The 57,671-nt window shown below is 36.4% G+C and carries 49 protein-coding genes, 4 pseudogenes and 2 CRISPR repeat arrays (1 of these 55 running past the window's edge); of the genes and pseudogenes, 8 read left to right on the top strand and 45 right to left on the bottom strand.

The window, feature by feature from the left end:
- The 4 genes from BN1206_RS04765 to BN1206_RS04750 all read right to left on the bottom strand — a co-directional run.
- A protein-coding gene (locus BN1206_RS04765) for an amidohydrolase (protein ID WP_052542981.1) crosses the window boundary here: on the bottom strand, window positions 1-330 show its 5' end (the start). It extends 858 nt beyond the left edge of the window; the window shows 330 of its 1,188 coding nt (coding positions 1-330); it begins with the start codon at window positions 328-330; its stop codon lies beyond the left edge, outside the window.
- A gap of 124 nt (window positions 331-454) precedes the next feature.
- On the bottom strand, window positions 455-2,287 hold the full coding sequence (locus BN1206_RS04760; protein WP_052542980.1) for a DNA/RNA helicase domain-containing protein: 1,833 nt from the start codon (window positions 2,285-2,287) through the stop codon (window positions 455-457).
- A gap of 96 nt (window positions 2,288-2,383) precedes the next feature.
- Window positions 2,384-3,235, bottom strand: a complete 852-nt coding sequence (locus BN1206_RS04755; RefSeq protein WP_052542979.1) for a hypothetical protein — start codon at window positions 3,233-3,235, stop codon at window positions 2,384-2,386.
- A 242-nt stretch (window positions 3,236-3,477) separates the two neighbouring features.
- Window positions 3,478-4,887 carry an SLAP domain-containing protein gene (locus tag BN1206_RS04750; protein WP_052542978.1) on the bottom strand — a complete coding sequence of 470 codons (1,410 nt, stop codon included), beginning with the start codon at window positions 4,885-4,887 and terminating at the stop codon, window positions 3,478-3,480.
- Between the two features lie 96 nt (window positions 4,888-4,983).
- Here BN1206_RS04750 and BN1206_RS04745 point away from each other — a divergent pair, with 96 nt between their 5' ends.
- On the top strand, window positions 4,984-5,367 hold the full coding sequence (locus BN1206_RS04745; RefSeq protein WP_052542977.1) for a hypothetical protein: 384 nt from the start codon (window positions 4,984-4,986) through the stop codon (window positions 5,365-5,367).
- A 405-nt stretch (window positions 5,368-5,772) separates the two neighbouring features.
- Here BN1206_RS04745 and BN1206_RS04740 read toward each other — a convergent pair.
- The 11 genes and pseudogenes from BN1206_RS04740 to BN1206_RS04695 all read right to left on the bottom strand — a co-directional run bounded on the left by BN1206_RS04740 (window position 5,773) and on the right by BN1206_RS04695 (window position 14,940).
- A pseudogene (locus tag BN1206_RS04740) lies at window positions 5,773-6,822 on the bottom strand (IS30 family transposase).
- A gap of 117 nt (window positions 6,823-6,939) precedes the next feature.
- A complete protein-coding gene (locus tag BN1206_RS04735) occupies window positions 6,940-7,848 on the bottom strand; it encodes a restriction endonuclease (RefSeq protein ID WP_052542976.1) in 909 nt (302 codons plus the stop codon).
- A 34-nt stretch (window positions 7,849-7,882) separates the two neighbouring features.
- Window positions 7,883-8,053: a hypothetical protein gene (locus tag BN1206_RS10040; RefSeq protein ID WP_231575967.1), complete on the bottom strand. Its 171-nt coding sequence runs from the start codon at window positions 8,051-8,053 to the stop codon at window positions 7,883-7,885.
- Window positions 8,054-8,231: 178 nt separating this feature from the next.
- Window positions 8,232-8,735: a hypothetical protein gene (locus BN1206_RS10035; RefSeq protein WP_231575966.1), complete on the bottom strand. Its 504-nt coding sequence runs from the start codon at window positions 8,733-8,735 to the stop codon at window positions 8,232-8,234.
- 102 nt (window positions 8,736-8,837) lie between these two features.
- Window positions 8,838-9,728, bottom strand: coding sequence for a proline iminopeptidase-family hydrolase (locus tag BN1206_RS04725; RefSeq protein WP_052542975.1), 891 nt, complete (start codon window positions 9,726-9,728; stop codon window positions 8,838-8,840).
- A gap of 132 nt (window positions 9,729-9,860) precedes the next feature.
- Window positions 9,861-11,294 (bottom strand): fibronectin type III domain-containing protein, encoded by a 1,434-nt coding sequence (locus BN1206_RS04720; protein WP_231575965.1) that lies wholly within the window; start codon window positions 11,292-11,294, stop codon window positions 9,861-9,863.
- A gap of 19 nt (window positions 11,295-11,313) precedes the next feature.
- Complete coding sequence (locus BN1206_RS04715; RefSeq protein WP_224429387.1) at window positions 11,314-11,889, bottom strand: hypothetical protein; 576 nt, start codon at window positions 11,887-11,889, stop codon at window positions 11,314-11,316.
- Between the two features lie 102 nt (window positions 11,890-11,991).
- Entirely contained in the window at window positions 11,992-12,543 is a 552-nt protein-coding gene (locus BN1206_RS04710) for an AAA family ATPase (protein ID WP_231575964.1), read from the bottom strand.
- A 25-nt stretch (window positions 12,544-12,568) separates the two neighbouring features.
- Complete coding sequence (locus BN1206_RS04705; protein WP_231575963.1) at window positions 12,569-13,591, bottom strand: hypothetical protein; 1,023 nt, start codon at window positions 13,589-13,591, stop codon at window positions 12,569-12,571.
- A 117-nt stretch (window positions 13,592-13,708) separates the two neighbouring features.
- Window positions 13,709-14,239, bottom strand: coding sequence for a hypothetical protein (locus tag BN1206_RS04700; RefSeq protein ID WP_052542970.1), 531 nt, complete (start codon window positions 14,237-14,239; stop codon window positions 13,709-13,711).
- 56 nt (window positions 14,240-14,295) lie between these two features.
- Window positions 14,296-14,940: a nitroreductase family protein gene (locus tag BN1206_RS04695; RefSeq protein WP_013437830.1), complete on the bottom strand. Its 645-nt coding sequence runs from the start codon at window positions 14,938-14,940 to the stop codon at window positions 14,296-14,298.
- Window positions 14,941-15,073: 133 nt separating this feature from the next.
- Here BN1206_RS04695 and BN1206_RS04690 point away from each other — a divergent pair, with 133 nt between their 5' ends.
- On the top strand, window positions 15,074-16,006 hold the full coding sequence (locus BN1206_RS04690) for a 2-dehydropantoate 2-reductase (protein WP_052542969.1): 933 nt from the start codon (window positions 15,074-15,076) through the stop codon (window positions 16,004-16,006).
- A gap of 220 nt (window positions 16,007-16,226) precedes the next feature.
- Window positions 16,227-17,545 (top strand): annotated as a pseudogene (locus BN1206_RS04685) (APC family permease).
- A 55-nt stretch (window positions 17,546-17,600) separates the two neighbouring features.
- On the opposite strand, the gene BN1206_RS04680 reads toward BN1206_RS04685, so the two are convergent.
- The 12 genes from BN1206_RS04680 to BN1206_RS04625 form a co-directional block, all read right to left on the bottom strand.
- Complete coding sequence (locus tag BN1206_RS04680; RefSeq protein WP_052542968.1) at window positions 17,601-18,995, bottom strand: amino acid permease; 1,395 nt, start codon at window positions 18,993-18,995, stop codon at window positions 17,601-17,603.
- Between the two features lie 12 nt (window positions 18,996-19,007).
- The gene (gene mmuM, locus BN1206_RS04675; RefSeq protein WP_052542985.1) at window positions 19,008-19,928 is read right to left on the bottom strand and encodes a homocysteine S-methyltransferase; all 921 of its coding nucleotides are present in this window, start codon (window positions 19,926-19,928) and stop codon (window positions 19,008-19,010) included.
- Window positions 19,929-20,320: 392 nt separating this feature from the next.
- Window positions 20,321-22,118: a CRISPR direct-repeat array (repeat unit 28 nt; unit sequence GGATCACCTCCACATACGTGGAGAACAC).
- A 29-nt stretch (window positions 22,119-22,147) separates the two neighbouring features.
- Entirely contained in the window at window positions 22,148-23,044 is an 897-nt protein-coding gene (cas2e, locus tag BN1206_RS04670; protein WP_052542967.1) for a type I-E CRISPR-associated endoribonuclease Cas2e, read from the bottom strand.
- A gap of 3 nt (window positions 23,045-23,047) precedes the next feature.
- A complete protein-coding gene (gene cas1e / locus BN1206_RS04665; protein WP_052542966.1) occupies window positions 23,048-23,992 on the bottom strand; it encodes a type I-E CRISPR-associated endonuclease Cas1e in 945 nt (314 codons plus the stop codon).
- Between the two features lie 2 nt (window positions 23,993-23,994).
- Window positions 23,995-24,645, bottom strand: a complete 651-nt coding sequence (gene cas6e / locus BN1206_RS04660) for a type I-E CRISPR-associated protein Cas6/Cse3/CasE (RefSeq protein ID WP_014565815.1) — start codon at window positions 24,643-24,645, stop codon at window positions 23,995-23,997.
- Window positions 24,646-24,657: 12 nt separating this feature from the next.
- Window positions 24,658-25,353 (bottom strand): type I-E CRISPR-associated protein Cas5/CasD, encoded by a 696-nt coding sequence (gene cas5e, locus BN1206_RS04655; protein ID WP_014565814.1) that lies wholly within the window; start codon window positions 25,351-25,353, stop codon window positions 24,658-24,660.
- Window positions 25,334-26,416 carry a type I-E CRISPR-associated protein Cas7/Cse4/CasC gene (gene cas7e, locus BN1206_RS04650; protein WP_052542965.1) on the bottom strand — a complete coding sequence of 361 codons (1,083 nt, stop codon included), beginning with the start codon at window positions 26,414-26,416 and terminating at the stop codon, window positions 25,334-25,336. The genes cas5e and cas7e overlap by 20 nt, the downstream gene beginning before the upstream one ends.
- 13 nt (window positions 26,417-26,429) lie before the next feature.
- Window positions 26,430-27,014 carry a type I-E CRISPR-associated protein Cse2/CasB gene (gene casB, locus BN1206_RS04645; protein WP_014565812.1) on the bottom strand — a complete coding sequence of 195 codons (585 nt, stop codon included), beginning with the start codon at window positions 27,012-27,014 and terminating at the stop codon, window positions 26,430-26,432.
- A 9-nt stretch (window positions 27,015-27,023) separates the two neighbouring features.
- Window positions 27,024-28,787 carry a type I-E CRISPR-associated protein Cse1/CasA gene (locus BN1206_RS04640; RefSeq protein WP_014565811.1) on the bottom strand — a complete coding sequence of 588 codons (1,764 nt, stop codon included), beginning with the start codon at window positions 28,785-28,787 and terminating at the stop codon, window positions 27,024-27,026.
- Window positions 28,784-31,516, bottom strand: a complete 2,733-nt coding sequence (locus tag BN1206_RS04635; protein WP_052542964.1) for a CRISPR-associated helicase/endonuclease Cas3 — start codon at window positions 31,514-31,516, stop codon at window positions 28,784-28,786. The genes BN1206_RS04640 and BN1206_RS04635 overlap by 4 nt, the downstream gene beginning before the upstream one ends.
- A 35-nt stretch (window positions 31,517-31,551) precedes the next feature.
- Window positions 31,552-32,921: a CRISPR direct-repeat array (repeat unit 28 nt; unit sequence GGATCACCTCCACTTACGTGGAGAACAC).
- Window positions 32,922-32,992: 71 nt separating this feature from the next.
- The gene (locus BN1206_RS04630; RefSeq protein WP_052542963.1) at window positions 32,993-33,430 is read right to left on the bottom strand and encodes a hypothetical protein; all 438 of its coding nucleotides are present in this window, start codon (window positions 33,428-33,430) and stop codon (window positions 32,993-32,995) included.
- 47 nt (window positions 33,431-33,477) lie between these two features.
- Complete coding sequence (locus tag BN1206_RS04625) at window positions 33,478-34,371, bottom strand: lysophospholipid acyltransferase family protein (RefSeq protein ID WP_052542962.1); 894 nt, start codon at window positions 34,369-34,371, stop codon at window positions 33,478-33,480.
- A 66-nt stretch (window positions 34,372-34,437) separates the two neighbouring features.
- On the opposite strand from BN1206_RS04625, the gene BN1206_RS04620 reads away from it, so the two are divergent.
- Complete coding sequence (locus BN1206_RS04620; protein ID WP_052542961.1) at window positions 34,438-35,550, top strand: glycosyltransferase; 1,113 nt, start codon at window positions 34,438-34,440, stop codon at window positions 35,548-35,550.
- A 75-nt stretch (window positions 35,551-35,625) separates the two neighbouring features.
- Here the strand turns inward: BN1206_RS04620 and BN1206_RS04615 are convergent, their stop codons facing one another.
- From BN1206_RS04615 to BN1206_RS04575, 9 genes and pseudogenes are all read right to left on the bottom strand, one after another.
- Window positions 35,626-37,173, bottom strand: a complete 1,548-nt coding sequence (locus tag BN1206_RS04615; protein ID WP_052542960.1) for a VirD4-like conjugal transfer protein, CD1115 family — start codon at window positions 37,171-37,173, stop codon at window positions 35,626-35,628.
- A 440-nt stretch (window positions 37,174-37,613) separates the two neighbouring features.
- On the bottom strand, window positions 37,614-39,059 hold the full coding sequence (locus BN1206_RS04610) for an APC family permease (protein ID WP_052542959.1): 1,446 nt from the start codon (window positions 39,057-39,059) through the stop codon (window positions 37,614-37,616).
- 187 nt (window positions 39,060-39,246) lie between these two features.
- Window positions 39,247-39,417 (bottom strand): hypothetical protein, encoded by a 171-nt coding sequence (locus BN1206_RS04605; RefSeq protein ID WP_013641844.1) that lies wholly within the window; start codon window positions 39,415-39,417, stop codon window positions 39,247-39,249.
- Window positions 39,418-39,454: 37 nt separating this feature from the next.
- Window positions 39,455-39,880, bottom strand: a pseudogene (locus BN1206_RS04600) (IS30 family transposase); the annotation flags it as partial.
- 212 nt (window positions 39,881-40,092) lie between these two features.
- Window positions 40,093-40,446: a hypothetical protein gene (locus tag BN1206_RS04595; RefSeq protein WP_014565803.1), complete on the bottom strand. Its 354-nt coding sequence runs from the start codon at window positions 40,444-40,446 to the stop codon at window positions 40,093-40,095.
- Between the two features lie 241 nt (window positions 40,447-40,687).
- Entirely contained in the window at window positions 40,688-41,893 is a 1,206-nt protein-coding gene (locus BN1206_RS04590) for a L,D-transpeptidase family protein (protein ID WP_014565802.1), read from the bottom strand.
- 75 nt (window positions 41,894-41,968) lie between these two features.
- Window positions 41,969-42,526: an ECF transporter S component gene (locus BN1206_RS04585; RefSeq protein ID WP_013437815.1), complete on the bottom strand. Its 558-nt coding sequence runs from the start codon at window positions 42,524-42,526 to the stop codon at window positions 41,969-41,971.
- Window positions 42,527-42,535: 9 nt separating this feature from the next.
- Window positions 42,536-43,357, bottom strand: coding sequence for a PfkB family carbohydrate kinase (locus BN1206_RS04580; RefSeq protein ID WP_013641840.1), 822 nt, complete (start codon window positions 43,355-43,357; stop codon window positions 42,536-42,538).
- 69 nt (window positions 43,358-43,426) lie between these two features.
- Window positions 43,427-44,515 carry a serine hydrolase domain-containing protein gene (locus BN1206_RS04575; protein WP_118027927.1) on the bottom strand — a complete coding sequence of 363 codons (1,089 nt, stop codon included), beginning with the start codon at window positions 44,513-44,515 and terminating at the stop codon, window positions 43,427-43,429.
- A gap of 248 nt (window positions 44,516-44,763) precedes the next feature.
- Between BN1206_RS04575 and BN1206_RS04570 the strand changes: the two genes are divergently transcribed.
- Window positions 44,764-45,396: a phosphatase PAP2 family protein gene (locus BN1206_RS04570; RefSeq protein ID WP_013437812.1), complete on the top strand. Its 633-nt coding sequence runs from the start codon at window positions 44,764-44,766 to the stop codon at window positions 45,394-45,396.
- Window positions 45,397-45,616: 220 nt separating this feature from the next.
- On the opposite strand, the gene mmuM (BN1206_RS04565) is transcribed toward BN1206_RS04570, so the two are convergent.
- From mmuM (BN1206_RS04565) to recQ, 3 genes are all read right to left on the bottom strand, one after another.
- A complete protein-coding gene (gene mmuM, locus BN1206_RS04565) occupies window positions 45,617-46,612 on the bottom strand; it encodes a homocysteine S-methyltransferase (RefSeq protein WP_052542958.1) in 996 nt (331 codons plus the stop codon).
- A 142-nt stretch (window positions 46,613-46,754) separates the two neighbouring features.
- Window positions 46,755-47,207: a flavodoxin family protein gene (locus BN1206_RS04560; RefSeq protein ID WP_052542957.1), complete on the bottom strand. Its 453-nt coding sequence runs from the start codon at window positions 47,205-47,207 to the stop codon at window positions 46,755-46,757.
- Between the two features lie 92 nt (window positions 47,208-47,299).
- A complete protein-coding gene (gene recQ / locus BN1206_RS04555; protein WP_052542956.1) occupies window positions 47,300-49,066 on the bottom strand; it encodes a DNA helicase RecQ in 1,767 nt (588 codons plus the stop codon).
- Between the two features lie 111 nt (window positions 49,067-49,177).
- Here recQ and BN1206_RS04550 point away from each other — a divergent pair, with 111 nt between their 5' ends.
- Window positions 49,178-50,518: a TrkH family potassium uptake protein gene (locus BN1206_RS04550; RefSeq protein WP_014565800.1), complete on the top strand. Its 1,341-nt coding sequence runs from the start codon at window positions 49,178-49,180 to the stop codon at window positions 50,516-50,518.
- On the top strand, window positions 50,511-51,182 hold the full coding sequence (locus BN1206_RS04545; protein WP_013437807.1) for a potassium channel family protein: 672 nt from the start codon (window positions 50,511-50,513) through the stop codon (window positions 51,180-51,182). The genes BN1206_RS04550 and BN1206_RS04545 overlap by 8 nt, the downstream gene beginning before the upstream one ends.
- Window positions 51,183-51,288: 106 nt before the next feature.
- Here BN1206_RS04545 and BN1206_RS04540 read toward each other — a convergent pair whose 3' ends face one another.
- Both BN1206_RS04540 and BN1206_RS04535 read right to left on the bottom strand, forming a co-directional pair.
- Window positions 51,289-52,551, bottom strand: a complete 1,263-nt coding sequence (locus BN1206_RS04540; protein WP_013437806.1) for a methionine gamma-lyase family protein — start codon at window positions 52,549-52,551, stop codon at window positions 51,289-51,291.
- An 18-nt stretch (window positions 52,552-52,569) separates the two neighbouring features.
- The gene (locus tag BN1206_RS04535; RefSeq protein ID WP_052542955.1) at window positions 52,570-54,663 is read right to left on the bottom strand and encodes a putative ornithine decarboxylase; all 2,094 of its coding nucleotides are present in this window, start codon (window positions 54,661-54,663) and stop codon (window positions 52,570-52,572) included.
- Between the two features lie 237 nt (window positions 54,664-54,900).
- Here BN1206_RS04535 and BN1206_RS04530 point away from each other — a divergent pair, with 237 nt between their 5' ends.
- Entirely contained in the window at window positions 54,901-56,373 is a 1,473-nt protein-coding gene (locus tag BN1206_RS04530; RefSeq protein WP_013437804.1) for an APC family permease, read from the top strand.
- A 69-nt stretch (window positions 56,374-56,442) separates the two neighbouring features.
- Here BN1206_RS04530 and BN1206_RS10330 read toward each other — a convergent pair.
- The 4 genes and pseudogenes from BN1206_RS10330 to BN1206_RS10030 all read right to left on the bottom strand — a co-directional run.
- A pseudogene (locus tag BN1206_RS10330) lies at window positions 56,443-56,544 on the bottom strand (hypothetical protein); the annotation flags it as partial.
- Window positions 56,538-56,882: a mucin-binding protein gene (locus tag BN1206_RS04525; RefSeq protein ID WP_158304738.1), complete on the bottom strand. Its 345-nt coding sequence runs from the start codon at window positions 56,880-56,882 to the stop codon at window positions 56,538-56,540. The pseudogene BN1206_RS10330 and the gene BN1206_RS04525, both read right to left, overlap by 7 nt.
- Before the next feature lie 395 nt (window positions 56,883-57,277).
- Entirely contained in the window at window positions 57,278-57,367 is a 90-nt protein-coding gene (locus tag BN1206_RS10325; protein ID WP_082104747.1) for a YSIRK-type signal peptide-containing protein, read from the bottom strand.
- Window positions 57,368-57,377: 10 nt separating this feature from the next.
- On the bottom strand, window positions 57,378-57,671 hold a 294-nt coding region (locus BN1206_RS10030), incomplete at its 5' end, for a hypothetical protein (RefSeq protein WP_231575962.1).

Genomic DNA, 57,671 nt, shown 5'->3' with positions numbered 1-57,671 from the left:
ATCGTGACCGCAAGCATGCATGACACCTGGATTCTGCGACTTGAATGGCAAGTTATTATCTTCTTGAATAGCGAGGCCATCGAAGTCAGCTCGCCAAGCCAACTTTTTACCAGGTTTATCTGGATTGATGTCCACGACTATACCATAGCCGTCGCCGCAGTCTCTCATCTTACAGTCCAAGTTGCTGTAATAGTCTTTGATAAAAGCAGCGGTGTTCTTTTCATGGAAAGAGACTTCGGGATGCTCATGTAAGTAGCGGCGAAGTTCGATGATTTCGCTTCGATGATCGTCTAAAAGGGTCATTAGCTTTGATTCAAAATTAGGATTCATAAAGGTGCCTCGATTCTATAATTAGTTTTATTTTTAGCTTAATTATAAGGCGATCCTTATGTTTAGTGGTGAATTTTGAATGCATATGAAAACAGCATCCCCCGACTGGAGGGATGTTGCTTGTTTATTCTGCAGCTTTCTCAAGTGCTGCTTGTAATTCTGGATCAACTGCATGAATATATAATCCGTGAACACCACGCGTCATCAAAACATTGAACTCATTTTTCAAAAGTTCATCAGCATAACTTTCAGTAGAATTACGTTTTTGCGTGGCCTTACTATTCTTACTTTCCGAAGGATCATGAACAATTTTCCTATTTCTATACTTAACAGAAGGTCCTAATTCAACGCCTACATAATTCAAGTCAAAACCTTGCACAGTATAAGTTGAGCCAATTTCATCAATTGTGTAATCCTTCTCTGCCCAAGAAAGATCACTATACTTTACATGATTCTTAGAATGGTGTCTGCGTTCAAATTTGTCACGAGTATTAATTTCCTTATTCCATGGCATCTTCCAACCATTTTCGGAAACTTCCCAATAATCTTGCCCCTTCGGTAATTTTCTCTTTCCACCAGAATAGTCCCAGTCAAACGTGGCTACCATTCTACTGATACCGTTATTGTGATCCTTATCTTTCTTTTCAATTGCCTTCTGCATCTCAGCAGGACTCTTAAAAATCTTAATCTCATACGTAGGATCTTTAGGAATTTTACCAACGATGCCTTTATCTACTAGATCACGAATCCACTTAACAGTTTGAGGAGATGCATCAATTCTCATTTGGTTATGCAAATGAATGATGTTCTTTTCACCGATAGACTTTTCTAACTCCTTAAACTTATTACCAGTCCAAACTGCAGAAGTAGAAAGCACCTGTTTAGGATCGAAGACAGCCATTACAACTTTGGCTCTTTTTACAATATCCTTTAGCATGTTAGTGCCAACTTTGACATCAGGATATCTTTTATCGTTTGAGTATGACTGACTAGATTGTGTTAAAAGTAGGTGGGCTTCGTCAATTAAAGCGATATCCACTTTTTCATCGGGTTGAACGTGCTTAATAAATGATACTGGCTTTTCTACGGTTACCTTGTCATCTTTTTCAAAAAGCTTGCGTGAAATATCGGCATAAACCTTCAACTGCTCATCTTGATTCACAAGCATTGATACGGAAAGTTTCTTGTGAGAATCTGGCTCTTCCTTATCATTAAGCTGATCTTCATGAACCAAATCATAGAAAATATTGCTCATTAAAACCGTCTTACCTGAACCGGCATCCCCTTCTACCAGAATTAGTTGACCGTTTTCCACATTCTTATTCCTTTGTTCAACTAAAGCCTGATTGATTTTATCGATGATTTCAGTTTTAGCTCTAAGTTGCTCGCCAGTAAGTTTATTAAATGGGGATGCTTTAAATAATGCGGATGATTCTAAGATCTTTTTGGCAGGAAAAAGCTTTGGGTCTTGCTTGCCTAATTTCTTCCAGATCTTATCAAATAGATCATTGAACTCCTGAGAATCATAATATTTATTTTGTTCATTATGACGACGATTATTCAGTTTTTTGACTGCAGGCACACTGCTCAGATATTGCATCAGACGATTTTCAACATCCAAAGTCATGGACTTATTAAAATGCTCGTGCCCGATTACGTACATTTTTACGTCTTTTGCATTCTTTAATTTAAAGAAGTCCTCACGTTCTTTTGGATCTGCATCCAAGTGCTGAATAGTTCGACGTTGAATATCATTTGTTTCGCCAACATAGACTGTATATTGATTCACTTTTTCAGGATCGTCAATGATGTATACAGTTGGATAATCGATCAATAATGATTGTTTATTTTCATCGTCAGAGAATTGATTACGAATTTGATCATTAAGCTCAGTCGCCGTATTTATATCATATTTAACTGGATAAATTATGGGATCTTTCAATGCGGATTTAGACAATGCTATAGTGTCTCCTTTGAACGCTAATATTAATAATCTTATTATACAAAAATCTATGGCAAAACTTTCAAATTTCACCATAAATAATCACATAGTTTATTCCAATCCATTCACTTGATTAATCAGCTTTTCATTAACTAAACTTTGCTTTTCAGCAGCATCATTGACGAATTCGAAGACAGACTTATCAATTTTAGAAACATTAATATAAAACACTGTATCAACTCTTGCATTATAGATCATCAAGCGTTTAATTACTCTGTCATTGAAATGATTATAAAAACCCAATGTATAGTACAAAAGGAGTTGTCGTACCCAATATGGTTGCATGGTAGTTTTATTGGATGCCTTAAGATCGATTATCGTGTGTGAAAGCAAATAATCACCATCACCTGAAAGATAACCATTCTTAGTCGAAGCGGTAAACGCAGTTACACTAGGCCGACCATATTTCCAAAAGAACATCTCAATTCGTTTCAACATTAACTTTAAGTTTTCAATGGTAATTTGGTTAGGATAATTTACTGGCTTCCTATAGGTGCCACTTCGAAAAGCTATCTCCCATGCACAAATATCTAGACCTATATTAAAGACTTCATCCGGAATTTCATCTATATTAGCTGCCTTTTCAACTAGAGGCTCCAGGCTTTTTTCTTTATCCATTATTTCATCAAAATAGTCTGATGAGATAAGACCTGCATCCAAGTATCGCTTTAATTCAATATTTGGAAGATCAAAGGCATTAATATCTCCAAGCAATATATAACGAGTTAAATAATCTAACAATGTACCAAAATTGGATGGCGTTATTGTCTCGTCATCCTCAGGTATTAAGGCATCTTTACTTAAATGATCAACATGAAATTCACTAGGTCTTATGATTCTATCCAATGGTAGTGACTTGGCTTGCTTAGCAAATCGCGTAATCGAATTAGGTATAGTCGTCATATCCTTGTCCTCCTTTATTTATATAGTATATATACATTTCTACATAAAAAGAGCCAGTGAATTTTTGGTTCACTGACCTAATTTTATTATTTATCCCTTTGTCTACTGACGTTATTTCACGAGGATTATAGTCTGGTTCTTAATATTCTTCAGTTTCATAATCATTATCGGTATTTTGATCAAAAATCGTATTTTTTTAATCATTTGGTGTCCTTGATTTATATAATTTTTAGCTAATGAAATTAATGATACTTTGGGATTACAAATTTTATAAAACGAGCTGTTTCAATAGCGCTTGGAGCATCGCCTTGTGCATAATAGATGGTCATTGTATCTTTACTTAACTGAATATCGTTTTTATGTAAATATCTTTTTGCAGCATTAAGAACACTCTTTTGTTGATCTGGGGTCAAAGTAAACTTTTCGCCTGAATAGCCATTTATCGTCACAGGTTTACCATCTAAATCTGTAATTGCATTTTCTAAATTTTTCTTTGCTATTTTTATATCAGATTCAGAAGACCATTTACTAGAAGCAACTCTATTAGCTATGTTATAAGCCTTGTCATAAGCTTTACATTTATCTTCAGACGAATAGTAGTAAATTAAAGAAGCGTAATTTCCTGAAAAACCTAAAAAGTGTAAGTTATTCCCATTCACCCACTTACCAAATTGATATAATTTTTCAACAGAAGCGGGACTAAATGTCTGATCTTTACCTGAATTTTCAAAGGCTGAGACTGGAATATATTCTTTAGTATCTTCAGGTTCTTCACCGTCCCATGTAGCTATTTGATAATATGATTTACCATGAATATTAGATACTATTTTTCCTTTATCATTAATTGCAACTTCATACTTGCGGTCTTTTATTGCAAAAGCTCCCAAGATTCTGTTTCCATTCTCGTCATACATATATGAGTTATGCAGACATAGCAAATCAGCATCTTCTTCGTCATCGCTATCATCACTTTGATTAGAAGTAGTATCATCTGTCGATGAATTACCCGTTGCTGATGACGTGCCATTATTCACTGGAGCAGTACTTTGACCATTAGTAACTGGTGTAGCTGGGGTATTACTCTTCTTATCACCTGTAATATTATCGTTTGAAGTATTCTTAGTCACACTCGAAGTAGCATTATCAGCACCAGTATCCCAATCAACATTATTAAATCTAATAAATTGATTGCGTCCAATTTGAACATACTTCTTACCCTTAATTGTTACAGTACTTAAAATTGGTACAACCTTACCATGCTTAACCATCTTCTTACCAACACGACGACCTTTAGCATTATAAACATAAGAATTTTTACCGACTAAAACAGTACTTGCATCGGCACTCGTTTTAGTTGAGCTTTTAGTAAAATTGCTCATCTTAATGAACTCATTTTTACCGATTTGAATGTACTTTTTACCATGAATTTTCTTAATTGCAAGAACCTTAAAACTGGTCCCATTCTTAACTGAGTCAGAACTAAGTTTTTGACCTTTCGCATTATAAATATAAGCATTATGTGATAAGTAGGCATTTCTACCAGTTCTTACAGTTGCTGCTTGAACATTATTATTTTGTACTAATCCCACTGACAATAAAGCAAGTCCAGCAAGACTTACTAATATATTCTTCTTCAATTTCTTAATCTCCATAGATTTATCTTCTATATCTTTTTCCTTATAAACTCAATTATACGCCCAAGCGTTATAATGAACTTGTAGAATTTGAATGAATCTACGGAGGATAACATGAAGAGACACACTAAATTATTAATTTTTGTAGCAATGCTATTATGTGCTATCGGACTCATCAGCACTAATAGTAAAACAGTTCAAGCAACATATCTTAACGGAAATGACTACACTGACATGTGTAAGAGATATGTTAAAGTAGTCAAACCAGTTAAAGTTTACAAAGTAAGAACTGGTACTTGCGAAGCTAACAATCACTTCAAGTATTATGGCAAACTAAAGAAAGGCAGTCATGTTTGGATCTCACGTTGGTTAATGAGCACTGGTGGTGGTTGGGTCATCATCAATGATGGTAAATATTATTCAACTCGTCGCACATTCTTCTTTGCAGTTAACCCACATGGTTACAATCGTGCAAACTGGTACAAAAGAATAGCATAAAAACAAGAGCAAGCTCCACTACAGAACTTGCTCTTATTTCTTTTCCAATTAGATCATTTTCGTTTACATCAAATTACTAGACCTAACATACAAATTAACCTATAAATTTGAGCATTAAACAAAGCCAGCCGCAATTCATCGCCAATCTATGATCCATGAGCCGTGTCTCTACTTTTAACCCAGTTGACTTTAGACCAGCTTAAATTGCATCATCAGTTTTATTTCCTACTCACTCTGTTAGTCTCAACGCTACCCGCTTTGACTTCTACTGGTTGGGCTTCGCCTTTTACATGTAAAGCCTTTCCCTTTTCATCGTCATCGTAACACCGGTTGCAGAGTTATTCAAAGATTAGTGCTTAGTTATAGATAATATTTTTTCGTAAATTGCAATAATAAATTGAACACTTATGCTGTTTGATAGATACGATCCAATTCCTTTTCAAAGATTTCATCTGGGGTATGATATGCTAAGATCTTTCTCAGCAGTGAATTGCACCGGGTTTCAATATTAATGATGTCTTGAAGAGAATAGTTATTGATGTAATCACCTTTAGGAATAAACCTACGAATAAGGCCGTTATGTCTTTCAACAGTACCTTTATCGCAAGAAGTATATGGATGGGCGTAATAGACTAAGGTATTAGATACTTCCTCTAGATTGGAAAGATCCGCAAACTCTGAACCATTGTCAGTTGTAATTGTCTTGAAGATTTCATTCCAGTGCTCACTATACTGCTTATGTAGAGTTTGAAAAGCGCTCATAACACTGGCAGCTGTCTTGTCTGGAATACGCAAGATTAGAAACTCACGGCTCATTCGCTCAGACAAAGTTAGCAGTACTTGATCATCTCTAGTCTTATGTCCTAAGACTAGGTCGCATTCCCAGTGACCAAACTCTTTTCAATCATTAATCTCTTTAGGGCGTTCTTCAATGCTTCGACCTAATTTCTTCTTGTTCTTATGAACACGATGAATTTTAGTATTACGCTTTAACTTCTCAGGCAAATCAGAGTTTCTGATAGCCAACAAGCCTTGATCTACATAGTTATATAGAGTTCTAGTGCAGACTATCTGGTCGCTGCTAAATTCACCCACAGCCAAGCAGCGATTGGCACATACATCAAGTGACCAATTGTCTTCAAAGAAATGCTTATTGACATACTTGATAAAGTCAGATTTCTTCAAGAAGTCTGATTTGCGACCACAGTGGCGTCGGTTAGTCTGATAAACACTTTGACCATGATCAGCCTTGTAACGCTTCTGTTTGCCACGATAAAGAGTAACAGTGCCTCGTCTAACTTCGTAACTGATTGTAGAAGGCGAACAGCACAACTCACGAGCAATTGCTCTAAGAGAAAATCCATCTTTGATACGAGTTTGGATAATAACTCGCTCTTCTAATGACAAATGTTTTCCTTTTTTGTGCTTAGGCATGATAGAATGTAAAGAGTCCATTTGTGACCTCGTTTCAAGATGTTTTGTGGTAATTACATTCTATCAAACGGGTCCAGATGGACTTTTTATTTTTCTAAAGTGTTCAATTTGATTTTACAATCGGCGAAAATTTAATTTCTAATCTTTCTCAAAATAATAATCATCAAGTGCATAAGTAGTAACCGGCTTAATATGAAGCTGATATTTCTCAATTAAATCGGTTAATTCTTGACCATCGATTAAAGTTACTGTACGATTACCCTTCATCGCAATTCTTTTAGCGGTGTCTGTGTAATAACTTGTAGTTACGAAAATGCCATATTCAGCATTAAAACTATCCATTGTACCCTTAAAATCACGGATTTCTGCTTCACCAACTGGACCTGAAGTATACCTTTTACATTGAATTGCTACCCGACTTGTTCTAAATTCATCTGAACGAAAATAACCGAAGCCATCGATACCATGATCTCCAGATATTTGAACTCCTTTTTCCTTATCTATTGCCACTCCCATTTTTGAAATTAACAAGCGCGAGAAGCTTTCAAATTTTTCAGGTTTGAACTTTTTGATTTGATCCAACAACTGAGTCTTCCAATCATTATCAGCAGAATCTTGTTCATCATTTGAATCTACTGCCTCTTCTTTTTGGTCATTAGCTAATTTCTTAGCCTTGTTTCTCTCAGCACGTAAAGCGTTCTTCTTGTCCCAATATGCTGCGATAATTCTTTGTTGTTCTTTTGAAGGATAATTAGTTAAATCAGCAGATCTACCTAAATCTGTTAAGACAACATCTTGATTACGTTTTAACTCTTCAACATAACCAACTGAATAAAGATTCTTTAAACCAAAATTGAAGTCGAATAAAAATGGAGAATACATCCCCGTTTTTGCTTTTTTCGTATAATAAACACCTTCATAAGTTAAACCATCATATTCATTTTCCGCTATGGTTCGACGAATCTGTTTTCTAGAAGCTGAACCTCCCAGATCTCTAAGAGCCATAACAATTGCTTTTCCAACATCACGTCGTTTATATTTTTTCATTTTTATATTTTTCCTTTATCTTTATTTCTGTTTTTCACTTCAATTTAATACCCAGCAACTTAAGCACCTGCTCATTCTTTTTACTTTGTTTCTCTGCTGCATTATTTACAAATTCAAATACTGATTCATCAATATCGGCAATCTTGACAAAATATACTGTATCAGTCCGAGCATTAAAGATCATCAAACAGTTAATTTTTTTCATCGTTAAAATGATTATAAAAACCTAAAGTGTAGTAAACAAGGAGTTGTCTAACCCAGTATATTTGCATACTTTGAGCATTTGAAACTTTTAAATCCACCAAAGTATCTTTAAGAAGATAATCTCCTTCACCTGCTAAACAATTATTTTTAGTTGAAGCAATAAATGCATCCCTAGTAGGTCAACCATACTCTTCAAAGAAATGCTCCACTCGCTTAAGCATCTCTCTAATATGAGAAATAGTAACTTTATCAGGATAAGTCTCAGGTTTTACATATATGCCACTACGATATGCTTCTTCCCAAGCACAAACATCTCTAGCCATTTTAAATACTTCATCAGGCAAGTCATCAATTTCTGACGTGGCTTTTGCTATTTTCTTCAATCGTTCCTTTTCATCAACGACTTTTACAAGATCATCTGGTGACACGAGTCCTTGATCAAAATCTTTTTTTAACTGAATATTAGCAACATCAAAAGCATGATCATCTGTTAATAGAATTGCCCTAGTTAAATAATCAACCATTGTCCCTACATTACCTGCAGCTATGGTCTCATCATCCTTGGATATCATACCTACTGTGCCTAGTTGCTTTGCAGTAAAAGCATTGCTTCTAATAATTTTATTTAAAGGCAAAAGCTTAGGCATTTTTGCAAATTGACTAATTTTAATAGGAATCTCCATTTTCTTACCTTTTCTATAATGTATTTGATTATATTTTATAACTTTTTAGTCAAAAAAAGAGCTAGTGAACTAAGCTCACTAGCTCCCAGATATGGAAATGTATTATATTTTTCTTCCCTCAACTCTTTCAATAAAGGAAGTAATCGCGTTAAAGTAATCTTCCTGATCGTCAAAGATTGAAAAGTGACTACCATTAGGACAGATATGTGCTTCACCCTTAGGTAATCTCTTGGCTACAGCTTTTATTTCTTCAGGGTTCATACTGTCATATTTAGCACCTAAAACTAAAGTTGGAACTAAAATTTTCTTCAAACGATCACGAATAGTCCAATCTTTACATGAACCAGTGATATTGAATTCAGTCGGACCTTGCAAAGTAACATAGACTTGCTCATTTAAATGATCAAATGTACGTTTTACAGCATCTGGCCACTCCGGAATTCGGCAAATACAACGATGATATAATTTCATCAATAATTCACCGTAATGAGGATCATCGTACTTTCCAGCAGCTTCTATCTTCTTCATATAAGCTACGTCATCAGGATCCATCGTGTCGCGATATTTATTGATATATTTTGCATAATCCTGATAGCTATCAACCATATTAGAATCAATCACCGCTTTTACATGCTTACCATATTGTGATGCAGCATATTCAAGTGCAAAAAGTCCTCCAAATGATTGACCGTATAAGTAAAATTGTTCCAAATGCCAAGCCTTCCGAACTTCCTCAATTTCATCAATAAAACGAGGAATGTTCCAAAGTGTTGGATCATCTGGTTGATCTGAAAAATAGGATCCCAATTGGTCATAATAAATAATTTCAACTTCTGGATGTTTCTTAATGTAATCAGAAAATGGCTCCAAATATTCATGGGTCATACCAGGGCCACCATGAAGAAGCAACATCTTAATTGGACCTTGACCTTCACGTCTGGTCCATACATGATAATCGTCTTGCAATGTTACGATTTTAGTTTCAGCTGACATGCTATTACCTCCTACTCAATCTGTTTACTTATATTATAGAGGATAATTTATGTATGCGCTTTCTATTTTGCTATAAAAAAGTCTCTTGACTAAGTCAAAATAACCCAATCAAAAGACATTTTTAACTATTTTCTACCTATTCGGCGTAACATCAACGCGTGCTGTTTTAACCTCGGACCAGTCACTGATCAAATTACTGTGAAGTGCACGAACGCGAACTTCGTAAACTTGGCCCTTCTTAAAGTCTTGTCCAAAATCATTCGTTGGATCGTCTACTATATCGCCACTCCTAGCTTTACTAAAGAAGGTTGCCCACTTATTGCTGCCTTTCAAACTATATTGAATCTCATAGCTGTCAGCTTCTGGGTTAACGTCCCATTCAATGTTGATATATGGTTCATCAGAACCATGGTCGTCATAATAACTAACTTTAAGCGTTGGTGTCTTTGGTTTCTCATGACTGCCCTTTAAAGGAATATAGTAAGTAAACTTTTGATTTGCTGAAACTGGGCTAAAGCTTCTACCTTCTTCATCATTCACCGCACGAACAGCAATATCGTAAGTTTCACCGTTAATTAGTCTATTCTTTGAAATTGTCTGAGTTAAAACATCAGGATAATTGCCGTCAGGGGTGAAATTACTATGTCCAATCATTGATGCGGCATCAAGCAAAGGATCATTTGATCTATACCGTCTTAGAGAAGAACCATAAATTCCATAACCAGTCGCGTTATCAGCTTTAGTATAATCAACCTTGATTCCATCTTCAGTTGAGCTAACCTTAGTCAACTTAGGCGTACTTGGAAGAGCATTCGTATCTTCGCTAGTCAACTTAAAGCTGAAACGACCACGAGCAGAACCTTTTTCTAGATAATAAGTCCCTTTCTCTAAATTCCAGGAATATTTTCCATTTTTTAAGGTTCCTTTGGTTTTCCATGGATTTAACGCATAACCATAATCTGTGTCCTGCACAATTTGAATGTCATTATTGTTAAAAATATTAGACCGACTGTTCTCATACACAGGTTGAACAGACATATTCATCGTTACCTTTTGATCTTTATCCAGCGTAAATTTATATCTATTCATCGTATTCAGCTTTTCAGTATGATACATATCAGTCATACCAGTAACCGTCTGTCCTATTTTTATTGGGATAGCTGAGGTAAAACGCGTTTCTAACGGATAAGTTTTATGAGAGAAAGTCTCCAGCTTATTTCTGATCTTGGTAATCCGTGTAGCGCTAGTCTCAATCTTTACATTTTTACCAGATTTAGTAGTCAAATTGTAATGACCAGAACGCAAATAGAAGACTTTGGTATCCTTGTTTTTACCCTTATAAGGGATGCATTCCCAATTTGAAGTATTAAGGATCTTATATTTTGCCTTAGTGGCAACAGTTAATCTGGTTGGTGCTTTGAAATAGAAACGGTATTGATTGCCTTTTCTCACATAGCTGGTTGCATTATCAGAAATTGGTACTGTTGCAGCTTGAACGTTAGTATTCAAACTAAATAGCAATGCACCAGCAGCTACTGCACCAATTAAATAGCCTCTCCTCTTCATAGTTTTAACCTTCTTCTGCTTAATAATCCTCAAGTTCTTCAAGTTGACCATCAGCCGACTGATAAGCCTTCTTGACTTGATCTAACTTGAGTTCAGGGATAAAGTTCATTGTCTTAGCTGGATTTAACACATCAAGCAATTGAACTCGCATCATCTTATCAATCTTTAATTTCTTTTCAGGCAACTTCAAGATTGTATTCATATCTTTCATGCTATTGTACTTTTCAACTGTCTTGTTTACTTCGCTAGCTAAATAAAGCCAAGTACGATAATCAACTGTTACAACCTCATTCTCTGGAACTTCAAGTTCCAACAAAATTTCACCGGCATCCGGCATTTCGGTTACATGCTCTGGAAATGGTGTACAAGAGATCGGTATCTTTTTAGCCAAAATTGGCTTCTTTGCTTCTGGCAACGTATCTTTAATAATCTTTTGCAACAGATATTGTTCAAGATAGATATTCTTGAAATATTGATCTTGTGTACGAATCGCATTAAGTAAATATGATTGCTCATCAATACTGATCTTGCCGTTCTGTCTTAAATCCGTCCAACCTTTTTGACTAATTGTATACTGTAAAGTTAATGTTTTCATTTTATCTTCCTTGTTAACGTATTTCTTATATTTATTATAACAAAAAGCCAGCACACTATAGCATTCCATAGTATGCTGACTCTTTAATTTAAGTTAGATTTTTTACCTATTAAAATTTAGAATTAGATCAATCAAATCCTGTACTTTCTGCAGATCAGCAGAGCTAATCACTTTTACTTCATTTGGCATTTCGAAGTGAGCATAATAATCAACAAAACGTTGAATAATATCCATATTCACTGAATATTCTCGATCACGATTGCGTTGGTCGAGAATTTTTAACGCATGAGTTAATGATTCCTCACTTAGTGGATCATTGGCATCCAGTAGTGGTTTAAAACAATCGATCACATACACTTGATAATTATCCGGTACTCTTTTCAAGATATCATTAATTGGATTAAATCCATGCTCGCCTAAATTTGTATTATCGACAATAGTTGGTAGGCCATTTTGTAACCGTGTTTGCAGTATTTGATTAAAAATTTGCCACACGATTTTCTCAGTTTGATTCACAAAGTTTATTTGGGGATGCCCATTATTTGAATTAATTCCATTTAAACGAATTCTTATCTCATCAGCTGAGATAGTATAGTTTTGTAAATCGTTCATCTTAATGAAACTAGATTTACCTGAAGCTTGTGGCCCCAACATTAAGATTAACGGTATCCTTTTCATATTATTGGTCATCTTGGTAATACAAATCCTTAAATTTCTTATGCTTATATTGTTGAGCAAGTTGTTGCGTCTTCCAGGCAACGCCACTTACCCATGGACCGGCTCCTTGAGCAAGTACTAAAACAGATTGACCGTTCTCAGTATGTAGACCATAGAAGTCTCCATCCCCTGCTTCCTGCATCCAACCACGGACATTCATATAATTTATTCCATGAACACGTTGACTTCCCATACCAGCCATTCCCCAATTTTTGGTTGCTTTATGATATGATGCAGACATATCACCATAAGTATATTTATCAAGAAAACCAGCTTTTACTTTATGCAATTCTTGTACGTAATTATCAACGTTGATTTTGTTTTGACTTATTTTAATAATAGACATTTTATCATCATTATAAGTATACCAAGTACCTTGAAATTCAGTTGGCACATTAAACAATCCGTCGTCTCCTGGTAAGTTTGATTTTTTACCAGCAGAATCTGAAGAATCATCGCCTGAATCCGAACGCTCATCGTTCACCTTGGCATTTTGAGCTAAACTATTTACCAAACTATCTGAGTCACGTTTATTCAAATAATCAACCGTTTGCTTCATGGTCACAGATCCTAATTTTTTACCATTTGAAAAGAGATAATAAATATTCTCTCCATTCACTTGCTTAAGAGTATATCCAGCATCTGCCGATACCATATAAGCTACGCCGCTACCCTCATTCATATATGAATAATTTGACTGATTCTTTAAATCGACTTCAATACCGTTTTGCTTACCATCAAGTAAAGCCTTGTTCCAACTACCAGAATAACGATCACCAGCATATGCAACCACAACTGCTACCGTTTTCTGCGGACTTAGATCTTGATCTGATAAGTGCCCCATCTTTGTAGGTCGTTTCTTGTTCTTAGTTACTTTGATAGTTGCACTACCTTTAGATGAAGTCTTTTGCTTAGGCTTTTGACTGCAGCCAGCTAAAGCTAAACCTGCTAACAAAATTACTGATATTTTCCCAATCTTTTTCATTTCATCCTCAACTTTCCAATTCAACGACATTTTACCACTTATCAAGCATTCAAAAAGGCATAGTCAGATTTACTCTGACTATGTCTTTTTAAAATATTCATTAAAATAAGATTTCTATTACTTAGCAGCCTTAGCTAAAGCCTTGGTCTTGAATGCATAAGCGCTGGCATGTTGATCTGCACCAGTAGCAATCTTCAAAGCCTTCACCTTTTTACCTTTAACAGTTCTGATTACAGGGATGTAGTAAACACCATCACCAGCCAAGTTAACCCAATTGTTAACGTTAAAGCCCTTCTTAAAGTTATAAGCTGCATAAATATTCTTCTTCATAACCTTCTTGATAAAAGCATTACGCTTCTTTGAAGAAACATTATATACATTCTTCTTAAAGAATTTTTGTGAAGGTACATACAACTTATCTTTGTTAGCAGTGTGAGCAGTAATCTTCAATGTATAAATGGTCTTTTTATCACTGCTGAACTTGTCAGTTTCACGATAGTACCAAGTTCCCCGAGTTGCCTTAGGTGTTGTATATTTACGAGCAATGCCATATTGACTAGCTGCATAAACATTTTGACTTTGCATCCCTACAAAGAAAATACTAACGAATGCAACTAATGACATTAGGAACAAATATCTTTTTCTCATAACAAGTACCTCCTACTATTAGTCTTTTCATCATAAAAAAGTTTCTATATAAGCAATTATTCAAAATCAACTAAATCTGAAATTTGATATCTAGTCGTAGCAATCTCAGGCTCAGCCTTTGGATCATGCTTACCAACCGCAATTGCCATCACCGGAACATACTGCTTAGGGTCAAGTCCCATTGTGGCTGCAGCTTTAGTTGAATCATAACCGGCCATTGCATTAGTATCATAGCCATGCTCACGAGCTATCAACATAAACTGCATTGCAGCAAGTGAAGTATCAACCATTGAATCAGCAACTAACATTTCCTTTGGTGCTTTTTCATATAAAGGCATAAAAGTATTTAAAGCCGCATCCATAGCTTCCTTAGTTACCTTTTTGGCTTCATACATACTATGCCATAATTTACTATACTTTTTAAAAGCCAAAGTATTGCCAAAGAATAGAACAATTGCCGAACTTTTATCGATCTGTGGGAAGTTAAACTTCATAAAATATTTATGCAGTTTTTCTCTTCCTTTATCTGTATCAACAACTACAAATCTCCAAGCCTGTAAGTTGCATGCAGATGGTGCCGTGATGGTTTCTTTAAGCATTTCGGTCATTTCTTCACGACTAATTTTTACTGAAGGATCAAATCTACGTACAGAATGTCTTCCAGTTAAAACATCATGAAAATCATTATTAATAATAGCCATAATAAGCCTCCAAAAATATGATACCGCTTACACACTTTAATAATAACTTATTTATAGCATTCTTTTCAATTGCTAATTTATCTATTTTAGCTTATGCTGAAAACGATTACTAATTATACAGGAGGCTTAAAATATGAGAATTGCAATTGCCGGTGCTGGAGCTATGGGCTCAAAGTTCGGCTGGCATTTAAAGAAGGCTGGCAATGACGTTATCTTAATTGACACTTGGGACAGAAATATTGCCGCCATCCGTGAAAATGGCGTAGTAGCTAGAGTTAAGGACGAAGAAATTGCGGAAAAGATGCCAATTTACAGTCCTGAAGAAATCGATGAGCAACATGAAAGCGTTGATCTTTTAATCGTCTTTACCAAGTCAATGCAGCTAGAAAATATGTTAAACAGTCTGAAGCCAATCATTAGCAAAGATACTTATGTGCTCTGCTTGCTTAATGGCTTAGGTCACGAAGATGTGCTAGAGAGATTTGTCACTCGCGATCACATCATTATGGGTGTCACGATGTGGGCATCAATGATGACGGCGCCTGGCCACATTACTTTCGCCAATGACAATGGTAACGTCGAAATCCAATGCCTTGATCCAAAAGGTAAAGACGAGACGCAAAAGATCGTTAAGATTTTGACTGATGCTGGTTTGAATGCTAGTTACAGTGAAAACGTCATGTACTCTATCTGGCGTAAAGCTTGTGTTAACGGCGTGGTTAATGCTCTTTGTGCTTTGCTTGATGCTGACTGCAAGCAATTTGGTCACACTAAGGAAGCTGACGAGTTGACTAGAAATATCGTACAAGAATTTGCGGATGTTGCTCAATACGAGGGCGTCAACTTGGATCGCAAAGAAGTTATTGAACACGTTGAAAGTTTGTTTGATACGCCACACTATCCTTCAATGCATCAGGATTTGGTTCAAAACAATCGTCCAACTGAGATCGACTATATTGACGGTGCCGTTTGGCGCAAGGGCTTGAAGCATAGTGTTGCCACTCCATACTGTGCTTTCATCACGCGTTTGATTCATGCTAAGGAAGATATCCTCAAAGTTAAATAATTTATGATCACAAAAATTTAAGCACCAATAGCTATCTCAAGTATAGTTATTGGTGCTTTCTTTATATATTTTATTAGTAATATATAATATATTCATTAATATTTTCTGTTATTTTTATAAATTTCATATAGCAAATCACGTTATAATGTAAACGAATACATTAATAATATTATTAATGTCTGCTTATTTTAGCCATCTCAAGAATAAGGAGATGATCATGATGGTTGAAGCGCAGCAAAAGAAACAAGCTAAGAAAATGCTTTGGATAACATTAGCAATGATGGCCTTCTCCACAGTATGGGGATTTGGCAACGTTGTTAATGGTTATGTCTACTTTGATGGTACCAAGGTAATTTTTAGTTGGGTCTTAACGTTTTTACTCTACTTTATCCCCTACGCATTAATGGTTGAGGAACTTGGTGCTACATTCAAAGACTCAGAAGGTGGTGTTTCATCCTGGGTTAACGAAACTATGGGTGTTAAATGGGCCTACTATGCAGGTTGGACCTATTGGGCTTGCCACGTTGTTTATATTTCTAGTAAAGGTACAGGTGGATTAAGAGCTATGTCATGGGGCATCGCTGGTAATACTCAATGGTACGACAGTTTACCAACAGTCACTACGCAATTTGCTACTTTGATTATCTTCCTATTCTTCTGCTGGGTAACCAGCCGTGGTGTACCCGTTTTAAAGACTCTAGCAACAATTGCTGGTACTTCAACCTTCATTATGTCAATCCTTTTTATTTTGATGATGTACGCAGCTCCTGCAATTAACCCACACGCTAGTTTTTACAGCATTAACTTAAACTGAAAGAACTTACTACCCAACTTTAATTTAAAATACTTAACTTCACTGTCTATTCTGGTGTTCAGTGTTGGCGGATGTGAAAAAATTTCACCATGTGTTAACAGATTGAAAGATCCTTCAAGAAACTTCCTTAAATCGATGTTTGCTTTAGCTGCCATGGTTATGGTGTCAGCCATTTTAGGAACTTTTGCATTAGCATTAATGTTCGATCCTAAAGTTATTAATACTCATTTTAATGAATATGTATCCAATGGTACTTATATGGCATTTGATCGACTTGGTGAATATTATCACGTTGGTGGATTATTTATGAAAATCTATGCTTGGTGTAACGTCATCGGTCAATTCTCAACTCTAGTTTTAAGTATCGATGCTCCACTAAGAATGTTGCTTGGTAGCCGTGAAGCAAAACTTTATGTTCCAAAGAAGCTTTTGAAACTAAACAAACATGGCGCCTATATCAATGGTATTGGGTATTCGCTGCCTATGTAGCTTTGAGAAAGCATCAGAAGCAATTCAAGAGCTTTTATAAAATGACTAAACACCAATGGTTAGCTTACACCGCAGGTATTTGGTGTTTCTTTGTCACTGCAATCTGTTGTCTGATAGGTATCTACTCAACTGATCCAATGACTTTGTTGCTTAACATTTTGACACCTATTGTTTTGACGGCATTAGGTTTAATTTTACCAGCTATTAAGAAACATGAAGATGCCAAGATCGGTTAGATAAATATTTTATAGACAGAAAAAGTTTAGCTCTAAATGAGGCTAAACTTTTTGTTTACTTTCCTTCTTCTGCTAATCTCAAATTTTTATCAAACTTACGCCATAAATAATGTACTAAATAGCAAATTGCCACAAATGGAATGGTATAATACAACGCTACTCGTTGTGTTGGGTCAAACCAAATTAATATGCAAGAAAATAAACTTGCAAAGAAAGCAAAATATGGAACTACAGGATACCAAGGTGTTCTATATTTTAATTCACTCAAATGATGCCCATCTTTGAGAAATTGTTTTCTAAAATTGAGTTCTGCCCATGCAATCGCCATCCAAACAATTACAACTGCTAAGCCTGAAATAGAAACCAATACTAAATATACGGTACTAGCAGCTACTTTACTTGAAATCAATACAAAAATTCCATCTAGCATGCTAACACCCAGTGCTAATGTTGGTACACCATTTTTACCAGTTTTCTGAAAAACCTTAGGTATAGTTCCTTCGTTGCTTAAGGACCATAGCATTCTAGTAGAAGCATAAAGCCCTGAGTTAGCTGCCGAAATAATTGCCGTTAAGACAACAAAGTTCATAATATTAGCAGCAAAAGGAACATGAATTAAATCTAAGACATAAACAAATGGACTTTGAGTAACTCCTGCAACTTTATAAGGAATTAAAGCAGCCATTACGACGATACTACCAATGAAAAAAATCACTAAGTGCCAAAGCGTTGTTTTGATTGCACTGGGAATTGCTTTTTGTGGATCTTCTGCTTCACCCGCTGTAATACCAATTAATTCTGTCCCAGAAAAGGCAAAATTAACTGTTAACATTGTAGTGAATACACCACTAAAGCCGTTAGGAAACCAACCATTTTTATAAAAATTAACTAAGCCAGGTGCATGATTAAAGCCTTTAACTGGCAAAATCCCCGTAATTGCTAAAACACCAAGAATGATAAAGGCTACAATAGCAAACACCTTAATTGCGGCAAACCAAAATTCACTTTCGGCAAAAACTTTAACAGAAAAGAAGTTGCTCAGAAAAATTAGAATCATACAAGCCAAGCTCCAAATCCACACCGGCACATGAGAAAACCACTTTTGCATAATTAGTCCTGCAGCTGTAAATTCAGATCCTAGAGCTATTGTCCAAGTTAGCCAATAAAGAATTGCAACCACAAAACCAGTTGACGGACCAATATATTTTTTAGCATAAACATGAAAAGCACCTGTATAAGGCATAGCCACTGAAAGCTCTCCTAGACAAAGCATGACCGCAAACACAATCAAAGCGCCAACTAAATAGGCAATAACTGTGCCTAATGGTCCAGCTTCATGAATTGTATAACCTGAACTAAGAAATAATCCTGTTCCAATAACTCCTCCGAGAGAAATCATTCGGATATGACGTGTTTCCATCTTTCTCTTCAAGTGCGTTTTATGAGCCATACTATTTTCCTCCTATCTTAATTTATCAATCGACTGTCTAATTTCCTTGATCTCTTTCGGCCCAGTTGTACAGCATCCCCCGATTAGATGAGCACCGTCTTCATACCATTTCTGGGTCAATTCAGCAAAATCAAATTTTTCTTTAAAGGAACGCCATTTCTTTATTTTAGGATCATATGTTGCACCCAAATTTGGATAGACAACTAAAGGTTTAGACGTATATTTAGCAAATTCTTTCAGCGCTTGATCAACTAATTTTGGACTTACACAATTAATACCAATTGCAAAGACCTGCTTATATTTGCTTATCTCTTGAGTAGCATGCTCAATTGAAGTTCCATCGCTAACATGTTTGCTATCTTTTAAAGTAAAACTGACATAAATAGGCATATCAGGATAATTCGTTTCTAACCAATTTAAAACAGCTACCGGTTCAGTGATTTTTGGTTGCGTTTCTAATGCGATTAAGTCTGGTCTTTCTTTTAAAACTAACTTCAATCGCGGTAAATGAAAGTCTAAATATTCCTTTTCAGAAAGATTATAGTCACCTCGATACTCATTTCCATCTGCCAAATAGGCACCATAAGAACCAATTGTCCCAGCTACATAATTGTATTTGCCAGTTTCTTTTTGATAATCATCTCGTGCCTTTTTAGCAACTTTAACAGCATCTCTAATAAATTTTTCAGCTTCTTTTTTGGAATAACCTGATTCTTCAAAAGCCTGTACATTTGCTTGATAAGTATCAGTAATTACTAATTCTGCACCTGCTCTAAAATAGTCTTGATGAGCATTATAGACTTTGTTAAGTTGATCAACTAATGCAGTTGCCGTCCATAGCTTATTGTCAGTTTCTACTCCTTGTTTTTCCAATTCATCAGACATTGCACCATCTAAAACAATTCCTGATTTAGCATCTTCAATTAAACTCATTCTACCCACTTCCTTCTCATTTTTTAATAAAAGCAAAAAAGCACTCATCCCAAAGGACGAGTGCTTCGTGTTACCACCTTTACTTCATCTACTGTTCACACAGCAGATCTCATTAACTACAATAATAGTTTGTGACGTATAACGGTTCACAACGCCGTTGTTAGCTAAATATCGCTAACACTGATATCCAAGCCCATGTTCATCAAGTTCATTTATATGTTTCTCATCTAACAGCAATTCTCTGTAATAAAATCTTATTGATTCATCTGCTTTTCAAAATCTCTTAATTATTTGTTAATTATCTTACTCTCGAAACTTTTAATTGTCAAACAGAAATTAAAAAATCTACAGGACAAAATCCTGTAGATTAGTTGCTCACTTGACATATTAAAAATTTGCTTCCACATACGTGGAGAACACCCTACTTGGTTTTCAAGTGAACTATTAAATTTAGGATCACCTCCACATACGTGGAGAACACTTCTTTCATCCCTTACAACTATAATTATATATCAGGATCACCTCCACATACGTGGAGAACACTTGTTGCGACGTCCTCCCGACACGACTCGAGAGGGATCACCTCCACATACGTGGAGAACACTGCTACTACCGATAAATACGGCAATCCGCCTTAGGATCACCTCCACATACGTGGAGAACACCCACCTTTAGGTGGTACAGGCACTTCTTTATTAGGATCACCTCCACATACGTGGAGAACACGTCAGCTATTTTCTGTGATAATTTAGCAATCAAGGATCACCTCCACATACGTGGAGAACACGCTGGGCTACGAAATTTCAGAAGTATCGTTTTAGGATCACCTCCACATACGTGGAGAACACTCTAATGCGCTTTTAGTTAAATCGTTAGATTTAGGATCACCTCCACATACGTGGAGAACACTTTTCTTTTCTGTCATTGCTATGCACCTTCAAAGGATCACCTCCACATACGTGGAGAACACTTACAGTGTTCTTATAGGGTAAATGTTTGAGTAGGATCACCTCCACATACGTGGAGAACACCAAAATCCTGCAACTTTTACTACAATGAAACAAGGATCACCTCCACATACGTGGAGAACACTGCTGATCAGGCTTTACAGAATTCGGACTTGTAGGATCACCTCCACATACGTGGAGAACACTAATGATTTTTATTTAGCAAACGCGCTGGTTCAGGATCACCTCCACATACGTGGAGAACACTAATGATTTTTATTTAGCAAACGCGCTGGTTCAGGATCACCTCCACATACGTGGAGAACACATAAGACCCACAGCTTTGGTCATATCAAGTATGGGATCACCTCCACATACGTGGAGAACACTTTTTGAGTGCTTCGGTTTTATCGAAATATTTGGGATCACCTCCACATACGTGGAGAACACAGCTTCCTGTAAGAATTTAGTTGGATTTGCTAAGGATCACCTCCACATACGTGGAGAACACAGACGTTTATGATAGTGAGATAAAACTAACTTAGGATCACCTCCACATACGTGGAGAACACCGACTGTTTCGACCATTTTCGACGCCGTGATCGGGATCACCTCCACATACGTGGAGAACACTAACCCCGTTAAGACTTGAAACCATTTTTCCTAGGATCACCTCCACATACGTGGAGAACACCATTTCTTGAGCGAGTTGTCGCACCCGTTTTAAGGATCACCTCCACATACGTGGAGAACACTATGTGTCAAGATCACTAGGAGAGAATCACTTAGGATCACCTCCACATACGTGGAGAACACTGAAAGCACTGGTGCTACTACTTATGAGCCTAGGGATCACCTCCACATACGTGGAGAACACTGTTTGGCGATACCCACCAACTAGATAACAGTGGGATCACCTCCACATACGTGGAGAACACTTAGCAGAATCATCGTTGACCATCGCAATCGTAGGATCACCTCCACATACGTGGAGAACACTAGTGGTGACTGCTTCGTTTGGGTGATCGTCTGGGATCACCTCCACATACGTGGAGAACACTCAACAAATTGAATATATAAATTTAGACTGTAAGGATCACCTCCACATACGTGGAGAACACATATTGAAAACACTTACAACACAATTAGAGTTAGGATCACCTCCACATACGTGGAGAACACTTTTATCAAAATAAAAGAGACAGTGTGAAAATGGGATCACCTCCACATACGTGGAGAACACAGTAAAAGATCCTTGATATATCAACATCCTTAAATTTGCAAATAACCTTTTTTATTCAGTTCTTTAGCCAATTTAAAAGTGGCTCGAGCATCACTTAATGCATTATGTCTATTATCGTTTTTTATCCCATATTCTTTTAAAACAGTTTCAAGGTCATAATTATCTAGGAAAATATCTTTTTCTTTAACTATACCCATGAGATCTTTCATTGAATTTACAAGAGCCCTTTGTCCAATACTTAAATATGCTTTCAATAAAAAATTATTGTCAAATGACAAATTGTATCCAACTATCATTTCACTTCCAACAAACTTTCGAAATTCATTTAAAGCTTGTTCTAAAGTAACACCTCGTTCATTTAAAACCTTCGAAGTTAATCCCGTCAATTCAGTAATTTTCTCTGGGATAGCCTCATTTATCTTTATCAAGCGATAAAATTGTTCTTCTTCACCTTTTAAGTTTTCCTTAATCGCTCCAATAGAGATTATTTTACTCCTACTAGTATTTAAACCAGTAGTTTCTAAATCAACTGCGATAAAATCATTCTTAATAGCTCCCTTTATCATATTGTTTGAAATGTTTGTCTTTTTAGAGAACTTTTTTGATTTATGATACTTTGCTGCTTTACTAAAACCATGTCGTATGGTAGGCGTTTCTATCATTTGCATCATCAATGGTACACCATCAAAATCAACTACTCTTTTATCTCTTCGTGTAGTTCTAAAAGTATACCCAAGTTCATTATTCGTACTATAAACTAAAGTAGCCTCACCAGTACCTATATTTTTAAGTATTCTACTCCAAAGCATCTCTCTAATTCGAGCACTAAAAGATCCAACATAAACTCCAGTTTGAATTTCTTGACACCACTTTGTTAAGTCACCTCTTAAAGAATTGGGAACCTTAGTTAATGTGATAACTATCATAATTTAGTCTTCATCCATCTCATGATACTGAACTCCAAAATTCTGTAATCCTTGTTTATCATCCCATAAATGCATCACAGCAAAATTCTCGTCAGTGTCGTCTTTAATATTCAAAAGATATTTCAAGTCTGCAACCATTTGTAAAAGTAGTTTCCCACTAGAAAAAGCATCCCTCATTGCCAATCTAGTGTTGTCAGAAATGTCAACTTTACCAAATTTCTTTACAGTTTCAAATGCAACTGGGATTGAGTATTTAGCTTTATATAAGTCAGCAAAATCATAAACAAAAGCAAGATCATGACCAGTATGTACAAAACCTAAACCCGGTGATGCACCCAAAGCTACTATCACACTGTAGCTCAAGCCATAGAGTGCTTGATGAGCTTCAGTTAGAGCCTTATTAATTGGTGTACTGGCTTCAAAATTATCAGGATCATATTCTCTACGCTCCCAAGCTACACCTGTCTTAAGAGATTGATCTCGATAAACTTTTCTTACTCGAGCCCCTTCTTTTCCTCGAAGCTGCTCCATTGACAATTTTGAAACATCTTCATTTGGAAAACGCATTTGATACATTTTACGAGCTACTTCCACTCTGGTTCTTTTATTAGATACCAATTTTGCTTGTGCTTCAAGCAATCTCGAAGAATGATTAAGGGCTCGTCCATGTGCGTATTGTCGGACACCGTTCTCACCGACCCATACCACAGCGGTTCCTGAATCTCCAATGAGTTCCATAGCTCTGTGCGTGATATCAACACCAGGACCTAAAAGTAAAACACTAATAAGAGCTACAGGAACAAGCACAATCCCACGATCATCTAATACTTTAATTGCACTATCTTCTCGATTAAGCTTAGCATGTTCTAAATATAAAAAGCTTATTCGATCTCGAACTCTCCCTAGTTCTTCTAGCTCTGGTTTCTTAGCACCATATTTTTTCTTCATTTTTATGCTCTCACTGGGATAATAGTTAACATCCCCATTCCATAAGCTTTTTCTTTACCAATTCCAGAAATCAAATGTTGTTTAAATAGCTTTAAATCAACAACTTTAAGTTGGCCTTCAAAACTTACCCGACTTAACCTAACTCTTTTTGTACCTTTATGAAATAATAAAGGCCAATCTCGACTAACTACATCAAACTGATAAATTCCAGACTCATCTTTTATAATTTCAAATCCGCAGTTTTTTGCTCTATTAATTAACCACTCTTTTTGTTTCTCAATAGTTATATGAGGATAAAGTTTACCATTCTTTTGACCAGGTTGAGTAACACGATGAACCGGATTAGCAGTTAATCTAAAATTATAAATCATATTCTGTTTTACTTTTTCAAGAAAAGGATCATAGTTTTTGGTTTCAGCAGTACCTGGAACTCCATATTTATCTAAAAGATTTAAATTTGGTTTTTCAGCACTCACTACTAATAAATATCTTTTATGCCTAAGTGTGTCTATTCTCCATAAATGACGTGGACGGTCTTGACCAAATTTTTCAGGAAAACTATTCTCTACCCAACTGTGATATGCACCAAGGTGAGTCAGATCTTTTAATTTCTGTCTATTGCCTTGATCGATTTCTACTCTTGATAAATACATAGCCTCTCCTTTCTATATAGCATTAAAAATATCATGTTTTGTGGAGTGTTCTTGGTAAAACTTATTTTTCAACGATACATGTACATTAACGACTGCCCGATAATCATGAAACCTACTATGTTGATTAAATGAACCCACAGCATCTTTTACTAGACTCCCACTATTGTTTTTACTTAAACTTGCATCAGCGATAATCTCAGCAAAATATTCTTCGGATTTATATTTTTTCTGATACCACTCTGAAGCTTGCCAATCTAGTTTTTTCAATACCTTTAGAGCATCATCATCAAACTCATTAATTTTAAGAACACCAGCAATAGGATTTGACCGACGACCTATATATAGTTGAAATTTTGGATGCAGTAAAGCATATTTCAACTTATCTATAGTCTTATCATGTGCTGAAATTGCTACAATAAATACCCCATCTTGAAGATAATTACGGTATGTTAATTTCCGCGTATCTGGTTTAAACTCAACAGTTTGAAAATCAGTTAAAACTTTCCCTGGTTGATCAATTCTAACTGCTATCTGCAAATTATTTAACTGATTAATTCTACTATCATCACGCCGATACCCTAAAGAAGCTGCCAACATTCCTACAATTAAACTTTTCGTAGGATATAATTCAGTAGTTCTATGGGAAAATGTTGCTTCATTTCCAAAAGACTGTAATGGAGAAGCTAATCTAATTGTTATGGTCTTCATTTTTTTCAACCTTTTCATCAACTACTTTTGAAACACTTTCAATCATTGATGTAAGATTTTCAGCTTGATTAGATAATGTTGAATCATATTTACTTAAAACAACACTATAAATAGGTTTATCAATGAAACTTTCTGTATCAATATATTCTTTCTCCAATCTTTCAATTGATTTTTTGACATACCCATCTCTCGATTTTACAGGTTCTTCGAAAGCTGAAACTAAGTTTACAGGAGTATCATCACGCAAAGTAATCAATACATATTGAGGAAGTGTCTTATTGGCAAAAGTATTTTCTTTGCCTGTTGGCATAGTCAAAATAAAGTTTTTAATAAATAACTTTATTCCTTCAACACTTAATTTAGAACCTATATTATGTATTAACTCATTCAAATTAATATTCGCATAACGATAAAGAGTTGAAGAATTATACTCTAAGCTACCTATCATTGCGGAACCAGCTGTTCCTTCTTCTTTTTCATCATCCACTGCTGTGAAGTAATCAAATTCTGGAGTCACTTCATGAGTTGAAATTGCATGAGCTACTTGACAAGCAGCATCAACATTTAAATCGGGATTGTCAGCAACCATCCGGCCAAATAAAGCTAAATCCAAAGAATTATCTTCTTTAAAAATCTTTTTTATTACTTTTTTATCTATATCTTCATTTTCCAAAATTGCTTTAGCTAATTTTTTCAGTTGACCATCACTAATCAACAAAAGTGCCTTCGTTTGATTAGTTTTCTTATCAACCTTTATACTTGCTTTTGAAAAAATATCTGTACTTTTCTTCATAGCTTCTTCATCAGAAACAGATGAATCCATTTTTTGAATTTCATTTGCTAAAAGCAAAGGTGCCTTTAAAGTTCTTGAACTTTTAAGCCATTGCGCATCTTGACTTTCTGCACGAAATGCTTGACGTACTGCTCGCTTCCAGCTTTGTGAAGATACACGAGAACGCATAACACCACCATAAATAGCAGTTTTTGGAGCACCAGTATCATCTCTATTTAAATTAGATGATGGAACGGTTTGTAAAACATTAATATCTAGAAATAAATTCATTATTATATTCTCCTTATTTCTTTAAATTAGCATCTGCAGCAAAATATTCTTCTCCCCATTTAAGACAAGTTTCACGTGCAGAATAACTATCAAACTGAAAATGATATAAATCCTGACCCAATTTAGCAAAATCAATTACTAAGTGTTTATTATGACTTTTCAGTATTTGTAAAGTATGAATAATACCATTAATAACACTTTCTACATTGCTTGTAGCTAAAAGTGCTTGAACTCTTCGGTCTAGAGCCTCTTTTTCTTCAGCATCCTTACGCAAATTTGCAAGTGCATTAAAGAAAGTTAATCCTTTTGCATTATCTCCATATGATTTTCCATAAGTGCATTCAGTGCTACCTTGCTGATAAATTGCAAAACATTTAACTGCTGTAAATACAGCAATTTCTGTGTAACTGGGCTTATAATTTTGACTCAAATCCTCTTTAGCAATGTACTTAAAAAATATTGGCCAAACTTCTGTCATATGCTTACTATTAATTGAATTAGAAGCCCTCAAATTTGCTAGAGCTGACTTATTAATATTCCCATCATTGTACAAGGACAAAATTATCTTATTAATACTTGACAATGTTTTAGCTACCATTCTTTACCACTATCCTTTCTTTAGTTTAGACAAAACTAAAATTGTAAATTTTTTATATTCAGTAAATATATTTTTAGTTTTCTTATCCTTGTCAATAATGCCTTTAATATCACGAGGAGAGGCTGAATGTACAAAGTTTTCAGCTTCATTTAAGACTATTTGTTTTAAAGTAGTTCTCCATATAAAAGCTTGTTTATTTCGGTCATCAGTATTTTTTAATGAACTTAGCCAATTTAAAAAAGGATTATTCAACTGATTATAAAGTTCAGCACTGTAATTATTTGCAAAACTATTAGGATCACTTAATTCTCTGAGTTTTCCCACATTATTAACCAAGGACCAGTAATAATTTACAACTTTCTTTGTTAAATCAATTTCATCTTCAATCACGACTGGCCAATGAATAGCAACTTTTTCGTTTGAATCAAAAAGAACATCCGCTTTAATTTTCATCTCATCCCACACTTCCACTGCAGGTGATTGCGAAGTAGCATTTCCATCACTAATCAGCCCTACAGTTGCTAAATTAATAAATTTATTAGCTGGTAGTAATTTTCTATTTTCAAGCAAATTCAACCAAGTCACTATACCAGGTTGATGAATCGTTTTTTTCTCTTGCTCATTGCTCTCACTCAAACGAATATATTGTCCAAAATTCCGCCACATTGATTCACCAACCGTTTTAATCCATTTTGTATTCGGTTTATAGACCAATTCTTTTTTATCAGTCTTCCATGTAGTCATTGGTTCAATGAAGGCATTTTCACTTGAAACTTTTGGTAAACCAGCCGAAAAAATAGTAGGTGCATTACCATTCCATTCAATATGTAAAACTCGAGACCACATAGTATACGTTTCACTAATATTATCTGGTAATTCTGCTTTCAATCGATAAGAAATATAATCAGAAAATTTCTCCCACTCCCAAATAGGCCTTTGAATAGGTACTAATTTCAAATCTTCATCTTTATCAAAGAAAGTTAAATTTAGCATTAAAGTTTCAAATAGATTATCTCCTTGAGCAAAAACAGGATTTAATCCATATAGCCAACCTGCAGAAACTGAAAATTTTTCGTTAGCATTAACTTTTGTCTTATCGGTAACTCCAGTGAAATTTTGATAAGTTATTATCCATCTAACTAATTCATCAATCTTGATTCGATTTTTAAAAGAATCAGATCTCGGTGCAAATATATTAGGTGTATGTGCACTCTCAGAAATCGTACGATTTATTTGTTTTACAGCCGTAGTTCCTGAACCTGTACTAATTTTTTTCTTTTCGGGAACTAAAGAATCGTATATTTCTGCAGTTACTTGATAAAACGGTGTATCACCGAACATATCAAATTTTTCTTTATACTTTTCCAAATACTCAACTACAATACTTGAGAAATGACCGATATGGTATAAATCTGCCCAAGTTTTCAGTAAAGCCTGAGTTTCATCAAATGATGATGAACCCAAACTAGGATCAGCTCCATCTACCTCATCTTCAACATCGTCAGGATCCTCAGGAATAACTTGAAACTTATCATCCAATTGTAAACCATCATAGGGCTTCCCACTTGCATCAAAACGACTATAAACTGTCGTCAAAATAGCAAGTAAAAAGCGAAAAACAGCTAAATCTTGTGATTTCATTTCACCAGCAAGTTGCTTATAGTCTTGTGAGTTTTTAAACAAAGTACTTAATGAAACTTTTTGTAAGTTGTTATTTTTATCTATTACTTTAATCCAAGGATCAGTAATTAAATTAAAACTTAATTGCTTCAATTCTGGGCCTCCTTTGTATAAGTTAAACCAATTTTTTTAGAATAATGAAGTTGCCATCCATTAAATTCAACATTATTATTTTCGTCAAGAGTCAGAGCTAAAGCACTTTTTAACCAAATATCATTTTGCCATTCAGGATACTTTTCTGAAGTGATTGTTTCTAATTTATCTATTGACTCGTCAATATTAAAAGTCACTGCATGAGGAAGTCTAATAATCTGTCGAGCAATTTCTTTTGAACTTACTTGATCTTCTTCAATACTTTTACCATTAAGCAAACATACTCCTGTTTCAGTTTTCTTTAAAAGTAAAATTTCGATAGTTTCCTTAGTATCTCTCACTGCTGCTTGTGCACGTTCCTCATTTTTGCTTACTCCAGGTTGATTATTATCAAGCCATCCATGAATATTAAAATTGATAAGTGGTGGCTTTATTTGAAATACACTGGCCCTTTTTCTTAGCTTTTTTCTTTTATCAAGATAATTCTGTTTTACTTGGGAAATACCACCAATTTCACTATCATTTTCTTTAGAATAAACTTTCTGAACTAGACAAGAAATATCAATGGGTAAAGTAATTTGATCGGGTAAAAAATAATCAGTCTTCATCAACAAATATTTATCATATATTGCTTCATTAGCATCTCCATAATCACCCCAAGAATTAATTCCCATAATAAAAACTTGTGGACAAGCCAATTTGAGCGGACGTTTTATTTGATGTCTATGCAAACGACCTATTCTTTGCAGGATCAAATCCATTGGAGCAATATCTGTATACAAAACATCAAAATCAATATCTAAAGACTGCTCTAAAACTTGAGTACCAATAACTATTAATTTGTCTGGTCTTTTAGCTTTCTTACCTATCAAACTTTGCAGTTTTTGCTCTAACTTTGATCTATCTGTTGCTAGGAAAGCTGAATGCAATATCAAAACAGGTATATCAGTTGGAATAAGTTGAGCTAAATCTTGTGCTCTCTTAATCGTATTGACAATAACACCCGCAATTCCACCATCTTTAATATTGTCTTGAATATGATTAATTAGCTCTTCATCATCGCATTGCAAGCGCTTTACCTTGACAACAGTTTTATTATCACCTTCATTATCAAATTTATCAACTTGATTTAGTCTTTGACCATCTAAAAAAGTAAGTAACGGATATGAATTATTGTCTTGCCATCCTACTTCTGCCTGATACTTGTTAGGATCGCTGTACTTACCTCTTACATAAGCTCGTACTAAATTTTTACGTAATCTTGCAGACAAAGTTGCAGAAAGTGCGATAACAGGAACATGATATGCACCTAACCATTCAATTGCTTTTAATAAATATGAATCCATATAAATATCGTATGCATGAACTTCATCAATTACTACAATTTTCCCACTTAATCCCAAATGTCGAAGAAAAAGGTGTTTTTGTTTTAGTCCCATTAACAAAAGTTGATCAATTGTTCCAATTGTAAATTTTTCAAGAATAGTCTTTTTTCCGGAAAACCAACTATTAATTACTACAGAGCCAGAAGTATCAACATTTTCGGCTTTTGGTAATTCTCTATATTCATCATTGAATTGCGCTTTGCCATGCATTAATTTAATACCAATATTTGTATTCTCAGAAGTGGCAATATTAGTTAACCAATTGTCCACTCTAGAAAACATAGCATTAGTAGTAGCTTGAGTTGGCAGTCCAAAAAATAATCCATTTCTCCCAGTTAACCCTGCGATCTGTTCTACAGCAGTTAATGCAATTTCGGTTTTCCCAATTCCCATAGGAGCTTCTACAATAACGATCCCAGGATCACTTATATTCCCAATAGCTTCTGACATAGTTTTTTGAACCACACGTGGAGTAAAATTAAATCTATCTTGGTACTCTTTTGCCACATCGGAAACCGGGTCTGGCTGCCAAACATCATTTTGATACCACGTCATGAGTGCATTCCTGAATCTTTGCTTCATATCAAGATTATCAAAATCTTCTTGCAAAGGAATTAGGGTAAACATTGGTTTATCAAAATTATCATTTAAGTATTCACTTGAAGCCAGCCAATCTGCCATAATGACTAAACCTTCTAGTAAAACGGCTTGCGGTTGTTTTACCTTGGGAATGCTTTGAATATCATCGTAACCACAGATATTGAGTCCATAATTTATCAGCTCTTTTTGAACATTTAACCAATGATTTTTAGAATTCGGTGGAGTATCTGTTTGATAAAAATTGGAAGTGTAAATTTCTAATACATTTCTTAGAGAATCATCATTCTGAGGTTTTCCATGATGACCACCAATAATTGCTCCTACAGAAGTATTTAGTCCTTCTCTTTCAAGAATAGCTTCACCAGCCAATGCATGTGGTGTTCTACGAGCATTCGCCAAATGCAATTGATCTAAATTAGTAAAGCCATTTCTTAATAGATGCTCAAGCAAATCATAGTCTAAATCACGATCATGATTATAAGATTCCTTCGTCTGAAAAGCTGGTGTTGCTTTACCAATATCATGAATATAGCCTAAAAATCTAACTAATTTTTGTACATCTATATCTGACATGTTTTGCAGAAATAGATTACGTTGTCCTTGATTCAACCAATGATTATAAAGCCAATTAATTACATTCTTAGTATCTATCATATGTGCAATTAAAGGTAACCATAATTCAGTTTTATCTTGAGTGGCCTTCTTACCCCAAAGATTTTTTGCATACCTAGATAATTTTTTCATTATTTTTCCCTCTATTAAGATTTTTAAATTTTAAAATAATACCTTCACATTTATGGAGAACACTTTAGCAACTAGTTGTGCTTGATAATTGAATAGGAATCACCTCCACTTACGTGGAGAACACTAAATGCAAAGTCAGCAAAGAAAATCTAATTGAGGATCACCTCCACTTACGTGGAGAACACTCCCCAAGGATCAGTCATGATTAGATCTGAATGGGATCACCTCCACTTACGTGGAGAACGCGAGCTTGTCTAGTTTCTTGCAGTCTTTGCCTAAGGATCACCTCCACTTACGTGGAGAACACTAAGTGTGAATCTAACAACCGCTGAAAATAATAGGATCACCTCCACTTACGTGGAGAACACTTTTGTTTTTTGTTCCTTAACTCTTTACACTTAGGATCACCTCCACTTACGTGGAGAACACAAGTTCGGCGCGGAAGTCGCTAGTTGCGTTTAAGGATCACCTCCACTTACGTGGAGAACACGTAAATCTTTTCAGCGCCAGCTTGTTTCAATTGGGATCACCTCCACTTACGTGGAGAACACTCGTAAAAGAGAAAGGGCTGAAAAAGACGTTTAGGATCACCTCCACTTACGTGGAGAACACTTGTAATAGTGACTGCTAGAATAACCCATCTTGGGATCACCTCCACTTACGTGGAGAACACGTCTTGAAAGCCCTCGCTAAATTGACTTAGTAAGGATCACCTCCACTTACGTGGAGAACACTTTGTCGTCACCTAGTTTTGAAGAGAATTACAGGGATCACCTCCACTTACGTGGAGAACACCTTTTGCCTTCTTTTTTAACAGCGTTAATTTTAGGATCACCTCCACTTACGTGGAGAACACTAAAAGTCTTAGCACTATCTAATTCTCTATTAAGGATCACCTCCACTTACGTGGAGAACACCGCTGGTTTGTTGTTTCTTTTCTTCAGTCATGAGGATCACCTCCACTTACGTGGAGAACACACATAGTTGATAGTGACAGGATCGTAACCTTTAGGATCACCTCCACTTACGTGGAGAACACTTAATTGGAGTTGTTCTTCTGGCGTTTGTGGAAGGATCACCTCCACTTACGTGGAGAACACCTGAATGCCTCCTAAAACGGCAAATCATCATCAGGATCACCTCCACTTACGTGGAGAACACAAATACCCCTTTAGAATTTGATAACAGGTTAGGGGATCACCTCCACTTACGTGGAGAACACCTCTTGAGTCTCTAATGACATTTCTTTAATTGAGGATCACCTCCACTTACGTGGAGAACACCTCTCTTCTTTTTCAGTCGTCTTGGTCGTCATAGGATCACCTCCACTTACGTGGAGAACACTGGTGCTTGGAGTTTTCTAAGTCACTACAGTTAGGATCACCTCCACTTACGTGGAGAACACACTAAAAGATCCCTATAACAAAGCCATTCTTTAAAAACAAAAACTAGATTTTTATTCACTTTAAGCACAAATTATTTTTCCTTATCGCTCAAAGTTAAATCACTCTTATCAGAAATCCAACTATAAAGTGGCAAATCGATCTTTCCATTATCATCAGTTTTCTCCATAACTTTTTCCATAAAGAATTCTTGCCAATTCTTAGTAGGCTTAATACCAGGATGGTTCAATTGTGGAATCAACCAGCCATTAGCTAGTGGACGAACAGGGTTAAGGCCAATAACCATTCCGATCATATAGTTTGAAAAGTCAAAGCTACCTTCAACTACAATAAATTTTGGATTTTTCATCAGTTCTGGTTGCAACTTAACAAGCATTTCAGGTGGAATTTTACCTTCGGTAACCATCATTCTGCCTTTAATTGGACCATGCTTTTGCTCAAAGTTTTGCAAAACACCCTTCATAAACAGCTTTTCGCCTAGTTCATCAAACTTCTTTTGATCTTTTAACATATTTACTTCTCTTTCTATTCGATATTACTTTTTAATGATACATTTTTTCACTGATTATCATCAATCTTTTTATTAAGCAAATGTTTTTTCGGACTAAAACCAGCAATATCTTCATAGCTAAAATCAGTTGTTAGCTTGCGCTGATAGTATTTCTCATATGCCGCTTTCTTTTGACGATAATCAATCTCCGCCATTCTTTGCATATTCTCTCTAATCTTCAAATCAGGATTAGGATAAATCGTAGGCAAAATATGGAGAATTTTCTTTGTCTTATAAAAATCTCGCTGAAATAATTCACGTTTAGATGTTGCTTGAATTTCCGTAAAGGTTGAAATGATAGGTTGGTTAAACTTAGCAGCATAGTAATAAGCACCTTTTTTCAGAGGACGAGGCTTGCGATAATTGAACCATAATTCTTCTTCAGGATAGATCAATATCCAGCCAGGTTTGCTTAGCACTTGAGCCAGCTTTTTAGGAAAAATACGACTTAAGTAATGAAAATCATGATCAATCGGCAGTGAATCAAAATTTCGCACAGCCCAGCCGATCAGATGTGGCATAGCTAAATTGCTTGCCTCAACCACAATAAAAAGACGCTGACGTTTCTTTAACGCTAATTTCCCTATTAGCAACACATCAAATTGATTGTAATGATTACCCGTAATAAATGCAGTGGGACTATCAGGTAAGTTTTCTATTCCATCAATACTGCAACGTCCAGTTAAAATCTGAGATGCTATATTAAAAACGACGCGAACAAGCGGATTAAATAATCGATAACTGATAGTTCTCGTATACTGCCAGTACTTGCTTACTATCTTGTTAGTTTCTTTATTATTTAAAACAGGGTCATGCAGTTCGGCTTTAGCATCAAATTGCTTTTTAGCTACATTTTTCTTAATATTATTTATAACTTGTCGTCGATGAAAACCAAAGATCATATTTTATCTCCAAATCTATGGTTACATTATAACGAACTTTTTCTATCAACACATCAAGGGAGAATTATGAGAATCTTAATTGTAATTGATGATTACTTCAATCAAAGCAATGGAATGTGCATTTCAACCCAACGGTTTGTCCATGAATATAAAAAGATGGAACAAGAAGTCCGAGTTCTTTCAACAGGTGAAAAAGCTGACTATCCTGTTCCAGAATTAAAAATAAATATTCCTTTTATCCATGGACTGATTGCCAAACAAGGTTTTCATTTTGCCAAACCTATCAGAAAAACTCTAATAAAAGCAGTTACTTGGGCTGATATTATCCAGATTGAAACACCCTTTCCAGTTTCTTGGCGAGCTGCCAAATTAGCAAAAAAGCAAGGTAAACCAGTAATCGGAACTTTTCATATTTATCCGCAAAATGTTACGGCTTCAGTACCATTCCTCAATAATCGATTAGGTAATTGGTGCTTTATGCTTTTCTTTAGAGAAAAATCTTTTAAAAACTGTGATGCGCTACAAGTACCTACGGCAAAAGTGGCTAAGTGGTTAAAACAGAACCACTTTAAGCAAAAGCTTTTCGTCGTATCTAATGGCATTAGCGACAAATTTATTAATAATTCTCATAAAGATAAGGTTGGGCATCCCTTCACTATTTTATGTATCGGCAGATTTTCACATGAGAAAAAACAAGAGACTTTATTCAAAGCAATGCAATTAACCAAACATTCATCAGAAATTCGACTCATCTTTGCCGGTCAAGGGCCTTTAAAAAAGGAATACGAAAAGTTGGCTAATCAACTCCCTCAAAAACCAGTTATGCAGTACTTCCCACCAGTTAAATTAAGGCAAATCATGTCCCAAGCAGATTTAGTCGTACATTGTGCAGATGTTGAAATTGAAGGAATGGCCTGTATGGAAGCTTTTGCTAGTGGCTGTGTTCCAGTAATTGCGGATAGTCCGCTCTCTTCTACTGTTAGTTATGCTTTAACTCCAAATAATTGTTTCCCAGTAAAAAACAGTGAAGTTCTAGCTCAAAGAATCGATTATTGGTTTGAGCACCCTCAAGAATTAATAAAAATGCGTCAAAAATACCGTAAATATAGTAAGACTTTGAGCGTGGCTAGATCTGCGAAAACTGCTATAGGCAATTTAGAAAAATTGATTTTAAGGTAAAGCAAAAAGGTTTAGTTCATTAATTTGAACCAAACCTTTTCTAGTTTTCATAACCGCTTCATACCAAAAAGTCATTTAGTTGTCTGAATTACCAATAATAGTAAATAAATCATCATCAGAACCATAATCATTACCAAAAAGATTTTCAGCATCGTCCACACGGTTTTGTTCATGAGGTAAATACATCAGAATCTTTTCAAGTCCTTCATTATTAGCCTGCTGCTGTGGGGTAACTAATTCTTTTTCAAAATCATAATAGCCACCTTTATAATTAGGATGATCATGATAGTCATATCGTTTAGTCATTGCAGTATAACCACTAACATCCAATAAGAAATTTTCACGTGCCATCCTACGAATATTCGTGGTTGACAAATCAAAACGTTGCGAAGCAATTTGTGCCATAGTCAGATCCGTTGTCCCTGTAAGCAGATATGCGGAGCAATTGCCAATTACGCTTGGCGTGGCTGGTCCAAATTTAGCCTGCAATTGTGATTCATCTTGCAACAACATGCAAATCGAAATGTTGCGACTTCTTGCAGTGGCCAAGATGTCTTCAAAGCCTGGAATATTGACATTTTTGAAATCATCTAAGAAGAAACGCACTTTTTCCGGTAATGCTTGATGCTTATACTTGCGTGATTCGTGATACAGAAATTTAATTAGTTGAGCATATAAGATATTTGACAAAAAGTTCTTAGAACTATCTGCATCATCATAAAGAACAAATAAAGCATTCTTTGGTTCTAATAACTTGGCAAATTGAATCTGATTACCAGAAAGAAGATTTTCAACATCGTTCAAATTATAAGCAGCCATGTCCGAACCTAAAATACCGACGACGCTACTCCAAGTTCTCGGCGAACCAGCCATCCCTCTGACTTGATCCCACATTCTAATTGAAGTTGAATCCGGATCATTTTCGCGTACCCAGTCAAATAAGTAATCGCCAATTAAGCGGTTATCATTTGAGTCAGGAGTATAATCATCAAAATAGTAGTCGCTTTCTTTAGAATTCAAAATCGAAAACGCCGTATCAATTCGATCTGGCTTCAGCGTCACGATTTTAAAGAGTCTATTAACCGTAGCCATCGTTTGCTCTTCTTCAGGCAATTCATCTCTAATGAAAAAGATTATCGCCTCAAATAATGCTTCAGCCGCATTTTTCCAAAAGACATCAATCTTTTGACCAGTATTGGTACGACCAGCTACATCAGTAGTCATCACCTGTTCTGCAAACTTGACTACATCTTGATCAGAATGCAGGTTGGCTAACGGATTAAAGGTCATCGAATGATCCAAGTTAACCAAATTCAACACCTGCAGGTTATAACCCATCTGCTTTAGACTAGGTCCAATTTCAGAAAGGATGCTGCCTTTGGCATCAGCGATCACATAATTGCTGTTTGCCTGAAGCAAGTTAGGTTCCAGGAAAGAATAAGTTTTGCCTGTCCCACTAGTTCCGATAACTAATGTGTTGTCGTTCAAAGCCCGTTCTAGGTCTAGTGGCAGAAAAGTATTCTTGCCAAAGATCGTGGCCTGACGACTGTACTTGTTTTGCCATGGGGCCTTTGATTCAGTTTTGTTTGAACGAGAATGATTGCTAAAACCAATTTTTTGCATAGGAAAATCTTCTTTCTAGCTACTGCACAACAACGACCAACGACACGACTTTTACTACATAAAATCACCACCTTAAGTGCATAAAAAAGAGCAGAATTGTAGACAAAAATAGAGATAGGAATACATGAGAGCTGGAAGTCTGAAGTTAGATACACTACACCCTTGGAAAATTAATCATTCCAAATTTGTGGTGCAGAATCTCCTTTCAAATACTTCCTATTTCTTTTCTCTCCATATTGGTATTAATTCATTGATTAATACCCTATTTTTTCCAAATTAATGGATTCTATATTCCTATCTCTATTTTTATCTATAATTCTGCTTCGCTGATATTGATCAGCGGAACTATATAATAGCATATTAAGGGATAAATACAAGTATTTTAGTAAGAAAAAATCACGTTTTTTAGACGTGATTTTCTTCTCTATTTAACTAATTATTTAAGCCTTATCATGCTCTCTTTGCCATCTTGCGATTAAAGGCAAAATCAAACCTAAACCTAATAAAACAAATGATTCAAAGACGTTCAAGAAAATAGTCTGGTAGTATTCAGCTGAACCTGTTGGTGCATCAACTTGGAAGATTGAACCAAATGCGGCAACCAAGGTCAAGAGGAAGCACCACCAACCCATGACCAATGCCTTGCGTCTATTTTTAATATAGACATAGCTTGATGGATATTTCTTCTGATCTTCCCTAATCTTAATGAAGGCCCAGAAAATGAATGAAGTGGTGAATGGGTCGATAATACCGTTCAAGTTCAGCAACTGGTTAAAGATTGAGTTAATGTTAGGCAAAGTTGCTGAAGAGAACATGATGAAAGAACAAAGAAGTACGGTCAACCAGTAACCATGAATTGGCAAACCGTTTTTATCCTTCTTAGTTAAGCCCTTTGGTAAGTACTTCTTAGCAGTGTCTGACAAGAACTCACGTGACATACCATCAACCAGCATAGCCAGCTGAGCGATCATATAAAGCGCCTGCGTCACAATGAACAAGTACAAGAAGAATTTACCTAAACCGAAGTCCTTACCCATTGCCTCAAAGGCATAGTAGGAACCGTTCATCTTCAAGTCATCTGGCAAGTGGTGTGCGTTGAAGAAGACACCCAAAGCAAATGAACCAAAGACCGTCAAGAATCCAGTCATAACAGCCAACATAATCATTGCCTTAGGAAAGTCACGCGCACCATTTTTCATTTCAGTAACGTATGGTGCAACGAATTCCGCACCATCCATTGCAAAAATGAATAAACCTAATGAAGTGAAGAACTTAGTATCAAAGGTTGGGAAAATTGAACGCCAGTTAAATGGTTGAGTTTCAATATGACCACCCTTGCCTAAATATGCGAAAGTCATGATGATGTACAAAACCGTGATGATGAACATTGCCCCACCACCAATGACTGATAGGATCTGCAATGAGTTAGCAAAACGGTGCTGGAAGAAGATAAAGATAATGAAGACAACAGCAGTAAGCAAGGCAAAAGTCCAGTTATTCATCTTATCTTCGTAAGAATTGTTGCCGGCGAACAGCCAACCAAATGAAACAACGGTTGAGTTCGCTACATCGACTAGATATGGCAGAGCACAGACCCAGCCAGCCCAGGCCATGAAGTAACCCATCTTATCGCCAGAAGTATGACGAATCCAGGAAGTTAGGCCACCAGTTGTATCAGAAAAAGTTGAACCTAACTGTCCGACCATCATTTCGTATGGGACAACGTACAAAGCAAGCATGATTATCCACTCTGAAATGGTTGCCAAACCTTGGTTTTTAAAGTTATAGATAATGTCATCGAAACCAATAACGGTGACGAAGTCCATTAAGGCCAATACTGGCCAAGAAATCATTTTACGCTTATGCGTAGTATCAAAAGAATCCAAAAAAATTCCTCCCCTATGAACTAGAAACAATTATTTCATAGGCTTGGGCGGTGAATTATTTAAATGTTTCCCTATTTCTTCATCCATAATTTTCTCCTTATTCTTACGATTAAGTATAGTCTATCTGGGCATATAAAAAAACAGAAGCCGAGCTACATTCAACTTCTGTTTTTGCTTATTCTCTTATTTATTTAATTTTAATAGCCAAGGCTTCACATGGTGCCAAGGTAATTTCATCAGTTAACTTACCGTTTTCTGCATCGTAGTTGCTAAGCAATACTTGATATTCCTTGCCTTGATACTTTTCAGGCAACTTAACAGTATGTTCCCTACCGTAAAAGTTAGTAAAGACAAGCAATTTTTCATCGCTATTTTCTAAGTAACGTTCATATGCGAACAGTTTTGAAACAATCAGGATGCTGGTCTATTTCTTTTTGAAGCAGCCTTTGACAAGTACTTGCCCGATAATCTGGTATTTTGATAACAACCTCAAAACGAGTAGTTCTTTCGGTTAGCGTCATTAACGCTGGTTGATTTTTACGTCTAACGCCTTTAACTAGATCGCCTTCCCAGTGAAGAGGAGTTGCTCTGTCTTCAACTTCTTTAGGCCGTTGCTCAATTAAATTGCCAAGATTCTTTCTATGCAGAGCATGACCGCCATGACTGTGATGCCGCTTGTTTCTGCGTCTTTTAAGCTTCATTGGTAGATCAATATTGCTTATATCTAGCAACCCACGATCAATATAGCGATAAACAGTAGGCGTGCTAGGACATGGATAGCCTGGCATAGTCTGCTTGAATTCACCTACAAATTCATCAATGATTGATGATAATGTCTAGAGTTGAATTAGTCATGAAGATCACCTTTCTTGATTTTTGGTCACTTCAAGCTTAGGTCTTCATGGCCTTTTTGTTTAACACTTAGTGTTGCACTTCAATTTTAAATCCGGGTCTTTATATTTTTTAATCTTTTTGATAAAAAAAGCATGTCCGTCTGGACATGCTAACCAAATTCTATCTTTAATTATCTCTTTTACTTTTCAAACCAATCCCAATCGTCGCCAACAACGTGAACACCGCTGTCTTCCTCATCTTGACCAGAACTAATTCTTTCCATTCCAGTAGGACGTTCAACAGTGTATTCACCACGACTGTTTTGCTTAACAATTGCTTCAAATTGAACAACGTCGCCTTTTTCAAGGTTTAATTCCTTAAAGGCTTTGTTCATTCGTAAAACAATTTGTTTAACTACAACATTGTCTTCATTATTAACTGTCAAATTTTGAAAAATTCCCTTACGATCATCAGGACGCAAAAAGGTTGCAGTAAAAATACGGCGTTCACCATCTGCATATTTTGCAAGTTTTTCATTATAAATATCGATCATCTTTCAAAATCCTCTTTTCCTACATTGCTTACTATAACATTCTTTTTATGGTTATAAACATTAAATTATAAAAAAACCGCAGCAATGTACATAACATTACTGCGACCTTAGCGAGATTTATAATGAAGAAAATAGGTTATGTAATAATCACTTCAGGAGGAAGGATTTTTATCCGGCCACTTGTTATGGTAGTCCTATTTTCTTTATTTGTTAAATTTAATTTATAAATGAAAGATTATAATTATTCGTAAATAATTACAGGTTCGTTCTTAGAAATGTTGTTCCAAACGCTTCTAATTTCACTTGGCTTAACGTTGACACAGCCGTGTGAACCACCCTTTAAGTAGGCTGTCTTGCTCCAGTCAGTTCTCCAACTTGCGTCGTGGAAGCCACAACCACTCAAAGTAAATGGCATCCAGTAACTAACTGGTGAAGCATAACTTGAACCATCATCGTTACTACCACGAAGAGTGGCATTTCTTTGTTTGTAGTGGATGTACCAAACGCCACGAGGAGTTTGATCGCCCTTGCTACCTTCCATAGTACCAGTAACGACATCTCTTAAGTGAACTTTAAGCTTGCCGTTTCTTACAAGCCATACTTCTTGCTTCTTCAAAGAAACAACGGCGTAAGTATTGCCGATTTCATGATTTGATCTGCCGTAGCCGTGAGCATATGTACTGTAACCTAAACCATAAATGGCATCTGCACCATCAAAAGTAGTCTTACCTTGTGCAAAGGCATCAAGCAAGAGACGACGGGTCTTTTGTACGTATACGCCCCAACCCCAAGTCTTGTTCTTAACAGTAATGGTCTTACCCTTTACTTTATTGCCAGTTGGAACAGTAAACTTGTAGCTCTTATGCAAAGTAGAAACTTCTTTATCAATTTGGTTCAACTTGTCAGTCAACTTAATTGTGTTGCCAAATTTGTATTTGCCATTTTGGTAAGAAACATCATTTAAGAGTTCGGTAGCCTTTAACTTGTAGCTTTTACCATTAATCTTATAGTTAATAGTTGCCTTTTTAAGACTATTCAACTTATTCTTGGCAGTAGCTAAATCCTTAGTGGTGTAACTGTAGCTCTTGTCTGATGGTGTCTTAGTGTGTTGCTTTTTAAATAGCTCACTAGTTTCTTGCTCATCAATTGTTTGACTAGTAGTGCTATAGCTGTACACCAACTTGTTGTCTTTCAATGCAACTACATTCTTTGCATTCTTATTAACCTTATCTGTAGCCTTCTTGACAGTTAACTTGCCTACCTTAACCCCATCGATTTTTACATTAGGATTAAAGTGAGTTCGTGCAAACTTTTCAGCTGCAGTTTGTGTAGCAACACGGTGATTATGGATGCTAAAACCGGCAATGATACCGATGATAATGACAATTCCGACCACTAAGATGATCAGATTATTTCGTTTATTTCTTTTCCTCAGATCTTCGTTCATAAAATTCTATCCTTTTTATCATTCAATAGATTTAATATAGCACCCATCAATACGTGTGTAAAATCTATTGTTTCTTTAATTGGCCTTTTTCATAATTGCCTTCACCGCATCTTTTAGAGCAAAGTACAAAATCGGCGTACAGATTGCGGTAGAAATTGAATTGATGACGGTTGCTGGCAGACTGACAAAAGCTCCAATATAAGCAACTTGTAAACTAGTTCCCACCATCAGTGCTTCGACAATTGAAACACAATAAGTAGTAAAAATTTTAGTCACCCCAGCAATGATACCTAAAATAATGATGTTCTTCTTGGAGTCGCGATAGTTCATCCCGCGATAAACAGCGGTTAAAACCGTTGCTACAACTACGACTTCCAGCATCGTCAACCATGAAGTTGCCGCATAACCGTTAAGTAGGTCAAAGCCACCTAACCCGATAATCCCGGCAATCATACCGTTGCGATAGCCTAAATAAAGGATCGCTACAGCAGTTAAAGTATTACCGAAGTGAATAAACGGACGACCTACCATTGCTGGTACGGGAATACGCAGTACCCAGATCCCGATATAAATAATTGCCGCAAATAAACCAGTAAAAATTAAAGATTGTAACGAATTAATATCTTTTCTCATATCTCACACCTACTTTTCTATTTCATCCAATAACCATGGCAAGCCTGCCGCATAGTTAGGCCCAAACAGCGGATTTTGTTTCGTATTCATAATTGCTAATCTAATAAAATCGGCCGCAATTGAACAGCTTTTTTCTAAGTTGTTGCCATGTAAAACTGCTGCTAAAAATGCACTAGCAAACATGTCGCCGGTGCCAAAGAAGCTGCCAGACAATTTTTTTTGAATTAATGACCAGTTTTTACCATCTGTTACACCAACTTCACCGATTTTCTCCTTAGTGATAGAAATTCCCGTAATTACCACATTGGGAATAGAAAACTTTTTAGCTAATTCTGTGGCAAATTCCTGTGCTTTTTCTAATGATACTTTTGTTAAATCTTTGCCTAATAAAAATGCTGCTTCAGTGATATTCGGCGTTAAAATCGTCGCTTTGGGGATCAGCTGGCGCATCTTTTTGACATATCCCTCGTCCAAGCCGCGGTACATCTTGCCATGATCGGCCATCGCAGGATCAATTAAAACTACCTGATCGGCACGTTTTATTTGTTCGATCTTATCAAGCCAAAAATCTAACGCATTTTGACCTAAGTAGCCTAAATATAAAGCATCAAAGTTCAAATTGATTTTTTGCCAATGAGCAACTATTTTAGTCATTTCACTACTTAAATCTAGATAAGTATTGCCTTGAAAACCGGTATGCGTAGACAAAATGGCCGTAGGCAGAAGAGTTGACCTTGTGCCACATGCACCAAGAATAGGCAGAGCTACCGAAGATGACACTTGCCCTGCACACGACAGGTCCTGACTGATTAAAACTCCTCCATTAATCATTTCCTCACTCCTAAATAAAAATCCTGCTACTAGCTTATCATAGGTTGGTAGCAGGACTAAAATAATATTCTATTTTGAACTAAAAGTATTAGGTTGAATGTGGTTCAAAATTTGGTAACCAATTTTCTTGTTTCTAGTTTCATCGTTTTGAGTTTGATTCAAGAACATGATTAAACCATTTTGATTATCCTTGGTCAATTGTACCCAGTTACCAAAGTGAGTATTGTACAAGTTACCATAAGCGGACTTAAGGTTGCCCTTAACGTACATCCCACCTGAATAACCGTTTGAAGGCTTAGTATCAAGGTTAGTCATATAATTGAATTCAGCTTGGTCCAAAATCTTGCCATTGGTCAAACCAACTTGGATCTTGTAGTAATCCATTGGGGTTGAGAACAAGTTACCAGCACCTACAAGTTGTGAAGCTTGTTGCTTTTTAACGTATTGAGCCCATTGATAGTTCTTGTAGTTCCAAGTATATGAAATCCCATCGGTCATGCCTGAAGGAATGTCTTCAAGGAAGTAGGTTCTCTTCAAGCCTAATGGATTAATCACACGTTCTTGGACATTTTGCTTGTAAGACTTACCGGTTACTTGGCGAATAATACCTGCAAGCAAGATGTAGTTAGTGTTGTTGTAAGAAAACTTGCCTGGTTGGTTTTGGGTAGTTGAGTTCAACTTGTTAACCACCCAGTTGATCGCATCATTTTCTGAATAAATGCGACCACGGTTAACTTCAGTATCTGTTGCCTTAAGACCTGAAGTATGAGTCATCAAGTTACCTACAGTGATATTTGATGCACCCTTCAAGTTAGGATACCAATTGGAAATCTTAGTATCTTGCGTAAACTTTCCTGCATAAATCAATTGCGTAATAATTGCCGCAGTAATTACTTTTTGCAATGAACAAACTGGATAAACCACCTTGCTGTTGCCTGCGCCAAGACGCTTACCATAATAGCCATAGCCGTAACTAATTTGTTGTGGTTGACCATTTTTAACAACAACAGTAGTTCCTCTTGCATAGTCGTTTGCAATTGTTTTTCTTACAAAACTGCGCATTTCAGTTTGATCATCTGCCGCATTTGCAGTCTTAGCTGTCGCAATTGAAGCAATTGGCAATGCAGAAACAGCAGTAAGCGAAATGGCCGTTTTGATTAATATTCTTTTAAAATTAAAATGTCTCGTTTTCAAAACCCTCCAGAAATGTTAATTTCTTCATAGCATAATCTTAGCATTTATTTTTTTCATTGGAGTTACATATTATATAAATTTTTACTTATTAATAAGGATAATTCCTCTAAACTTTCATTTTTCAATTTTCTTACCAAGAAAATTATCTTTATTTATATTTTATATGGTAAACTTTTCATGTTGTTTAAAAATTAATTTACTTCGAGGAAAATATGCGAAAGAAAAATATCACAGCTATTTGTGTTGGTTTGCCAATCTTCTTAATTTTGGCGATTTCAATCATGATGCATGCGAGCTGGATCAATGAATTCGACAACTTCTTTGAACAACTTGTGCATACAATCCCTGGCTTAAAGGGCCTGATGCTCAATATTACGTTCTTGGCCGATACCAAGGTTGATCTGGTTTGGATGCTACTTATTGCAATTATTCTATGGATTGAAAAGCGGCGACCCCTCTCGCTCAGCATTGTCGTTTCATTAATTACTGCTGATGCGTTTGGTTGGATCGTTAAACACATTGTCCAACGTGCTCGTCCAGTTGCTCACCTGGCAGTAGATGACGGCTTCAGTTTTCCAAGTGGCCACACATTGGGCATGTCAATCATCGTCTTTTGGTTAATGCTCATTTTAATTCCAGCATTAGTCAAAAACAGAACTACTAGAGTTTGGTTAAACGTACTTTTGGTCGTCTGGCTTGTTCTAGTAATGATCTCAAGAGTTTACTTGTATGCTCACTTCCCATCAGATGTCTGTGGTTCAGTTGCACTTGGTGCAATGTGGATTGGCATTGTCGATGCAATTTGGGACAAGGTAACTCCGAGAACAGCAAAAAATGATTTCTAAAAAAATAACCACTAGCATTTGCTAGTGGTCTTTTTTTACAAAAAAAAGTCACTAAGGAAAATGTCCTTAATGGCTTTTCTACACCTTCAAATTTCTTCCTATCAGCAGATGCCCTAAGAGACATCTTGCTTAGCCTTTTCATCCTCGGAGCGCTCATCACACGCCCCGCTATTATATTACCAAATTATCTAAAAAATTGGAAGAGATTTGTTTTAAAAAATTACACTTTTGATCTAGTTGACTTCATTAAATTTATATTGGGTTTAAGATCTAATTTTTGCTTGCTCTTCTGATTATTCAAAATTTTATAAAAGGCGGCGATTTGACTAATTTCTTTAACTCCAGTTGAGCAGCATCCCCCAATAATGCAAGCACCGTGCTCATACCATTCCTTGCTTAATTTACCAAAATCAAACTTAGCATTAAACGGAATCCAATTTCTCTCGAATTCGTTATATATGCCACCCAAGTTAGGGTAAACGATAATGTTTTTCTTGGTAAATTCGCGCATCTTATCGATTGCGGTAGTGGCTAAAAATGGCTTAAAGCAATTGGCACCAACCGCGAAGACTTGATCATACTCATTTATTTTTTCCATCACCTTTTTCAAAGGAGTGCCATCACTAATCTTTGTTGTATCATGCAAAGTAAAACTCACATACACTGGCATTTCAGGTGCGTTTTCTTTTAACCAGTCTAAAAGGACAACTACCTCATCAAGCTTAGGTTGCGTTTCAATAGCTAAACAATCTGGCTTATTTTGAAGCAATACTTGCAAGCGTGGCAAATGAAAATCCAAGTATTGTTTTTTAGTTAGATCATAATCGCCACGAAATTCGTTGCCTTCGGCTAAATAAGCGCCATATGAACCCACAGAAGCGGCTACATAGTTATGGATACCTGTCTTCTTTTCAAAATCATCTCTCGCCTTTTTCGCTATTTTTACCGCATCAGCAATCATTTCTTTAGCCTTGTCTTCAGAATAACCGTGCTTTTCAAAAGCTTGCACATTTGCTTGGTATGTATCGGTAATTGCAATTTGAGCACCGGCTTGGAAGTAGTTCATATGAACTTTATAAACTTTATCTAGGTCTTTGTCTAAAGCTACAGCTGTCCATAAATCTGTATTTGTATCAATTCCTTGTTTCTCAAGTGCTGTTGACATCGCACCATCCAAAACAAGACCCTTACTAGAAATTTGTTTAATCAAATCCATATCCTCACCTTATTCACATTAATATATTTAATAATTAATATTAATTTAATTTTATATTAATAAAGTGAGCAAATCAACCTTTAATTTTCATTTAACAAAAAAAGCAGCCCATCAGCTACTTTACATAATAATTTTTATTTAACTATTTTACCCAGTCGCTAACTTCACTATCGTCACGAGCAACGCCAATAATATTTAAACCGTTACCCCATTCTTTAAAGTGACTTGCGTAAGCCTTATGGTTGGTTCCTGCAGAAGTAAAGAATGAAGCAACTTCGCCTTTGTAGTTCTTCATCTTTTTAAGAAGTGATTTGATTGGGGTTGCAGGATAACCTGACCAAACTGGACTACCTACTAAAATCAAATCATATTTATTAAAGTCGATATCTATAACTTGTGCTTCAGGAAATTCTTCTTTTCCTTGGATTTGATCTAATGCAATGTCATTAGTCTTATACATATCTGAATCGAAAGTACCATCAGCTACAGTTACTTCTTCAATGTCATTACCGGCAATTTCACCATTAATCTTTTCAGCCATTTTCTTGGTATTGCCTGACCATGAGTAATACAAAATTAAAGTTTTTTTAGCCATCTTTAGTCTTCCTTTCGTTTATTACCCCTATTGTAGATTAAAAAGAATAAGTAAGCCAATATAAAGGTAACTAATTTTTCTATAAGTAATAACTAAAAGCTCTTAATTACCTGAATCATGGTTGCACCATACTTTTGCATTTTGGCTTGACCTACCCCACTGACTTCTAAGAACTCTGCTTCATTTTGTGGTTTGATCTTAGCCATATCATGCAGGCTGCGATCAGAAAAGATCATAAATGCAGGTACTCTTTGCTTTTTTGCTAATTCCATTCTCTTCTTTCGTAATGCTTCATATAAATCTGGATTTTCATCCTGAGCAAAAATTTGCTTTTTCTTTTGGACCTTGGCAATTCGTCTTTTTACTGTTATTTTGCCATCGAGCACATCCCAACCACGATTAGTCACATGAACTAACGGATATTTCGTGCCTTCAATTTCTAAATATCTAGACGCAATTAGATAGTCAATTAAGCTGATTGCCTCTTTTTGATTCATTTTTAAGCTACCAAAATGATCGTACTGTGAAGCATTCATCTCTTTCATTTTTTGATTATTTGAACCAACTAGACACTGCGCTACAACGTTTTTACCAAAACGACCATCAAGTTCGTAAACCATCGAAATCACTTTTTGCGCATCGGCCGTAATATCAGTTAATTCATCTTGGTTTAAACAATTAGAGCACTTGCCGCAAGGTTCACAGTCTTGCCCGAAATAGCGCACGATAAACTGCTGCAAACACTCACCCGTATTGGCATAATCGGTGATTGCTTGCAATTTTTGATACTGCAATTCGCGGTATTTTTCATCAGCCGTTGATTCATCGATAAAGAAGCGATACTGGCGCAAATCTCCCGGATGGTAGATCATAATTGCTTCACTTTCTTCGCCATCTCGACCAGCACGTCCTGCTTCTTGATAGTAGCTTTCAATATTACGAGCACTTGAGGCATGAATGACAAAGCGGACATTGCTTTTATCGATTCCCATTCCGAAGGCATTAGTGGCAACAATTACCTGAACTTGATCAAATTGAAACGCTTCTTGTACTTCGTCTCTTTCTTTAGTCTTCATCCCGCCATGATAGGCTCCAACTGAGATACCTTTTTTAGCTAAATAATCAGTTAGGCTCTCTACTTTCTTACGCGTATTGGTGTAGATGATCCCTGTTTCATCGGGATGCATTTTGATGTACTGTGCAATATAAAGTGGCGTGTTTTGCGGTGAATTAACCACCTTAAAGCTCAAATTTGGACGGGCAAATGAAGTGATAACCATATTTTGCTTAGGAATATTCAACTGCTCACAAATATCATCTTGAACCGCTGGCGTGGCAGTTGCAGTTAAGGCCAAAATATTTGGTCTGCTCTTCAAAGAATTTATTCCATCAAGCAGCTGTCGGTAAGCCGGTCTAAAATCATGTCCCCACTGAGAAATACAGTGTGCTTCATCAACTGCAACTAAATCGATATCTAAGAAATTAAGTTGATATCTAAAATAGTCGATTGCTAGACGTTCTGGCGTAATATAGATCAATTTGATCTTGCCCTCATAAGCCTGACGCAAAATCGGATTTACTTCTTCTTGCGGCGTCGCAGAGTTTAAAGCAGCCGCATTAATTCCGTTTTGCTTTAAGGTATCAATCTGATCCTTCATTAATGAAATTAAAGGTGAAATAACCAAGGTAACGCCAGCATTCATCAAGGCTGGAACTTGATAACACAGCGACTTCCCTGCACCAGTCGGCATTACCGCTAGTACATTCTGTTTATTTAAAACTAAATCAATGACTTTCTTTTGTCCTGGACGAAAACTATCATAGCCAAAAGTTTGTTTTAATACTTTTTCTGGATTCATCTAATTTTCCTAACTTGCATGAAATACTTTCTTTATTTTAGCAGAGTATCAATGAAAATTCTTTTGCCTTATAATTAATAAAGTATTCTATCTCAGAAAGAAGGAAAAAACTTGATACATCTTTTTCATCGACGTATCACATTTTCACTTGCTTTAACCATTGGTTTCTTAATCTTGATCCTTATCGGCAGCATTCTTTTATCGCTGCCGTTTGCGGATAAAGCAGGCCAAGCCACTGCTTATTCTGACGCGCTCTTTACTGCAACTTCGGCAGTCTGCGTTACCGGATTAAGTACAGTTACCACGGCTACGCACTGGTCATTTTTTGGTCAGCTTGTGATCATGATCTTAGTTGAAGTTGGCGGTTTGGGCTTTATGACTTTTGCCGTCATGCTCAGCAACTTTGCTCACCAGCGCATGAGTTTAGGTGCAAGAATGTTAACGGGGGAGGCCCTTAATCTGAACCACCTTTCTCAATTTCGGGTTGTTCGTTTAATTATTCGCCTTTCATTGGTGATTCAGTTAATCGGAGCAGGGTTGCTTTTCATTGCTCTAGAACCCAAACTTGGCCTTGGCAAAGGTATCTGGTACAGTCTTTTCCATTCGGTAGCTGCTTATTGTAATGCCGGTTTTGACTTGTTTGGTCCGTCGCTTGAGCAATTGAATAATAATCCTTATGTTTTAACTGTGATCATGCTCTTAATTGGGGCTGGTTCATTTGGTTTCTTAGTTTGGCGTGATTTATTAACTTACCATATTCGCCACAAGATCACCCTGCATACCCGTTTTGCTTTAACGGTTGGTTTAATTATCTTAGTTTTATCAATCATCGGTTTCTTGTTCAGTGAGCAAAACCTTAAGCAATTCAGTGGTAGTCTTAATGGCGTAGATCGTTTCTTTAACACCCTATTTTTGGCAGTAACACCAAGAACGGCCGGATTTTTCTCGGTTCCTTATTCTAAACTAAGTACGGCCGGTATTGCCATTACCATTATCTTGATGTTCATCGGTGGTACCCCTGGCTCCACCGCTGGTGGTGTTAAAACCTCAACTATCGGAATTCTCTTTTTGCAAAGTATCGGTACGTTTACTGGAAAAGAACCTGCCTTTTCGCACCGCCGCTTCACTCGTGATAACATCAATCGCGCCTTAACCCTATTCTTTTCTGCGATTTTATTAATCATTTTAGCGACTCTATTATTAACTATGACCCAACCAAGTTTAGGTCATAATGGTGTTACCAAGGCTGTTTTTGAAGCAGTCTCCGCATTCGGTACCGTAGGTCTAACATTAGGACTTACACCACACCTTAATTTATTTGGCAAAATCATTATTATGGCTTTGATGTTTATTGGACGTGTTGGAATTTACACTTTCATGTATTCTATCTTCAAGTCACATCCTACAAAACAAAGTTATCGTTATCCAGAGGAGGAAATTATCATTGGCTGATCAAAGTTTTGCTGTTTTAGGACTAGGAAAATTCGGCATGGCACTTACTGTTGCCCTTTTAAAAGCCGAACAAGATGTTTTAGTAATTGATTCAAACGAAGAAGTAATTAACGATGTAGCCCACCTGGTTACCCACGCAGTTATTGCGGATGCCACCGATGAAGATGAACTGCGTGATTTGGATATTGGTTCTTTCGATCATGTTTTTGTCACCATGGGTGAAAACGTCGAAGGTAGCATTATCGCAACTATGCTAGCTAAGAAACTTGGCGCACCTGACGTTACAACGCGGGCCAATAACCACAATCACCGCTTGGTTCTTGAAAAAATTGGAGCTGATCATGTGATTGAACCTGAACAAGATATGGCCCGTCAATTGATTTTCCGTCAACTTCACCCTAACGTGGTTAACTTCTTCCACCTTTCTAAAAATGTTTCTTTGATTGAAGTTAGCGTTGAAAATCCACGTTTCTTTAATAAGTCACTCGGCGAATTAGATTTTCGTAAGAACTACGATGTTAACGTAATTGGCATTGTTCATGATGGACACTTGAATGAGGTGCCTCTTGCCACAGATGTCATTAATCCACATGATCAAATTACTTTGATTGGCTCTAATGAAGCTGTTCAAAAAATTGACGATATCTTACAAGAAGATAAGTAATAAAAAACTGCCTTGAGAATTATTTCAAGGCAGTTTTATTTTACTTATTTTTCTTATCCTGATTATCCTTAGCTCAAACAAAAAAGGCATTATCTGCCTTTCTTTATTACTTGTAAAATGTTTCTTCAACCGCATGCGTGATGGCAATCTTATCATGAGCATAAGACAAACCGCCTTGAATGTACAACATGTATGGATCACGAAGCGGACCATCAGATGATAATTCAATAGTTGAGCCTTCAACAAATGAACCTGAAGCCATGACAACTTCATCTTCATAACCATCTTGGTGGTAAGGAATTGGATCAACGAATGAGTTCATTGGTGAGTAGTGTTGAATTGCGGCACAGAACTTAACCATTGGATCTGGTTTACCAAAGGTAACAGTTTGCACAATGTCACTACGAGGATCGCTCCATTTAGGTGATACTTCCAGGCCCATTTCTTCCAAAAGCGCAGCTGTAAAGACCATACCTTTTTGCGCTTCACCAGTTGTATGAGGTGCCATGAAGAAGCCTTGGTAAATATCACGTAAGTAGCCCCAAGTTGCGCCTTCACCTTTACCAGCACCTGGTACAGTCAAACGTGAACCGGCACCATCGATCAAGTCTTGACGCCCTACCAAGAAGGCACCGCCTTTAACCAAACCGGCACCTGCGTTCTTATAAAGTGAACCAGCCATCATATCAGCACCATAAAATGTTGGTTCTTCACATTCTGAGAATTCACCATAACAGTTATCAATAAAGATGTTAACGTCAGGACGAACTTCCTTAACAAATTTAAGCATCTTCTTGATCTTGTCCATGGTAAAAGTCTTGCGCGTTGCATAGCCAAGAGATCTTTGAATAGCTACAACCTTGATTGACTTATCTTGAAGATCTTCTCTAGCCTTTTCGTAATCAACTTGACCATCATCAGTTAATTCAGTGGTCTTGAAGTTGATGTCCCATTCCTTCATGTTGCCTGGCTTGTTACCTGCTAAACCGATAACTTCTTGAATGGTGTCATATGGAGTCCCAGTCAAGTAGTAAAGGGTGTCGCCTGGACGAAGCATGCTGAAAAGACCAACGGTAATAGCATGAGTACCTGAACCAAATTGTGGTCTTACTAAAGCATCATCTACCTTGAAGTAGTCGGCATAAATATCCTCAATCTTGTCACGACCAATATCATCGTAGCCGTAACCAGTTGATGGAACTAAGTCTTCTTCACCAACATGGTGCTTTCTAAACAAATCAAGCACTCTTTGTTGGTTGTATAAAACTTGTTCATCGATTTCTTCGATTCGAGGCTGAATCATCTTTTCAACCTTAGTTACCTTTTCTTTTAATTCTTCTGGTAAATTTTCTTTCCAAGAAAAACTCATTTTTTACTCCCTTTTCTCTTATTTTTTAATGACTTCCGCCTGTACTTTTAAGGTACCATCTTCATTTTGATCCAAGTATACACCTTGAATTTCTGGTACAAAGCCTGGGAATTTTTCAATGGCATGGGCTAAAACTTCAAAGTACTTTTGATCAACTGCGTCCCACTTTTCACCAGGAGCTACGATAAAAACACCTGGTGGGTATGGCAACGCACCTTCAGCTGCCGTTCTGCCAACTACATCTTCAAAATCAACGACTTCATTTTCATTCCGCTTAAACATTTGATCAGCTTCTGAAGGCGTCATCTTGTAGTCTTGCATCCCTGGCTTTTCGAACAACTTTTGCTGCAAAACAAAAGTATTGTTCTTCTTGTAGTATTCATGCATTTCTTGGCAAAGCTGCTTAACAGTGTAGCCCTTGTAGCGGTCAGGATATTCCTTGTACAAAACAGGCAAGACGTCTTTTACTAAAGCATCGTCATTGTAGTACTTTTCAAACTTCAAAAATGCATCAAGCAAGGTATCAAGCTCTTCCTTGGTATCGCCTGGAGTTAACAAGAATAAAAGTGAATTCAGGTCGTTCTTGGCACGAATAATATGATTTTCCATCAAAAATTCCGCTACAACTGCACCAGGAATACCAGTTTCTTCGTATTTAGCATTCTTGACGTCAATACCTGGTGTTTTAACTGTAATCTTAAGTGGATCAATCATGGCTTCGCCTTGACCCATCTTGGTAAAGCCGTGCCAGTTATCTTCCTTGCTCATATTCCAGTACTTAGCGTTAGTTGCTAATTCATCAGTTGGAATATCCGCAAAGTTATCTGGAACAAATGGTTTAAACAACTTAGACTTCTTCAAAAGTTGCTTGCGCCATTCAATCCCCATGCGCAAGATCTTGTCCCACCAAATCTTATTGCCTTCTCCAGCAGTGACATATGAATTAACAGTGAGTGAGGCATAAAGTGGGTAAGCATATGAAGAAGTAACAAACTTCAAGTATTCATGGTTAAAGTGCTTGTGATCAACGTAGCGCTTTTGGCCCTTAATGTGTGAGTCTTTCTTCAAAATTTGTGAAGCTTGGGCCATACCAACTTGTTGCTTATGCAAAGATTGGGTTACCAAGATACCAGGATCATCTGGTCCTAAGTTAAGGAGTAATGGTGACAGGTGCTCCATAATTGGCACAAATTCTTCAAAACCGCCCCATGCACAGTCAAATAAGATGTAGTCACAGAGTTTGCCAATCTTATCAACGATCCACTTAGCATCATAGAAGACACCGTCGTAAGTTTCAGCTTGCACAATAGCTAATCTAAATGGACGCTTTGCCTTAGCTTTTTCCGGATCGACTTTAGCAATTTCAGCTCTGATTTTATCTTCAGTTAAAAAGTCGGGATCCATTTCTCCAATTAAGCCTAAACCATTACGGTCAGTTGGAATATAAACTGGCTTTGCCCCACTCATGACTAAAGCACTATTGTATAAAGATTTGTGATTGTTGCGGTCAAATAATACTAGATCGTCTTCTGACAAAAGTGCACTGGCACAAATCGAGTTGGCACTGGTTGTACCGTTGGTACAAAAGTAAACTTTATCGGCATGATAAGTTTGGGCGGCCAATTTTTCTGCATCAAGAGGCGTACCAGCATGAGTCATCGTATCGCCTAATTGAGGTACGGTGTCACTGGTGTCGGCAAACATTAAGTTTTTGCCGAAGAATTTGTTAAAGACAACGCCAGCTGGATGCAAATCATAATATTGGCCATTGTGGTGGCCAGGCGTAGTAAAACTAATTGGCTTTGCTTCAGCGAAGTTGATTAAATCAGTCAAAAAGCCTGGCACCATCTTTTGTTCATAGTCTTTAGCAGCTTGGTTGATTTTGGCAATATCAGCCTTGCTTGCTTGACCATCCACCTCAATCACAGGAATAGGAAAATCAGATTGTGCTCGCAAATCTGTTGCTTCCTGCTTAGCAGTTCGATCGCCATTTTTAATGACAATAGCTGCTAATTCAGAACTGTTGTCGATTTGATCAAGCGGAACAGATGACCATTCCCGTAATTGACTAATATTTACTCCATTTCCAATAGCAATTTTTAAAAAATCCATCTTTCCCCTTTCCAATTTGATTACAATTTTAAGTTGCTTATTGCAAATCTTATAAAAATCTTTATAATCTTTTTTACAGTAGGGTTGCAATCTGGCCTATATTCGTAATTTACAGTACACATTATTATATAAACATTGGAGGTTTTAGACAAGTGCACTTGCCGTGTTCTCCTCCGCAGGGATAGATAAATTTTTTTGTTTCACAATTAAATACATTCTTGGAGGAAAATATTTTTTATGTCAGAAGAAATCGAAACCATTAATTTCGAGCCGGGCAAAAAACATTACATGAAATGGCCGGTTATTGCCTTAATCGACTTCGTAACTATTATCAGTTTTGAAAACATCTTTTACCCATTTCAAAACCAAGGTTTATCTGTAGTTGTTTCATGGATATTCCTGTTATTCGCTTATGTTATCCCTTACGCATTAATGTGTAGTCAAATGGGATTGACTTTCAAAGACCAAGCCGGTGGTCTTGCTTCATGGGTTCGTCACTCATCTAACGATACTTTGGGTTACTGGACCTCATGGATGTACTGGGTACAAACCGTTCCTTACCTAGTAGACGTTTCCAACTCAGTTATTGTTTCATTCTCATGGATTATTTTGGGCAATAACACCTTGGACAAGCACATGTCCACTTTCTGGTTCGGGATCTTGACTTTTGTAATTATCTTGGCATTTATCCTAATTGAAAATGCGATTAAGAACTCACTTGAGCTTCTTTCCTTAATCGGTGGTGGTGCCATGTTCATCATGTCCATGCTCTTTGTTTTACTTGCAGCTTGGTCAGTGATGCACGGTCACCACATTGCCACCCAACCATTCAACTGGGATTCATTTAAGCCATCATTTAGTTTGAGATACTTCTCAACTACTGGTTTGTTGATCTTCGCTATGTCTGGTGCCGAACTTGCTGCACCTTACATTGTTCAAATGCGTGATCCAAAGCACGAATTTCCTAAGGCTATGTGGATGTTAGCTATCATGACTGGTTTCTTAACCATCTTTGGTACTTTGGCATTGGCAGTCTTCTTCAATGCCCACCACATTCCACATGACTTTAAGATGAACGGTCCTTACTACGCTTTCCAACTTTTAGGTGAAAGTTTAGGCTTGGGCAAAGTCTTAATGTACATCTTCGCAGTTGTACAAGCTATCTTTATGATGGCTCAATTAGCTGTTTTACTTGATGCTTCAAGTCGTGTATTTGCTGGTGACGTTGCCGACAGATACATGCCTAAGTGGCTTACTGGTAAGAAGGACAAGACTGGTCGTCCAGTTCACTCTTACACTTTGACTTGTGGTTTGGCATTATTCCTTCTTTTACTTACTGGTACTTTGCCAAACATTAACTCAATCTATAACTGGTTGTTAAACATCAACGGTATTATTTCACCATACAAGACTTGCTGGGTATTCTTCGCCTTCATAATGCTTCGTATGCATGAAAAGAACTACCATTCAGATTATGTCTTCATAAAAAACAGAACCGGTGCCTTAATCATGGGTTGGTGGTGCCTAATCTTCACCTTTATCTGTGCAACTTTAGGTTTCATCCCTCAAGAAGCAGAAGCAACATTTGGTAGTGCCGCATTTAACCACCAATTAATGATGAACATCATCACTGTTATCGTACTCTTCGGTTTAGGTTTCTTATTACCATGGTTACGTAAACGTGAAGAAAACCGTGAAGATGAGATGTAAAAATTAGTTTAATCTAGTAAATCAAAAAAGCAGATGAATTTTTCTTCATCTGCCTTTTTTATATTTTATTTATTTTGATTTCTTAGCTTTGGACAACTTTTTAAACCTATCTGAAACAGATAAGCCAGCCATACCCAAGAGACTAACAAGCATACCGAAAACAGTTAAGCCAGTTGCTTTCTTATCACCAGTTTGTGGTAATTGTGCCTTTTGGCTTTTTCTTCTGAATTATTATTTTCCTTAGCATTTGTGAACTTCAAATCTGGACTAATAGCCTTGACACTCTTATTGCCAGCAGCATAACCTGGATCAACATAATCAAGTCTGTAGTCAACACCATTCTTAGTGATAACTGCATTTACGGGAACCTCATTAAATGTAGTTGTACCCTTATGACTTACTTCAGTATATTTATCAGTAACTAAATCATGTTTCAATTCTCTAGAAAAAGTAATCTTTTGCGTTGTAGATGGAGCCAATTCATTGCCATTTTGGTCAACATAATTGATTACTTCTAGATTGATCTGACCAATTTGATATCGATCAGCCCAAACGGCGCTACCCTGCCATCCTTCTTCATCACCGGTCCCTTGTTTACATGCGTTAGTGTAATCGAACCATCATCATTTTGCATTTCTTTTTCATTTTGCTTAAGAGATAGGTCTATTTTTGTTCCATTATCATATTTATGAAAATTAAACTTGTCTTTCAAATCCTTAGAAGTTACAGTTTCTTCTTGATAATCAGAAGCTTCCAGTCCTTGAACTTGTTGACCTTCATTAGCAGTGCGTGTTTCATCACCACCAGGGTTCGAACCTGATTTGCCAGTAGCAGTACCATCAGAAGTAGAACCTGCTGATTAAGCTTGTGTAGCTTCAGTAGTCCCAGCATCTGCTTTTACTTCTTAGGTAGTCGCATTTTGCAACAACATACACCCCAATACTACAGAACACAAACCTACTGATAATTTTTGTAAACTATATCTATTCTTCATCTTCTATATCCTATCTAACGTTTTTCCTTATTCCTTTTATCACATTCGCAATCCTTATTTTAAGAGGAACAAAAAATAAGACAATAGTTTGGAGTGATTTTGGTATATACCATAAAAATAGAATATTATTCCAGCTTTGGAACACAACATCCCAAATTTGCGGTATAAGATTATATTTGTCAACTACCCTAGACTGAAGTCTAGGGCTTAGTGGCTCGTTAGCTTGCGCTAACCAGAACACCAACTTGCTTAGATACGGACCTGACTTACCAGCAATAGTCTTTTGACTATTGCCGATAGAGGT

Origin of the sequence: Lactobacillus sp. OTU4228 (assembly GCF_001006945.1) — a bacterium.
Taxonomy (GTDB): domain Bacteria; phylum Bacillota; class Bacilli; order Lactobacillales; family Lactobacillaceae; genus Lactobacillus; species Lactobacillus amylovorus.
This window is presented reverse-complemented; position numbering and strand designations above follow the sequence as displayed.

Coding starts and splice junctions, on each gene's coding strand:
- recQ (WP_052542956.1), bottom strand. CDS start 49,066: ATGAATCCAGAAAAAGTATTAAAACAAACTTTTGGCTATGATAGTTTT.
- BN1206_RS04620 (WP_052542961.1), top strand. CDS start 34,438: ATGAGAATCTTAATTGTAATTGATGATTACTTCAATCAAAGCAATGGA.
- casB (WP_014565812.1), bottom strand. CDS start 27,014: ATGGTAGCTAAAACATTGTCAAGTATTAATAAGATAATTTTGTCCTTG.
- BN1206_RS04595 (WP_014565803.1), bottom strand. CDS start 40,446: ATGATCGATATTTATAATGAAAAACTTGCAAAATATGCAGATGGTGAA.
- BN1206_RS04735 (WP_052542976.1), bottom strand. CDS start 7,848: ATGAAAAAATATAAACGACGTGATGTTGGAAAAGCAATTGTTATGGCT.
- BN1206_RS04530 (WP_013437804.1), top strand. CDS start 54,901: ATGTCAGAAGAAATCGAAACCATTAATTTCGAGCCGGGCAAAAAACAT.
- BN1206_RS10040 (WP_231575967.1), bottom strand. CDS start 8,053: ATGAAAAAAATTAACTGTTTGATGATCTTTAATGCTCGGACTGATACA.
- cas6e (WP_014565815.1), bottom strand. CDS start 24,645: ATGTATTTATCAAGAGTAGAAATCGATCAAGGCAATAGACAGAAATTA.
- BN1206_RS04580 (WP_013641840.1), bottom strand. CDS start 43,357: ATGATTAATGGAGGAGTTTTAATCAGTCAGGACCTGTCGTGTGCAGGG.
- BN1206_RS04560 (WP_052542957.1), bottom strand. CDS start 47,207: ATGGCTAAAAAAACTTTAATTTTGTATTACTCATGGTCAGGCAATACC.
- BN1206_RS04750 (WP_052542978.1), bottom strand. CDS start 4,887: ATGGAGATTAAGAAATTGAAGAAGAATATATTAGTAAGTCTTGCTGGA.
- BN1206_RS04535 (WP_052542955.1), bottom strand. CDS start 54,663: ATGGATTTTTTAAAAATTGCTATTGGAAATGGAGTAAATATTAGTCAA.
- BN1206_RS04695 (WP_013437830.1), bottom strand. CDS start 14,940: ATGGCTATTATTAATAATGATTTTCATGATGTTTTAACTGGAAGACAT.
- BN1206_RS04625 (WP_052542962.1), bottom strand. CDS start 34,371: ATGATCTTTGGTTTTCATCGACGACAAGTTATAAATAATATTAAGAAA.
- mmuM (WP_052542958.1), bottom strand. CDS start 46,612: ATGGATTTGATTAAACAAATTTCTAGTAAGGGTCTTGTTTTGGATGGT.
- mmuM (WP_052542985.1), bottom strand. CDS start 19,928: ATGAGTTTAATTGAAGATGCTAAATCAGGAATTGTTTTAGATGGTGCA.
- BN1206_RS10035 (WP_231575966.1), bottom strand. CDS start 8,735: ATGGAGATTCCTATTAAAATTAGTCAATTTGCAAAAATGCCTAAGCTT.
- BN1206_RS04585 (WP_013437815.1), bottom strand. CDS start 42,526: ATGAGAAAAGATATTAATTCGTTACAATCTTTAATTTTTACTGGTTTA.
- BN1206_RS04710 (WP_231575964.1), bottom strand. CDS start 12,543: ATGTTGGGGCCACAAGCTTCAGGTAAATCTAGTTTCATTAAGATGAAC.
- BN1206_RS04590 (WP_014565802.1), bottom strand. CDS start 41,893: ATGAACGAAGATCTGAGGAAAAGAAATAAACGAAATAATCTGATCATC.
- BN1206_RS04700 (WP_052542970.1), bottom strand. CDS start 14,239: ATGAGAAAAAGATATTTGTTCCTAATGTCATTAGTTGCATTCGTTAGT.
- BN1206_RS04690 (WP_052542969.1), top strand. CDS start 15,074: ATGAGAATTGCAATTGCCGGTGCTGGAGCTATGGGCTCAAAGTTCGGC.
- BN1206_RS04705 (WP_231575963.1), bottom strand. CDS start 13,591: ATGAAAAAGATTGGGAAAATATCAGTAATTTTGTTAGCAGGTTTAGCT.
- BN1206_RS04725 (WP_052542975.1), bottom strand. CDS start 9,728: ATGTCAGCTGAAACTAAAATCGTAACATTGCAAGACGATTATCATGTA.
- cas5e (WP_014565814.1), bottom strand. CDS start 25,353: ATGAAGACCATAACAATTAGATTAGCTTCTCCATTACAGTCTTTTGGA.
- BN1206_RS04755 (WP_052542979.1), bottom strand. CDS start 3,235: ATGACGACTATACCTAATTCGATTACGCGATTTGCTAAGCAAGCCAAG.
- BN1206_RS04615 (WP_052542960.1), bottom strand. CDS start 37,173: ATGCAAAAAATTGGTTTTAGCAATCATTCTCGTTCAAACAAAACTGAA.
- cas1e (WP_052542966.1), bottom strand. CDS start 23,992: ATGAAGAAAAAATATGGTGCTAAGAAACCAGAGCTAGAAGAACTAGGG.
- BN1206_RS04540 (WP_013437806.1), bottom strand. CDS start 52,551: ATGAGTTTTTCTTGGAAAGAAAATTTACCAGAAGAATTAAAAGAAAAG.
- BN1206_RS10325 (WP_082104747.1), bottom strand. CDS start 57,367: ATGAAGAATAGATATAGTTTACAAAAATTATCAGTAGGTTTGTGTTCT.
- BN1206_RS04680 (WP_052542968.1), bottom strand. CDS start 18,995: ATGGCTCATAAAACGCACTTGAAGAGAAAGATGGAAACACGTCATATC.
- BN1206_RS04570 (WP_013437812.1), top strand. CDS start 44,764: ATGCGAAAGAAAAATATCACAGCTATTTGTGTTGGTTTGCCAATCTTC.
- BN1206_RS04720 (WP_231575965.1), bottom strand. CDS start 11,294: ATGAAGAGGAGAGGCTATTTAATTGGTGCAGTAGCTGCTGGTGCATTG.
- cas2e (WP_052542967.1), bottom strand. CDS start 23,044: ATGATAGTTATCACATTAACTAAGGTTCCCAATTCTTTAAGAGGTGAC.
- BN1206_RS04715 (WP_224429387.1), bottom strand. CDS start 11,889: ATGAAAACATTAACTTTACAGTATACAATTAGTCAAAAAGGTTGGACG.
- BN1206_RS04630 (WP_052542963.1), bottom strand. CDS start 33,430: ATGTTAAAAGATCAAAAGAAGTTTGATGAACTAGGCGAAAAGCTGTTT.
- BN1206_RS04635 (WP_052542964.1), bottom strand. CDS start 31,516: ATGAAAAAATTATCTAGGTATGCAAAAAATCTTTGGGGTAAGAAGGCC.
- cas7e (WP_052542965.1), bottom strand. CDS start 26,416: ATGAATTTATTTCTAGATATTAATGTTTTACAAACCGTTCCATCATCT.
- BN1206_RS04745 (WP_052542977.1), top strand. CDS start 4,984: ATGAAGAGACACACTAAATTATTAATTTTTGTAGCAATGCTATTATGT.